General features: G+C 63.1%; 62 protein-coding genes (2 of these 62 cut by a window edge). 33 read left to right on the top strand and 29 right to left on the bottom strand.

Translation table 11 applies throughout. The features are described from left to right. On the bottom strand, positions 1–847 hold the 5' portion of the coding sequence (locus tag ACR1XV_RS12630) for a DUF2189 domain-containing protein (RefSeq protein ID WP_480532067.1). The gene continues 11 nt to the left of window position 1, outside the view; only the first 847 of its 858 coding nucleotides appear in the window; it begins with the start codon at positions 845–847; the stop codon falls past the left edge of the window. A 195-nt stretch (positions 848–1,042) separates the two neighbouring features. Between ACR1XV_RS12630 and ACR1XV_RS12635 the strand changes: the two genes are divergently transcribed. Then, positions 1,043–2,026: a quinone oxidoreductase family protein gene (locus tag ACR1XV_RS12635; RefSeq protein ID WP_480531800.1), complete on the top strand. Its 984-nt coding sequence runs from the start codon at positions 1,043–1,045 to the stop codon at positions 2,024–2,026. Positions 2,027–2,068: 42 nt separating this feature from the next. Here ACR1XV_RS12635 and ACR1XV_RS12640 read toward each other — a convergent pair whose 3' ends face one another. The 9 genes from ACR1XV_RS12640 to ACR1XV_RS12680 form a co-directional block, all read right to left on the bottom strand. Next, positions 2,069–2,602, bottom strand: a complete 534-nt coding sequence (locus tag ACR1XV_RS12640; RefSeq protein WP_480531802.1) for an outer membrane protein — start codon at positions 2,600–2,602, stop codon at positions 2,069–2,071. A 254-nt stretch (positions 2,603–2,856) separates the two neighbouring features. Then, positions 2,857–3,333: a YHS domain-containing (seleno)protein gene (locus tag ACR1XV_RS12645; protein ID WP_480531804.1), complete on the bottom strand. Its 477-nt coding sequence runs from the start codon at positions 3,331–3,333 to the stop codon at positions 2,857–2,859. 172 nt (positions 3,334–3,505) lie between these two features. Next, entirely contained in the window at positions 3,506–3,781 is a 276-nt protein-coding gene (locus tag ACR1XV_RS12650; RefSeq protein WP_480531806.1) for a hypothetical protein, read from the bottom strand. Beyond that, on the bottom strand, positions 3,778–4,383 hold the full coding sequence (plsY, locus tag ACR1XV_RS12655; RefSeq protein WP_480531808.1) for a glycerol-3-phosphate 1-O-acyltransferase PlsY: 606 nt from the start codon (positions 4,381–4,383) through the stop codon (positions 3,778–3,780). Before plsY ends, ACR1XV_RS12650 begins: the two co-directional genes overlap by 4 nt. After that, on the bottom strand, positions 4,383–5,663 hold the full coding sequence (pyrC, locus tag ACR1XV_RS12660) for a dihydroorotase (RefSeq protein ID WP_480531810.1): 1,281 nt from the start codon (positions 5,661–5,663) through the stop codon (positions 4,383–4,385). Before pyrC ends, plsY begins: the two co-directional genes overlap by 1 nt. Further along, positions 5,660–6,046 (bottom strand): hypothetical protein, encoded by a 387-nt coding sequence (locus tag ACR1XV_RS12665; RefSeq protein ID WP_480531812.1) that lies wholly within the window; start codon positions 6,044–6,046, stop codon positions 5,660–5,662. The genes pyrC and ACR1XV_RS12665 overlap by 4 nt, the downstream gene beginning before the upstream one ends. Further along, positions 6,031–6,555: a hypothetical protein gene (locus tag ACR1XV_RS12670; protein ID WP_480531814.1), complete on the bottom strand. Its 525-nt coding sequence runs from the start codon at positions 6,553–6,555 to the stop codon at positions 6,031–6,033. The genes ACR1XV_RS12665 and ACR1XV_RS12670 overlap by 16 nt, the downstream gene beginning before the upstream one ends. Then, positions 6,552–7,487 carry an aspartate carbamoyltransferase catalytic subunit gene (locus tag ACR1XV_RS12675; protein WP_480531816.1) on the bottom strand — a complete coding sequence of 312 codons (936 nt, stop codon included), beginning with the start codon at positions 7,485–7,487 and terminating at the stop codon, positions 6,552–6,554. Before ACR1XV_RS12675 ends, ACR1XV_RS12670 begins: the two co-directional genes overlap by 4 nt. A gap of 59 nt (positions 7,488–7,546) precedes the next feature. Continuing rightward, entirely contained in the window at positions 7,547–8,194 is a 648-nt protein-coding gene (locus tag ACR1XV_RS12680) for a scavenger receptor class F, member 2 (RefSeq protein ID WP_480531818.1), read from the bottom strand. Positions 8,195–8,267: 73 nt separating this feature from the next. Between ACR1XV_RS12680 and ACR1XV_RS12685 the strand changes: the two genes are divergently transcribed. The 6 genes from ACR1XV_RS12685 to ACR1XV_RS12710 all read left to right on the top strand — a co-directional run bounded on the left by ACR1XV_RS12685 (position 8,268) and on the right by ACR1XV_RS12710 (position 15,760). Beyond that, positions 8,268–9,035 carry a uracil-DNA glycosylase gene (locus tag ACR1XV_RS12685; RefSeq protein WP_480532069.1) on the top strand — a complete coding sequence of 256 codons (768 nt, stop codon included), beginning with the start codon at positions 8,268–8,270 and terminating at the stop codon, positions 9,033–9,035. Then, on the top strand, positions 9,032–9,631 hold the full coding sequence (locus ACR1XV_RS12690) for a metallophosphoesterase family protein (RefSeq protein ID WP_480531820.1): 600 nt from the start codon (positions 9,032–9,034) through the stop codon (positions 9,629–9,631). Before ACR1XV_RS12685 ends, ACR1XV_RS12690 begins: the two co-directional genes overlap by 4 nt. Further along, positions 9,628–10,248, top strand: coding sequence for a LysE family translocator (locus ACR1XV_RS12695; RefSeq protein ID WP_480531822.1), 621 nt, complete (start codon positions 9,628–9,630; stop codon positions 10,246–10,248). The genes ACR1XV_RS12690 and ACR1XV_RS12695 overlap by 4 nt, the downstream gene beginning before the upstream one ends. 6 nt (positions 10,249–10,254) lie before the next feature. After that, positions 10,255–10,797: a molybdenum cofactor biosynthesis protein B gene (gene moaB, locus ACR1XV_RS12700; protein WP_480531824.1), complete on the top strand. Its 543-nt coding sequence runs from the start codon at positions 10,255–10,257 to the stop codon at positions 10,795–10,797. 104 nt (positions 10,798–10,901) lie between these two features. Continuing rightward, positions 10,902–12,353 carry an efflux RND transporter periplasmic adaptor subunit gene (locus ACR1XV_RS12705; RefSeq protein ID WP_480531826.1) on the top strand — a complete coding sequence of 484 codons (1,452 nt, stop codon included), beginning with the start codon at positions 10,902–10,904 and terminating at the stop codon, positions 12,351–12,353. 5 nt (positions 12,354–12,358) lie between these two features. Next, positions 12,359–15,760, top strand: a complete 3,402-nt coding sequence (locus ACR1XV_RS12710) for an efflux RND transporter permease subunit (RefSeq protein ID WP_480531828.1) — start codon at positions 12,359–12,361, stop codon at positions 15,758–15,760. Here the strand turns inward: ACR1XV_RS12710 and ACR1XV_RS12715 are convergent. Together ACR1XV_RS12715 and ACR1XV_RS12720 are read right to left on the bottom strand one after the other, a co-directional pair. Continuing rightward, positions 15,740–16,174: an NUDIX hydrolase gene (locus ACR1XV_RS12715; protein WP_480531830.1), complete on the bottom strand. Its 435-nt coding sequence runs from the start codon at positions 16,172–16,174 to the stop codon at positions 15,740–15,742. The two genes, ACR1XV_RS12710 and ACR1XV_RS12715, sit on opposite strands and share 21 nt — an antisense overlap. Before the next feature lie 5 nt (positions 16,175–16,179). Beyond that, the gene (locus ACR1XV_RS12720) at positions 16,180–16,992 is read right to left on the bottom strand and encodes a protein-disulfide reductase DsbD domain-containing protein (protein ID WP_480531832.1); all 813 of its coding nucleotides are present in this window, start codon (positions 16,990–16,992) and stop codon (positions 16,180–16,182) included. Between the two features lie 148 nt (positions 16,993–17,140). Between ACR1XV_RS12720 and ACR1XV_RS12725 the strand changes: the two genes are divergently transcribed. After that, positions 17,141–17,695, top strand: coding sequence for a YqgE/AlgH family protein (locus tag ACR1XV_RS12725; protein WP_480531834.1), 555 nt, complete (start codon positions 17,141–17,143; stop codon positions 17,693–17,695). On the opposite strand, the gene ACR1XV_RS12730 is transcribed toward ACR1XV_RS12725, so the two are convergent. Further along, a complete protein-coding gene (locus ACR1XV_RS12730) occupies positions 17,692–18,639 on the bottom strand; it encodes an L-threonylcarbamoyladenylate synthase (protein ID WP_480531836.1) in 948 nt (315 codons plus the stop codon). The two genes, ACR1XV_RS12725 and ACR1XV_RS12730, sit on opposite strands and share 4 nt — an antisense overlap. A 133-nt stretch (positions 18,640–18,772) precedes the next feature. On the opposite strand from ACR1XV_RS12730, the gene ACR1XV_RS12735 reads away from it, so the two are divergent. The 7 genes from ACR1XV_RS12735 to ACR1XV_RS12765 all read left to right on the top strand — a co-directional run bounded on the left by ACR1XV_RS12735 (position 18,773) and on the right by ACR1XV_RS12765 (position 25,281). After that, the gene (locus tag ACR1XV_RS12735; RefSeq protein WP_480531838.1) at positions 18,773–20,476 is read left to right on the top strand and encodes an acyl-CoA dehydrogenase family protein; all 1,704 of its coding nucleotides are present in this window, start codon (positions 18,773–18,775) and stop codon (positions 20,474–20,476) included. After that, positions 20,476–21,522, top strand: coding sequence for an MBL fold metallo-hydrolase (locus ACR1XV_RS12740; RefSeq protein WP_480531840.1), 1,047 nt, complete (start codon positions 20,476–20,478; stop codon positions 21,520–21,522). Before ACR1XV_RS12735 ends, ACR1XV_RS12740 begins: the two co-directional genes overlap by 1 nt. A gap of 4 nt (positions 21,523–21,526) precedes the next feature. Continuing rightward, the gene (locus ACR1XV_RS12745) at positions 21,527–21,979 is read left to right on the top strand and encodes a DUF6173 family protein (protein WP_480531842.1); all 453 of its coding nucleotides are present in this window, start codon (positions 21,527–21,529) and stop codon (positions 21,977–21,979) included. Positions 21,980–22,042: 63 nt separating this feature from the next. Continuing rightward, positions 22,043–23,881, top strand: a complete 1,839-nt coding sequence (locus ACR1XV_RS12750; protein ID WP_480531844.1) for a glycerophosphodiester phosphodiesterase family protein — start codon at positions 22,043–22,045, stop codon at positions 23,879–23,881. Next, the gene (locus ACR1XV_RS12755) at positions 23,868–24,422 is read left to right on the top strand and encodes a hypothetical protein (protein WP_480531846.1); all 555 of its coding nucleotides are present in this window, start codon (positions 23,868–23,870) and stop codon (positions 24,420–24,422) included. Before ACR1XV_RS12750 ends, ACR1XV_RS12755 begins: the two co-directional genes overlap by 14 nt. Before the next feature lie 68 nt (positions 24,423–24,490). Then, positions 24,491–24,625 carry an aa3-type cytochrome c oxidase subunit IV gene (locus tag ACR1XV_RS12760; RefSeq protein WP_480531848.1) on the top strand — a complete coding sequence of 45 codons (135 nt, stop codon included), beginning with the start codon at positions 24,491–24,493 and terminating at the stop codon, positions 24,623–24,625. A gap of 23 nt (positions 24,626–24,648) precedes the next feature. Further along, on the top strand, positions 24,649–25,281 hold the full coding sequence (locus ACR1XV_RS12765) for a hypothetical protein (RefSeq protein ID WP_480531850.1): 633 nt from the start codon (positions 24,649–24,651) through the stop codon (positions 25,279–25,281). On the opposite strand, the gene ACR1XV_RS12770 is transcribed toward ACR1XV_RS12765, so the two are convergent. Beyond that, on the bottom strand, positions 25,270–25,602 hold the full coding sequence (locus ACR1XV_RS12770; protein WP_480531852.1) for an AzlD domain-containing protein: 333 nt from the start codon (positions 25,600–25,602) through the stop codon (positions 25,270–25,272). The genes ACR1XV_RS12765 and ACR1XV_RS12770 overlap by 12 nt on opposite strands. Then, complete coding sequence (locus ACR1XV_RS12775) at positions 25,599–26,309, bottom strand: AzlC family ABC transporter permease (protein WP_480531854.1); 711 nt, start codon at positions 26,307–26,309, stop codon at positions 25,599–25,601. Before ACR1XV_RS12775 ends, ACR1XV_RS12770 begins: the two co-directional genes overlap by 4 nt. Between ACR1XV_RS12775 and ACR1XV_RS12780 the strand changes: the two genes are divergently transcribed. The 5 genes from ACR1XV_RS12780 (at position 26,308) to ACR1XV_RS12800 (ending at position 30,765) form a co-directional block, all read left to right on the top strand. After that, positions 26,308–27,249 (top strand): formate dehydrogenase accessory sulfurtransferase FdhD, encoded by a 942-nt coding sequence (locus ACR1XV_RS12780; protein ID WP_480531856.1) that lies wholly within the window; start codon positions 26,308–26,310, stop codon positions 27,247–27,249. The two genes, ACR1XV_RS12775 and ACR1XV_RS12780, sit on opposite strands and share 2 nt — an antisense overlap. A gap of 111 nt (positions 27,250–27,360) precedes the next feature. Then, on the top strand, positions 27,361–28,314 hold the full coding sequence (locus ACR1XV_RS12785; protein WP_480531858.1) for an AEC family transporter: 954 nt from the start codon (positions 27,361–27,363) through the stop codon (positions 28,312–28,314). Positions 28,315–28,370: 56 nt separating this feature from the next. Continuing rightward, positions 28,371–29,015 carry a molybdenum cofactor guanylyltransferase MobA gene (gene mobA, locus ACR1XV_RS12790; protein WP_480531860.1) on the top strand — a complete coding sequence of 215 codons (645 nt, stop codon included), beginning with the start codon at positions 28,371–28,373 and terminating at the stop codon, positions 29,013–29,015. Beyond that, positions 29,012–29,503 carry a molybdopterin-guanine dinucleotide biosynthesis protein B gene (mobB, locus tag ACR1XV_RS12795; RefSeq protein ID WP_480531862.1) on the top strand — a complete coding sequence of 164 codons (492 nt, stop codon included), beginning with the start codon at positions 29,012–29,014 and terminating at the stop codon, positions 29,501–29,503. Before mobA ends, mobB begins: the two co-directional genes overlap by 4 nt. Continuing rightward, entirely contained in the window at positions 29,500–30,765 is a 1,266-nt protein-coding gene (locus ACR1XV_RS12800; RefSeq protein ID WP_480531864.1) for a molybdenum cofactor synthesis domain-containing protein, read from the top strand. The genes mobB and ACR1XV_RS12800 overlap by 4 nt, the downstream gene beginning before the upstream one ends. Positions 30,766–30,771: 6 nt before the next feature. Here the strand turns inward: ACR1XV_RS12800 and ACR1XV_RS12805 are convergent, their stop codons facing one another. From ACR1XV_RS12805 to ACR1XV_RS12815, 3 genes are all read right to left on the bottom strand, one after another. Further along, positions 30,772–31,764: a hypothetical protein gene (locus ACR1XV_RS12805; protein ID WP_480531866.1), complete on the bottom strand. Its 993-nt coding sequence runs from the start codon at positions 31,762–31,764 to the stop codon at positions 30,772–30,774. Between the two features lie 17 nt (positions 31,765–31,781). Next, entirely contained in the window at positions 31,782–32,252 is a 471-nt protein-coding gene (greA, locus tag ACR1XV_RS12810) for a transcription elongation factor GreA (RefSeq protein ID WP_480531867.1), read from the bottom strand. Between the two features lie 236 nt (positions 32,253–32,488). Next, positions 32,489–32,869, bottom strand: coding sequence for a VOC family protein (locus ACR1XV_RS12815; protein WP_480531869.1), 381 nt, complete (start codon positions 32,867–32,869; stop codon positions 32,489–32,491). Between the two features lie 87 nt (positions 32,870–32,956). Between ACR1XV_RS12815 and soxR the strand changes: the two genes are divergently transcribed. From soxR to ACR1XV_RS12835, 4 genes are all read left to right on the top strand, one after another. Then, the gene (gene soxR, locus ACR1XV_RS12820) at positions 32,957–33,412 is read left to right on the top strand and encodes a redox-sensitive transcriptional activator SoxR (RefSeq protein ID WP_480531871.1); all 456 of its coding nucleotides are present in this window, start codon (positions 32,957–32,959) and stop codon (positions 33,410–33,412) included. A gap of 136 nt (positions 33,413–33,548) precedes the next feature. Further along, positions 33,549–35,195: an electron transfer flavoprotein-ubiquinone oxidoreductase gene (locus ACR1XV_RS12825; RefSeq protein ID WP_480531873.1), complete on the top strand. Its 1,647-nt coding sequence runs from the start codon at positions 33,549–33,551 to the stop codon at positions 35,193–35,195. A 155-nt stretch (positions 35,196–35,350) separates the two neighbouring features. Further along, complete coding sequence (locus ACR1XV_RS12830; RefSeq protein ID WP_480532071.1) at positions 35,351–37,006, top strand: tetratricopeptide repeat protein; 1,656 nt, start codon at positions 35,351–35,353, stop codon at positions 37,004–37,006. Next, positions 36,996–37,817 (top strand): 4-(cytidine 5'-diphospho)-2-C-methyl-D-erythritol kinase, encoded by an 822-nt coding sequence (locus tag ACR1XV_RS12835; RefSeq protein WP_480531875.1) that lies wholly within the window; start codon positions 36,996–36,998, stop codon positions 37,815–37,817. Before ACR1XV_RS12830 ends, ACR1XV_RS12835 begins: the two co-directional genes overlap by 11 nt. Here the strand turns inward: ACR1XV_RS12835 and ACR1XV_RS12840 are convergent. After that, positions 37,810–38,808 (bottom strand): polyprenyl synthetase family protein, encoded by a 999-nt coding sequence (locus ACR1XV_RS12840; protein ID WP_480531877.1) that lies wholly within the window; start codon positions 38,806–38,808, stop codon positions 37,810–37,812. The genes ACR1XV_RS12835 and ACR1XV_RS12840 overlap by 8 nt on opposite strands. 56 nt (positions 38,809–38,864) lie before the next feature. Between ACR1XV_RS12840 and ACR1XV_RS12845 the strand changes: the two genes are divergently transcribed. The 3 genes from ACR1XV_RS12845 (at position 38,865) to ACR1XV_RS12855 (ending at position 40,133) form a co-directional block, all read left to right on the top strand. After that, complete coding sequence (locus ACR1XV_RS12845) at positions 38,865–39,080, top strand: putative signal transducing protein (protein WP_170674716.1); 216 nt, start codon at positions 38,865–38,867, stop codon at positions 39,078–39,080. After that, a complete protein-coding gene (locus ACR1XV_RS12850; protein ID WP_480531879.1) occupies positions 39,077–39,844 on the top strand; it encodes a tRNA1(Val) (adenine(37)-N6)-methyltransferase in 768 nt (255 codons plus the stop codon). The genes ACR1XV_RS12845 and ACR1XV_RS12850 overlap by 4 nt, the downstream gene beginning before the upstream one ends. 124 nt (positions 39,845–39,968) lie before the next feature. Further along, complete coding sequence (locus tag ACR1XV_RS12855) at positions 39,969–40,133, top strand: YdcH family protein (protein WP_010443648.1); 165 nt, start codon at positions 39,969–39,971, stop codon at positions 40,131–40,133. Here the strand turns inward: ACR1XV_RS12855 and yddG are convergent. Both yddG and ACR1XV_RS12865 read right to left on the bottom strand, forming a co-directional pair. Next, positions 40,130–40,996, bottom strand: coding sequence for an aromatic amino acid exporter YddG (yddG, locus tag ACR1XV_RS12860; RefSeq protein WP_480531881.1), 867 nt, complete (start codon positions 40,994–40,996; stop codon positions 40,130–40,132). The two genes, ACR1XV_RS12855 and yddG, sit on opposite strands and share 4 nt — an antisense overlap. Next, positions 40,993–41,940: a transcriptional regulator GcvA gene (locus ACR1XV_RS12865; RefSeq protein ID WP_480531883.1), complete on the bottom strand. Its 948-nt coding sequence runs from the start codon at positions 41,938–41,940 to the stop codon at positions 40,993–40,995. Before ACR1XV_RS12865 ends, yddG begins: the two co-directional genes overlap by 4 nt. Before the next feature lie 112 nt (positions 41,941–42,052). Here ACR1XV_RS12865 and ACR1XV_RS12870 point away from each other — a divergent pair, with 112 nt between their 5' ends. Further along, positions 42,053–42,175 carry a hypothetical protein gene (locus tag ACR1XV_RS12870; RefSeq protein WP_480531885.1) on the top strand — a complete coding sequence of 41 codons (123 nt, stop codon included), beginning with the start codon at positions 42,053–42,055 and terminating at the stop codon, positions 42,173–42,175. 82 nt (positions 42,176–42,257) lie between these two features. Here ACR1XV_RS12870 and phbB read toward each other — a convergent pair whose 3' ends face one another. The 7 genes from phbB to ACR1XV_RS12905 form a co-directional block, all read right to left on the bottom strand. Next, positions 42,258–42,980 carry an acetoacetyl-CoA reductase gene (phbB, locus tag ACR1XV_RS12875; RefSeq protein WP_480531887.1) on the bottom strand — a complete coding sequence of 241 codons (723 nt, stop codon included), beginning with the start codon at positions 42,978–42,980 and terminating at the stop codon, positions 42,258–42,260. 187 nt (positions 42,981–43,167) lie between these two features. Then, positions 43,168–44,343 (bottom strand): acetyl-CoA C-acetyltransferase, encoded by a 1,176-nt coding sequence (locus ACR1XV_RS12880; RefSeq protein ID WP_480531889.1) that lies wholly within the window; start codon positions 44,341–44,343, stop codon positions 43,168–43,170. Between the two features lie 189 nt (positions 44,344–44,532). Further along, on the bottom strand, positions 44,533–45,366 hold the full coding sequence (locus ACR1XV_RS12885) for an EAL domain-containing protein (protein WP_480531891.1): 834 nt from the start codon (positions 45,364–45,366) through the stop codon (positions 44,533–44,535). Between the two features lie 92 nt (positions 45,367–45,458). After that, positions 45,459–45,638: a hypothetical protein gene (locus tag ACR1XV_RS12890; RefSeq protein WP_480531893.1), complete on the bottom strand. Its 180-nt coding sequence runs from the start codon at positions 45,636–45,638 to the stop codon at positions 45,459–45,461. 91 nt (positions 45,639–45,729) lie between these two features. Continuing rightward, positions 45,730–46,701, bottom strand: coding sequence for a sterol desaturase family protein (locus tag ACR1XV_RS12895; protein WP_480531895.1), 972 nt, complete (start codon positions 46,699–46,701; stop codon positions 45,730–45,732). Continuing rightward, entirely contained in the window at positions 46,698–47,084 is a 387-nt protein-coding gene (locus ACR1XV_RS12900; RefSeq protein WP_480531897.1) for a hypothetical protein, read from the bottom strand. The genes ACR1XV_RS12895 and ACR1XV_RS12900 overlap by 4 nt, the downstream gene beginning before the upstream one ends. A gap of 457 nt (positions 47,085–47,541) precedes the next feature. Next, complete coding sequence (locus ACR1XV_RS12905) at positions 47,542–48,108, bottom strand: TlpA disulfide reductase family protein (protein WP_480531899.1); 567 nt, start codon at positions 48,106–48,108, stop codon at positions 47,542–47,544. A gap of 21 nt (positions 48,109–48,129) precedes the next feature. On the opposite strand from ACR1XV_RS12905, the gene argH reads away from it, so the two are divergent. The 5 genes from argH to ACR1XV_RS12930 are packed head-to-tail and all read left to right on the top strand — an operon-like array spanning position 48,130 to position 53,748. Next, entirely contained in the window at positions 48,130–49,518 is a 1,389-nt protein-coding gene (gene argH / locus ACR1XV_RS12910; protein WP_480531901.1) for an argininosuccinate lyase, read from the top strand. Further along, positions 49,518–49,700 (top strand): argininosuccinate lyase, encoded by a 183-nt coding sequence (locus tag ACR1XV_RS12915; protein WP_480531903.1) that lies wholly within the window; start codon positions 49,518–49,520, stop codon positions 49,698–49,700. Before argH ends, ACR1XV_RS12915 begins: the two co-directional genes overlap by 1 nt. Before the next feature lie 5 nt (positions 49,701–49,705). Further along, entirely contained in the window at positions 49,706–49,855 is a 150-nt protein-coding gene (locus ACR1XV_RS12920) for a hypothetical protein (RefSeq protein WP_480531905.1), read from the top strand. Between the two features lie 50 nt (positions 49,856–49,905). Continuing rightward, the gene (lysA, locus tag ACR1XV_RS12925; RefSeq protein ID WP_480531907.1) at positions 49,906–51,171 is read left to right on the top strand and encodes a diaminopimelate decarboxylase; all 1,266 of its coding nucleotides are present in this window, start codon (positions 49,906–49,908) and stop codon (positions 51,169–51,171) included. Between the two features lie 36 nt (positions 51,172–51,207). Then, positions 51,208–53,748: a TIGR02302 family protein gene (locus ACR1XV_RS12930; RefSeq protein ID WP_480531909.1), complete on the top strand. Its 2,541-nt coding sequence runs from the start codon at positions 51,208–51,210 to the stop codon at positions 53,746–53,748. Positions 53,749–53,753: 5 nt separating this feature from the next. On the opposite strand, the gene ACR1XV_RS12935 is transcribed toward ACR1XV_RS12930, so the two are convergent. Further along, positions 53,754–53,774, bottom strand: the 3' end of a protein-coding gene (locus ACR1XV_RS12935) for a zinc-ribbon domain-containing protein (protein WP_480531911.1). Its footprint extends 675 nt past the window's final position; 21 of the gene's 696 nt are visible here — the last part of the coding sequence; its start codon lies off the right edge, out of view; it ends in the stop codon at positions 53,754–53,756.

Raw genomic sequence — 53,774 nt, forward strand, 5'->3', positions numbered from 1 at the left:
CCCGGCGATAAAGGTGCCACGTGGCGTGGCCAAGGATAGGCATCACCACGATCAGCCCCAGCAGCATTGGGATCGCGCCCAGCACCAGCAGCGCCGCGACGATGGCACCCCATGTCAGGATCACGCGCGGATTGTGCCGCAGCACCCGGACCGAGGTCACAACGGCCACCGGCACACCAACCTTCCTGTCCAACAGCAGCGGAAAACTGACCACGCTCAGCGCCAGTGCAACCAGCGCAAAGACAAACCCCGTGGCGGTTCCGGTCAAAATCATCGTCCAGCCCGCGCTGGTGGTGAACACCTCGGTCACAAACCCCATGGCCGAGGCAGGCGGTTCCGGCCCGAGGGTCTGGGCATAGATGCTCTGCGCCACCATCAACCAGACCAGCAGCAGCATGACCAGATAGAACCCCAACGCCAGAATGGCTCCGAACGAGGGTGAGCGGAACACGCCGAACGCGTCCAGCCAATGCACCTCGCCGCCCTGTTCGCGCTTGCGGCTGATCTCATACAACCCGACCGCTGCAACCGGCCCGACCAGCGCAAAACCCGCGATCAGCGGGGCCAGCAGGGGCACCATGTCCTTGTTCAGCCCGATCCCGAACATCAAAAGCCCGGCGATCGGATAGATCAGCACCACAAACACCGCATCTGCGCGGGTCTCCAGAAAGTCGTTATATCCCGCCCGCAGACAGGCGCGCAGGTCCTGCAGGGTCAGCGTATGCACCACCGGCATCGCTCCGGTCTCGGCGCTGCCGATCTCGCTGACCGACTCTGCCACATGATCGCCGGTCGCCCGCATCTGGCGGGCGGCCCAGCTGATTGGGTTACCGATTGTCTTGTCCATCATCATCCCCCCTTTGGCATGGATATGCTGCGGGATGCATCCGGTGCGGGCATTGCCTGTGACCGGATCAACCGGCAACGTCCCAATCAGTATAGCACATTTTGCAGAAAACTGCCCGATCACCCTTGTGCGACCACAACCATTGCCCTGCTGCACAGGCATGTTAGCTTTGTTTCAAAGGCAAGGGAGGCAGCCATGCAGCACACCGCTCGCACCGTCGTTATCCATGAAATCGGCGGCCCCGAGGCCCTGCGGATCGAGGATCGCCCGCTGGGTGATCCGGGCCCGGGTGAGGTTCGAATTCGTCATCACGCCTGCGGGTTGAATTTCATCGATGTTTATCAGCGCAGCGGGCTTTATCCGCTGGATCTGCCGCACGCGCTGGGCATGGAAGCGGCGGGCGTGATCGAGGCTGTGGGTGAGGGCGTCACCCATCTGGCACCCGGACAGCGCGCCGCCTATGCCGCCGGACCGCCGGGGGCCTATACCGAGGCGCGGGTCATGCCCGCCGCGCAGGTCTGCCCGCTGCCCGAGGGGATTTCATTCCGCACGGCAGCGGCGATGATGCTCAAGGGCATGACAGTGGAGTACCTGTTCCACCGCACCACGCCGCTGCGGCGGGGGGATACGGTTCTGTTTCATGCCGCGGCCGGGGGAGTAGGCCTGATTGCTTGCCAATGGGCGAAATCCGAAGGCATTACCTTGATCGGAACCGCCGGAACGGATGAGAAATGCAGCCTTGCGCAATTCAACGGCGCGGCGCATTGCATCAACTACCGGTCCGAGGATTTCGTCCAGCGCGTGGCCGACATAACCGGCGGCAAAGGCGTGGATGTGGTGATGGATTCCATCGGCGCGGACACGTTCGAGGGGTCGCTGAACTGCCTGAAACCGCTGGGCATGATGATCTCGTTCGGCAATGCCTCGGGGCCGGTGCCGCCGGTTGATCTGGGGATGCTGGCGCAGCGGGGGTCGCTGAAGATCACCCGGCCCACGCTGTTCACGCATATCTCGGACCACGCGGTCTGTCAGGCGATGGCGCGGCGGCTGTTCGGCAAGGTCGAGGGGCGCGAGGTCAAAATCCACGTCGATCAGCAATTCCCGCTGGATCAGGTGGCGGACGCTCACAGGGCGCTTGAGGCACGGCAAACCACCGGCAGCACGGTTCTGGAACCCTGATCGGCTGAGCCCGGCGGTTGCGCCGGGCTCGTTGATCTGACCTCAGAACCGATAGGCTGCGCGAATCTGGATCGTGGTGGCGTCCACGTCCACCCCGGTCGAGTTGAAATCGTCGAACTCGTGATACAACAGCTCTCCGCCGACGCTGATATTGGGGGCTACGATCTGCTCATAGCCTGCGCCGATGAACCAGCCATTGTCGCTGCCCAGCGTGTCCGTATCCGCCTCGGCGTAACCGGCGGTGCCATAAAGCAACCCTTGCGGGTTCACCTTGTAGCCCGCGCGCGCCTTGATGCGCCAGACATTCTCGACCTCGGCAGCGCCGGACAGGTCGACGCTGGACCAGTCATAGTCAAAGCCGCCACCAACGACCCAGTCGCCCAGATCGTAATCATATCCAAGGATGAGACCGCCGATCGCGCCGTCCCCGTCCACGCCCGAGAGATTGGTGTCGATATCGGCATAGCCGAACTGCGCACCGCCATAAAACCCGGTCCAGTTGCCCGAGGATTGCGCAATTGCTGATCCTGCCGCCAAAGTCGCGACAGTCGTTACCAGTACCAGTCTACCTGTCATCGTTTGTTCCTTTCGCTCAGAGTCTGACCGCAGCGCGTCGCCGCCCGTGGCCATGTACCCACAGATACGACCCGGCCCATGGACCGGATCATCAAACCTTGTTCTATTCCGACCTGTATGCGCCTGTTCGGGCGCGGGGGCCGTTGAAACCGGACGCTTGTCTAGTGGTTCAGATAGGGTTCCGAGCGGGGTCTACAAACGACGATCGGCGGCGGATACGATCCGCCGCCGATGCAGTCGAGGTCGTCAGCGAATTATTGCTGCTGCAGTTCCGCAGGGGTCTTGCTGGCGATGTCTTTCCAGTTGGCATCCGCACGCTCGTTAAAGCCCGGGATATCGCCTTCCCAGCGTTCCTGAATGTCAGCCGACAGGTTCAGGTACAGCTTGTTGTCAACGATCTTCCAGTAGTTCGGGTCGCCGTCGAACTTGAAGCCCATCGCGGTGCCGAAGGCGCAATAGCCGCCATATGCGGGCAGGTAGGCCTCGGGGTTCTCTTCGAACGCCACTTTGTTTTCTTCCGAAGCAAAGCGATACAGCGCGTCATTGTGCAGCGTGGTGATGCGATAGTCGCCTTTGGTCGCTTCGCCCACGGTGAAATAGGCAACCGGGTCATAACCCTGCAGCGCCAGACCGGTCGAGCTTGCGTTCAGTTCGACGCCAGCGGCCAGAGCCGTGCTTGCAACTGCGACAGACAGAGCGACACCGCCGATGAGGGATTTGATCTTGTTCATTGTTTTCACCTTTCGTGAATAGGCCCGCGTTCGAGCACCTTAATTTTGCTCCGGCGAACCGGATTTGTTTTCGCGACGCCGGTAATTGGCTGTCACAGGTCCACAGTTGGGAAGCGCCCCGTTCACGTTCAAAACAATCAATTGTGAATGTGTATCCGCGAAGGGCGTCTGTTCATCCCTGCACGTCCGGCCTCAGCGCCAGCACAAAGGCCGACACCTTTTCGGCGGGCATTTCGCAGGGGCGCAGCAGCGCTCCGCTGGCTTGCGTCAGATAGAGGTTGAGGCTGACATAGTCCGGCCCGCCCATCTGGTGCGCGACCAGCTTGTGTGACTTTCCACCGGCCATGATCTGGTGCGACACCACATAGCGTCGATGATCGGTGGTGCCGGTGAACGTCCCGGTCGGCAGGTCTGCCAAAGCGCGTGCGACGCGATCCGGCAGGCTCACGATTTTCCGATTTTGGGCTCGGTTCCGGCCTTGATGCGGGCCAGATTGGTGCTGTGCCGCCAATAGACCAGCAGCGTCAGGATGATCCCCAGCACGAAGGTGCGGCCATCGGTCAGCACCATGATCCATGTGGTCGACAGCGCCGCCGCCGCCAGCGCGCCCACCGACGAGATGCGCCAGATCGCAGCCGCCGCCAGCCATGTCACGCAGCAGGCCAGCCCGACGCGCCAGTCCAGCGCAAGCCAAAGACCCAGAAACGTGGCGACACCCTTACCGCCCTTGAATCCCAGCCAGACCGGAAAGCAATGGCCCAGAAAGGCCGCAAGGGCCGCGATCTGTGCCGCGTCCTCGCCGGCCATCGCCCGCGCCAGTAGCACTGCGACCGCCCCTTTGGCCGCATCCAGCAGCAGGGTCAGCACGGCGGCCCCCTTGTTGCCGGTCCGCAGCACATTGGTCGCGCCGATATTGCCCGAGCCGATATTGCGCAGATTGCCCAGCCCCATGACGCGCGCGATGACCATGCCGAACGGGATCGACCCGATCAGGTAACCCAGCCCGGCCCACAGGATCAGCTGGGTCATGGCGCTTTCGAAAAGGGGCATCAGGGTCTCCGGTATACTTCCTGACCTGCGACATAGGTCGCGGTGACCTTACCCTGCATTTTCTGCCCGTCAAACGGAGTGTTCTGCGATTTCGATTTCAGCGTGAACCGGTCCAGCACAAAAGGCACATCCGGGTCGAACAACACCAGATCGGCGGGCGCACCGGCGGCCAGACGGCCCGAAGCCAGCCCCAGCCGTTTCGCCGGGTTCAGCGCCATCGCGCGGAACAGGGTCGGCAGGTCCAACTGGCCCGCATGATACAGCCGCAGCGCCGCGGGCAGCAGCGTCTCAAGCGCCACCGCGCCCGAGGCCGCCTCTTCAAACGGCAGGCGCTTGCTTTCCTCGTCCTGCGGGGTGTGCATCGAGCTGATGGTGTCGATCAGACCGGTGCGGACGGCCTCGATGACGGCCAGCCGGTCATCCTCGGACCGCAGCGGCGGCTTGACCTTGAAGAAGGTCCGGTAATCGGCCACGTCCAGCTCGTTCAGCGTCAGATGGTGGATCGAGGTCCCAGCGGTGATGTCCAGCCCGTTGCGTTTGGCGCGCTCCAGCGCGGGCAGCGCGCGGGCGGTGGTGATCTGGTCGGCGTGATAGGCCGCCCCGGTCATCTCCAGCAGCGCGATATCGCGGTCCAGCCCCATCCGCTCGGCCATGGGCGAGACGGCGGGCAACCCGTAAAGCGCGGCGAACTTGCCGCTGGTGGCGGCGGCCCCGGCGCTCAGTCCTGGCTCCTGCGGGTGGGCGATGACCAGCGCGCCGCAGGATTTGGCATAGGTCAGCGCGCGCGAGAAGACTTTGGTGTTGGCGACCACATGGTCGCAATCGGTGAAGGCCACCGCGCCTGCGTCCTGCAAAAAGCCGATCTCGGTCATCTCGCGCCCGTCACGGCCCTTGGTCAGCGCGGCCATCGCCAGCACATGGACCGGCGCATCCGCCTGCGCGCGGCGGGTGGCGAATTCCAGCGTTTCGGGCGTATCGACGGCGGGCAGGGTATCGGGCCGCGTGACGATCGTGGTCACACCCCCGGCTGCCGCGGCCAGCCCGGCGGATTTATAGCTTTCCTTGTGCCGCTCACCGGGTTCGCAGACCTTGACGCCGATATCGACAATGCCCGGCGCCAGACAATGACCGCCGCAGTCGACCACGTCGGCGGCGATATCCGGCGCATCGCCGGTGCCGGTCGCCACGATACGACCCGCTTCGGCCTGCAGCCAGCCGGTGGTGTCAGTTCCGGCTTCGGGGTCGATCAGTCGGGCATTGGTGAAAAGAGTAATGCTCATGGCAGCGCCCTTTCGATGGCGGTTTTAGTGGCGGCGGGGTCGGCCTGATATTTGATCAGGTGCTTGTCTCCGCCTTTGGTGACGATCTGGACGAAACTGCCCAGCGTTTTGACGGTTTCGATCTGGTTCAGCGGCACTTTGCGCGGGCCGGGGCCGGTGAGGGTGGTGTCGGACATTTCCCACCCTGCGGTCAGTTCTTCCGAGGCCAGATACCAGGCGCGCACCGCAATTGCGGCCAGACCTGCCGGGGCACCCGTCCAGACATAGGGGTTGCCGATCAGCCAAAGCACCAGCATCGCCCCGGCCATGCCCGCAGCGGCCAGCCAGGCGTTGGTGCGGATATAGGCGCTCTTGTCGGGGGTAAAGATCACAGGATCAGCCACAGCGCACCTCCGACGATCAGGGCCATGGCCACGGCAAATATCGCCGCGCCCACCCTCTGCGCGGTTGCCCGCACGGCGCGGGGCGGGGTCTGCGGGGCCGAGAACGGTTTGGCGCTTTCGGTGTCGATGGGCGGGCCGGTCCAGCTGGTGGCCTCTTCTGTGAACAGGCCGATCAGACGCAGACGCGGATCGGGGGATAATGTGGCGGCGCGGTCGCCAAAGGCCGCGCTGCGCACCGCCATCACCCAGCCGTCAATCGCCCCCAGTCTTGCTCGGTCCAGCTGGTCTGGCGAGACGTCGCAGCCCTCGCTGAGATAGCCGGACAGACCAAGATCTTCGAGGTCCGCGACCGGGAAGGTGTCGATCTGTTCAGGATCCAGACCGTCAACCCCCAGAACCTGATCGGCAGCGCCGGGTTCGCGCAGGAATTTGGCCTCTTCGGGGCGCATATCCAGTGCGAACAGGCGGATCACGCCGCGTTCATGGGGGGCGACAGTCAGATCGCTCATGCGGCAACGCGCAGGTTTCGGGCCAGCAGGTCCATCGCGGCCATGCGGACGGCGACGCCCATCTCGACCTGTTCCTGAATGACCGAGCGGTTGATGTCATCGGCCAGCGTGCCGTCGATCTCGACCCCGCGGTTCATCGGGCCGGGATGCATGACGATGGCGTCGGGCTTGGCCAGCGCCAGCTTTTGGGCATCCAGACCGTAGCGGTGATAATACTCACGCTCGGACGGGATAAAGCCGCCATCCATCCGCTCTTTCTGAAGCCGCAGCATCATCACGACATCGACGTCCCTGAGGCCCTCGTTCATGTCGTCGTAAATCTCGGCCCCGAAGTCAGCGAACTGGCCGGGCACCAGCGTCGGCGGGCCGATCAGGCGGATGCGGTTTTCCATCTTGCCCAGCAGGATCAGGTTTGACCGCGCTACCCGGCTGTGGGCGACGTCGCCGCAGATGGCGATGTTGAGCCGTTGGATGCGCCCCTTGGCGCGGCGGATCGTCAGCGCGTCCAGCAGCGCCTGCGTCGGGTGTTCGTGCCGCCCGTCGCCTGCGTTCAGCACGGCGCAGTTGACTTTCTGCGCCAGCAGATCGACCGCGCCGGAATGCGGGTGGCGCACCACCAGCAGGTCGGGATGCATGGCATTCAGCGTCATGGCCGTGTCGATCAGGGTTTCCCCTTTCTTGATCGAACTGGCCTGCATGGCCATGTTCATCACATCCGCGCCCAGACGCTTGCCGGCCAGTTCGAAACTGGCCTGCGTTCGGGTCGAATTCTCGAAGAACATATTGATCTGGGTGAGCCCCGAAAGCACATCCGAGTGTTTTGTCGATTGGCGGTTCAGGTCGACATAAGTCTCGGCCAGATCCAGAATAGCGACAATATCGGATTGTGACAGATGCTCGATGCCAAGAAGGTGACGATGGGCGAAACGCATGGGCGTGCTCCTGTCTGACAGTCGCGCCGCTTATAGGAGCGTGCCCCGGCAGGGGCAACCTAAGGGGGCTGCGATATCTGGCCCTGAGGCAGTTTTTCGCACCCGCCCTCGGGCAGGCAGCGTTCGCCGGGTTTGCACCAGCGGGCATTGCCGCAATCGACCGCTTTGGCGGGCACACATCCGCGCGTTTTTGAACATTTGAAGCCGGGGCGGCATTGCGATCCGGTCTCCTCACACAGGAACCATCCGGGGCGGGAACATCCGCCCCCCGGCAGACAGGCCGAGCCGGGCCCGCAGCGTTGGCCGTCGGCGCATTGCGCGGGCGGGGTGATATCCGGTGCGGGCGAGGGATTCGGCCTTGTCCGCTCGCACTCGCCGCGTCCGTTGCAGAAACTGTCGCCGGGGCAATCCAGCCGTGATCTGCACGTGTTCGCCCCCGCAGGGGCACAGCGCGCGCCACCCGCCACGCAGCGTTCGAACGGGCCGCAGGTGCGCCCGCCGCCGCAATAGGTGTGACCGGGGGGAATGCAGCGTCCATCAAAGCTACAGCGCTGGCCTGCGGGGCAGCATCCGCGCCCGCATTGCAGCTGACCGGGGCGGCATTGCCCGGTCCGGTCCAGACGGTTCGCCTGAACCGGGTCGCTGACAAGGGTCAGCAACAGTCCGATGGTCAGGATTCGCAAGGCCAGCAGCATGAATACCCGCATGGTTGGCCCGTTGGCGCGCTGTGGCAAGGTCTATTCGCTTTCCCTCGGTCAAAAGCTGGTTAGATTGAGTGCCATGGAATCGGGCTTGGACTATCATACCGCGCGGGCGCTGCTGGATTGGCAGATCGAGCTGGGCGTGACGGATGCGATCGGCGACGCGCCGGTCGACCGCTACGCCTTGCCCGACAAGGCACCGAAGGCGAAAAAGCCTGCGGCCGCGCAGGTGACGCCAGAGGCACCGCAGAAGGTCGATCCGGCAGAGGTGGCGCAGCACGCCGCGAAAGCGGCCGGGTCGCTGGCGGAATTGCGCGCGGCGATGGACGCGTTTGGCCTGTGCGATCTGAAACGCGGCGCAAAGCAACTTGTGTTTGCCGACGGCACCCCCGGCGCGCGGGTGATGATCATTGGTGAGGCTCCGGGCCGGGATGAGGACCGCGAGGGCAAGCCCTTTGTCGGACGCGCCGGGCAGTTGCTGGACCGGATGCTGGCCGCGATTGATCTGGACCGGCGCGAAAACGTCTACATCACCAATGTGCTGCCATGGCGGCCTCCGCAGAACCGGGACCCCAAGCCGGAAGAGATCGGCATGATGAAGCCGTTTCTGGAACGCCACGTAGCCTTGGCCAAGCCCGAGGTTCTGGTGGTGATGGGCAATATCAGCTGTCAGGCGGTGCTGGGCAAACGCGGCATCACGCGGCTGCGCGGCAACTGGGATCAGGCGCTGGGCCTGCCGGTGATCCCGATGTTCCACCCCGCCTACCTGCTGCGGCAACCGCAGATGAAACGGCAGGCTTGGGCCGATCTGCTGGAGCTGAAAGCGCGGCTGGGGGCCGGGGCATGAGGGTTCTGGCTTTCTCGGACCTGCATCTGGCGCGTAACCGGGCCGCTGATCTGGTCGCTGCCAGCGCGCAGGCCGATCTGGTCATCGGGGCCGGGGATTTCTGCAACGGGCGGCAGGGTCTGGACGAGGCGATGGGGATGCTCTCGGGCATTGCAGCACCCATGGTTCTGGTCCCCGGAAATGCCGAAAGCGCCGAGGAGCTGACCGCCGCCGCACCTGACGGGGCGCATGTTCTGCACGGGACAGGCATGACTCTGGACGGCTTGCGCCTGTTTGGTCTGGGCTACGGTGTGCCGGTAACGCCCTTTGGGGACTGGTCCTGCGACCTGACCGAGGCTGAGGCCGCCGAGCTGCTGGATCGTTGCGAGGCTGCGGATGTCCTGATCGTGCATTCTCCGCCGAAGGGGCACGGGGACACCACGTCGCAAGGCGTGTCCGTGGGATCGGTCGCGGTGCGGGACGCGGTGGAACGGCTTCAGCCGGGTCATGTCTTTTGCGGCCATATCCACGACAGCTGGGGCTATCGCGGCACGATCGGGCGCAGCCAGATCGCCAATCTAGGCCCCAAAGTGCATTGGTTCGAGGTGGACACATGATCGACACGGTCACCCTTCTGGCCTTCATCCCCGCCGCGATGGCGCTGAATTTCACACCGGGCGCGGATATGATGTTCTGCTTTGGGCAGGGCTTGCGGTCCGGTGCCCGCCCGGCGCTGATGGCCAGCGCAGGTGTCTCGGTCGGCCTGATGGTGCATGTTCTGCTGGCAGGGCTGGGGCTGGGCGCGCTGGTATCTGCGCTGCCGTGGCTGTTTGATGTGATCCGGTGGATGGGCGTCGCCTATCTGCTCTATCTCGCATGGGGGGCAATCCGAAACGGAGCGGTTTCGGGCGATGCCCCCACCAAGCCCACGCATTTCGCCTTTCGCGACGGGATGATCGTGAACCTGACCAATCCCAAGGTGATCCTGTTCGTGTTGGCCTTCATCCCGCAGTTTGTCGATCCCGCGCAGGGCTCGGTTCTGGTGCAATTCCTGATCTTCGGCGTGATCATCGCGCTGGGCGGTTTTGTGGTGAACGGGCTGGTGGGATTGTTTGCAGGCGGGGCCGGGCGGTTGCTGATTTCAAACCCGCGCGCCTCGCGCATCATGGGCTGGGTGACCGGAGGGATTTTTACCGCCCTCGCCATCCGGCTTGCCATTATGGAAAGGGCCTGACGCCTTATGTCACGCATTGATGAAAGCATGGAGTTCATCCCCGTCCGCATCGCGGTTCTGACCGTGTCGGACACACGCTCGCTGGCCGAGGACCGCTCGGGTCAGACGCTGGTGGATCGGATCGAAAAGGCGGGACACTCGGTGGCGGATCGCAAGATCATTCAGGACGAACGTGTCCAGATTGCCGACCAACTGCGCGTTTGGGTGGCCGATCCAGACATTGACGTTGTGATCTCGACCGGCGGTACCGGTCTGACGGGTCGCGACGTGACGGTTGAGGCGCATCGGGATGTCTATGAGAAGGAAATCGAGGCCTTCGGCACCGTCTTCACCATCGTCTCGATGGAAAAGATCGGCACCTCTGCCGTCCAGTCCCGCGCCACGGGCGGTGTGGCAGGCGGCACCTATCTGTTTGCGCTGCCGGGCAGTCCGGGGGCCTGCAAGGACGCCTGGGACGCGATTCTGGAAAAACAGTTCGATTATCGCCACCGCCCCTGCAATTTCGTGGAAATAATGCCCAGATTGGACGAACATCTGCGACGGAAGTAGACTGGGTCTGCGTTCAACACATCATAACCGCTTTGTGGCTTGGCATTTTTAGTGGCCCGGCTACCTTTGCGGAAGGCAGCTTGTGCGACCAAAGGTGACGACCGATGCGATTTCTGCGGCAAAGCCTTGTTGGGGTGTTTCTGGCGTTTCTGACGCTGGGCCTTCTGGTCGTGGCCGCTCAGATGATCTCGGGCGCGGTGCAGGATGTGCTGACGCGGGACGAAAAGCCCCCTCAGGCCCGAGAGCGGATTTTTGCGGTCAGCGTCCGGACCGCCGAGGCGGAAACTGTCACGCCCTATCTTGAGGCGTTCGGTCAGGTGCAAAGCCGCCGCCGTCTTGAACTGCGCGCAGCGCTGGGCGGGCGCGTCGTATCGCTGGCTGAGGATTTCGAGGATGGCGGCACCGTGACCGCCGGTGAGCTGTTGGTCGAACTGGACCCCGCCGATATGCAATCGGCGCTGGACCGCGCCAAATCCGACCTGCTGGATGCTCAGTTTGAAGAACGCGATGCCGAACGCTCATTGCTGCTGGCACAGGATGAGTTGAAATCGGCCGAAGCTCAGGCCGAGCTGCGCGACCGGGCGCTGCAGCGACAGCTGGATCTGCAGGAACGCGGCGTCGGTGCGGCGGCCAGCGTGGAAGAGGCCGAACTGGCCGCCACATCGGCCCATCAGGCCATCGTGGCGCGCAGGATCGCGCTGGCGCAGGCCGAATCCCGCGTGGATCAGGCCACCACCCTGCTGGCCCGCGCCCGCATCGCGCTGGACGGGGCCGAGCGTGATCTGGAAGACATGACGATCCATGCCCGCTTTGACGGCACCCTGACCGAGGTCACGCTGGTTGAAGGTCGCCTTGTCGCCGCCAACGAAAAGCTGGCCGAACTGGTCGACCCCAACGCGCTTGAGGTCGCGTTCCGCGTCTCGACCGCGCAATTCGTGCGGTTGCTGGACGCGCAGGGTGATCTGATTGCGGCCCCTGTTACTGTGTCGCTTGAGGTTACGGGTACCGACCTGACGGCCTCGGGCCGGATCAGCCGCGACAGCGGTGCAGCGGGCGAAGGGCAGACCGGGCGTCTGATCTACGCCCGCCTTGACGACGCGTCGGCGTTCAAGCCCGGCGATTTCGTCACCGTTTCGATTGAAGAACAGCCGCTGGACAATGTGGTGCGTCTGCCATCCTCGGTTCTGGATGCGGCGGGCAATGTTCTTGTGCTGGGCTCCGATGATCGGCTGGAGCCGCTGGCCGTGCAACTGATCCGCCGTCAGGGCGATGAGGTTCTGCTGCGCGGTGACGGTCTGGAAGGCCGCGAGGTGGTGATCGGGCGCACGCCGCTGCTGGGTTCGGGCGTGCGGGTCCGGCCCTTGCGGGTCGAGGCCAGCGCCGAAGCCGCAGACATGGTCGAGCTGTCGGATGAAAAGCGTGCCCAGCTTGTGGCGCAGGTCGAAGCCAGCGAACGTATGCCCAAGGCGCAGAAGGCCAAGGTTCTGGGCCAGCTTGGCGCGCAGAAAGTGCCCGCAGCACTGGTCCGCCGCCTTGAAAACCGAGCCGGGGGGTAAGCGCCATGATCCGCGACATTCCCAACGCGGCGGGCGGTATCCTCAGCTACTTCACCCGGCACCGGACGGCGGCCAATCTGCTGCTGCTGGTCATGCTGGTGCTGGGCGTCGCCGCGATCCCGAACATGCGGGCGCAGTTCTTCCCTGACGTGATCTTGGAACGCGTCGATGTGGATGTCGAATGGGATGGCGCAGGCCCCGAGGATGTCGATAACGGCATTATCCAGTTGCTGGAACCCGCGCTTTTGGCGGTCGAAGGCGTGGCCAGCACCGAATCCACCTCCCGCGAAGGCTCGGCCCGGGTGCGGCTGGAGTTTGAGCCCAACTGGGATATGTCCCGCGCCGTCGAAGAGGTGCGCACGGCAGTCGACGGCGTTACCAACCTGCCCGCAGACGCCGAAGAACCCACGATCCGACGCGGGGCGTGGCGCGACCGCGTCACGGATGTGGTCATCACCGGCCCCATCGAGGCCGAGCAACTGGCCAAATTCACCGACGAGCTGATCAGCCGCCTGTTCGCAGTCGGCGTCACGCGCACCACCATCCGGGGTCTGGCCGCCCCGCGCGTGGTGGTCGAGGTGCCTACCGCGCAACTGATCGCCAATGACATATCGCTTTCGGATATTGCCGAGGCCATCGCCGCCGAGGTTACCGCAAATCCCGCGGGTGATGTTACCGGGGCGAATGCCCGTATCCGCACAGGCACGGAAAAACGCACCCCGGAAGAGATCGAAGGCATCGCCCTGCGCAACTTCGCCGATGGTTCAAAACTGGTCGTCGGCGATGTGGCGCAGATCCGGGTCGAGGGTGTCACCCGCAATCGCAGCTATTTCGTGGGCGACAACCCGGCCATGTCGATCCGCGTCGACCGTTCTAATCTGGGCGACGCGATTGGCATCCAGCATTCGGTCGAGGATGTGGTGGCCGAGATGCAGGCCAGCCTGCCCGAAGGCATCACCGTTGAACTGATCCGGACCCGCGCGCAGGCCATTACCGACCGTCTGGATATTCTGGTCGATAACGGTCTGGTGGGCCTTGGGTTGGTGGTCTGCCTGCTGTTCCTGTTCCTCAATGCCCGCATCGCGTTTTGGGTGGCTGCCGGTATTCCGGTCGCAATGTCGGCGGCGATTGCGCTGATGTATCTGGGCGGGCTGTCGCTGAACATGGTGTCGCTGTTCGGGCTGATCATCACGCTGGGCATCGTGGTTGATGACGCCATCGTTGTGGGCGAACACGCCGATTTCCGCGCCCGCCGTCTGGGTGAAGCCCCGATGGTGGCCGCCGAACGCGCCGCCCGCCGGATGGCGATGCCGGTGTTCGCCGCCACCGTGACCACGGTCATCGCCTTCTTTGGCCTCACCGCCATAGGTGGCCGGTTCGGTGAGTTGATCCGAGACATTCCCTTCACCGTTATCGCCGTCCTGATCGCGTCGCTGATCGAATGTTTCCTGATCCTGCCCAACCACATGGCCCATGCCATCGCGCATTCGGCCAAGGAACACTGGTACGACTGGCCCAACCGCGTCGTGAACAAGGGCTTCCGCTGGGTGCGTGACCACCTGTTCCGCCCGCTGGTCGCCTGGGTGGTCTGGGCGCGTTATGTGGTGGTCGCTCTGATGGTGGTCATTCTGGCCAGCCAGATCGCGCTGTTCATCCGGGGTGACGTGAACTGGCGGTTCTTCAACGCGCCTGAACGTGGCTCGGTCACTGGCAACTTCATCATGGTCGAAGGAGCCACCCGCACCGAGACGCTGGAAATGATGCGCATGGTCCAGCAGGCCACCGAGGAACTGGGCCAGATCTACGAAGAACGCCACGGGCGCAACCCCATCGAATATGTTCTGGCAGAGGTCGGAGGCTCGGCCGGGTTCGGATTGCGCGCCGCCGATGGCAAGGATGACGACCTGCTGGGCGGCATCTCAATCGAGCTGATCGATGCCGATCTGCGCCCCTATTCCAGTTTTGAGTTCGTGGGCGAGTTGCAGGATTTCGTGCCCCGTCATCCGAAGGTCGAATTGCTCAGCTTCCGCGGCTGGCGCTCGGGGCCGGGTGGGGACGCGATTGACGTGCAGTTCTACGGCGCGGACGTGAACACGTTGAAATCCGCCTCGGAAGACCTGCAGGTCGCGCTGTCGAAATACACCGAGGTGTCAGCGCTCGAGGACAATCTGGCCTATGACAAGGAAGAGTTCATTCTGGACCTGACCGCGCAAGGCGAGGCGCTGGGCTTCCGTATCGAAACGCTGGGCCGGGTGCTGCGCAACCGCCTGAACGGGATCGAGGCCGCAACCTTCCCAGACGGTCCGCGCAGCGCGGAAATCCGGGTGGAACTGCCCGAAGGCGAACTGACTGCCGACTTCCTGGAACGCACGCTGATGCGCACGCCCGATGGGGTTTATGTCCCGCTGGCCGATATTGTCTCGGTCGAACGCAAGTCGGGTTTCTCGACCGTGCGACGCGAAAATGGCCTCCGGGTGATTTCGGTGAATGGTGATATCTCCGAGGATGATCCGGCGCAGGCTGCCGAGATCGCCCGTGCCATGCGGGAAGAAATCCTGCCCAACATCGCTGCCGAACGTCAGGTCGAATGGCGCATGGCAGGTCTGAGCGAGCAGGAGGATGAATTCCTGACTGAGGCCCGCACCGGTCTGATCCTGTGTCTAACCGGTATCTATCTGGTTCTGGCATGGGTCTTCGCAAGTTGGACGCGGCCCTTGGTGGTCATGGCGATTATACCCTTTGGCCTCGTGGGGGCGATCTGGGGGCATTACCTTTGGGGCGTGCCGCTGAGTATGTTCACCGTTGTCGGCCTGCTAGGCATGACGGGGATCATCATCAACGACTCGATTGTTCTGGTGACGACCATCGACGGATACCAACAGGAACGCGGGCTGGTGCCGTCGATTGTCGAGGGCACGGCAGACCGGTTGCGGCCCGTGATGCTGACGACGCTGACCACCGTGCTGGGGCTGACGCCGCTTATGTATGAAAGCTCGCAACAGGCGCAGTTTCTGAAGCCGACCGTGATCACTCTGGTCTATGGTTTGGGCTTTGGCATGGCCCTGATCCTGCTGCTGGTGCCCGCGTTGCTGGGTATCCTGAACGATGTCTCGCGCCCGATGACGTCGATGCGGCGTGCCCTGCGCGCGCCGGATCGGGTGGTGCGCAATGCCGTGCGCGCGACGGCTGCGGCGCTGGCGGTCTGGCTGGCGGCGACGATGCTGTGGCCGGCTGTGACCGGGGCACCCTTGGCAGTGCTTTCCGGCTTTTACCCAGCCGCCGAAGGTCCGAGTATTTTGCAGATGGGTTTCGGCGTTTTCGCCGCCGGGGCAACCGTGATCCTGTTGCTGGGTGTGCTGCTGTCCAGCCTGCTCTATGCGCGCCTGTCAGGTCGGGCCGAGGCCTGATCGGGTGATCGCAAGCCGCAGCAGGTCGGGCACCCGGTCGCTCATCGGAAGACTGCCGGTGATGATCTGATCCACCGGAAACCACCGCGCATCCCGCGCGTCATCCGCCGCAATCGGTGTGCCCGAGACATAACGGCAGGCGACGCCCACAAGCAGGTAATGCGCCCGCACCTGCCCATCATCCCCCCGCAGCAGCAGGTCGAGATTGTCGAGATAGGTCACAGGGTCGGCAATCACACCGGTCTCTTCCCGCAACTCGCGGGCGGCGGCGTCCAGAACGGTTTCGCCCCATTCCACATGGCCGCCGGGAAACCCCCACAGCCCCGCATCGGGTTGCTTGTTGCGCTGAACCAGCAGCACTTGGCCGTCGTGAAGGACAACGGCCAAGGCACCGATCTTTGGGGTCTGATTCATCCCGGTCAGCCTGCGCTGCACCCCTGAATATCGACCGCGTGGTTTGCGCCCAGAACGGTGATCCGCACCTCGGACCGATCCAGCGCAAAGGGTCCGCCCGAGGCGCTGATGACCTCGGAGCTGGCAACCAATGTGTTACCCTGACGATGCGTTTCGGGCTGTGATGCCCAGAGCGTCGGGTTGCCCGGTTCGATCACGGCGAACTCGGCCCCGCCCGCCGAGGGCATGGTGATATGCGCCTCGATCTGCATCCCGTCGGCGGTGGGCGTCAGACGGCAGGTCGCGTTCGCCACGCCGGCCTCACGCTCGGAAAACGGGCGCTGGGCGAGGGCTGCGGCGATGGCCGGGTTGCGTCCGGCCTCGGCGTCCAGCGTATGATCGAAATCCAGCTGACCGGGCACGCAGACATCCTTGCAGACGCCCAGATCCATCTCGCCGCGCAGGCGCACAGGTTTGGCGGGGTTCTTGGGCGTGATCTCGACCGGCAGAACCAGTTGATCCTCATATCCGACCGACCGCAACCCGTTCTGGTCAAACACGCTGGGCGCGGGCCATGTGATCGCGATGTCCGCGATATTGCCGGACCCGTTCCAGTCAAACTGCGGCGGAATGCCCGCATCGCCCGGCGCGCGCCAATAGGTTTTCCAGCCGTCTTTCAACGTCAGGCGCAAGGCCCCCTGATAGGTGCCGTTGGCGGTCTTGCCGCCATCCAGCACTTCAAGCTGCACAAGATTGCCAACCCCCTGCGCGAGGGCGGGGGCTCCAAAACAAAGACTGGCGGCAAGGGCCGCTGCGGCGGGTTTGCAAAGCGTTTTCATAGCCAGAACATGCGCATTCCGGAGGTGAATGCCAAGTCACGTTCCGGTCACCCGGCTGAAATGCACGGAAATGCGGGCTGATCCCTTGCTATTCCCGGTTCCGCAGGGTCATTCTAGGGTCAACCCAGAACGCAAGAGATGTCTGCTGATGGACCTTACGGGAAAACTGTTGATTGCGATGCCCGGCATGGGTGACCCGCGATTCGAGCATTCGGTCGTCTATATCTGCAGCCATGGTGACGATGGCGCGATGGGGCTGATCGTCAACAAGCCCTCGGACCTGCGGATCAAGACCCTGCTGGAACAGCTCAACATCGCCTGCACCATCCCTGTTGTCGGGGAACGGCTGGTGCAGTTCGGCGGACCGGTCGAGATGTCGCGCGGTTTTGTCCTGCACAGCGCGGATTACGATGCGAACCTGCATTCGATGCAGATCACAGATGATTTCAGCATGACCGCGACGCTGGATGTGCTCGAGGATCTGGCCTCAGGCAAGGGTCCGCTGAATTCGATGCTGACGCTGGGCTATTCTGGCTGGGGGCCGGATCAGCTTGAGGATGAGATCGCCATGAATGGCTGGCTGACGACCGAGGCGTCGTCGAAATTGGTCTTCGACGTGCCCGATGATGAGAAATGGGAAGCGGCTTTGGCCACCCTCGGGGTCGATCCGTTGACGCTCTCGGCCAGCGCAGGCCGCGCCTAGTCGCGCGGCGCGGCGGCGCGGCGCAGGCGGTCGTTGATGGCCGCGCCCAGCCCGTGATCGGGAATCGGAGACACCGCAATCGGGCGACCAATTTCGTTAAGCTTATGCAAGGCTGCGAATAGATTGGCGGCAGCCTCGGGCAAGCTGCCCGTTTCGGACAGGTTAAGGTCACAATCGACCGGGCCAAAGCCCAGCAGCACCTCATCCCCTTGGCGCGTGTTGCCGTTCAGGCGCACGGGCGCATCCGGCGCATAATGGGATTGCAATTGCCCCGGCGCGGTCAGCAACTCACCGGGCTGGTGATGGTGAAGCTCGGTCTGCAGAACGTCCTCGATCTGTTCCAGCGCAACACCACCCGGTCGAAGCAAGGCAGGGGCACCGGCCAGTCCGACAATGGTGGATTCAAGCCCGACGCCACAGGGTCCATCATCCAGAATGGCGGCAATGCGCCCATCCAGTCCTGCCCGGACATGGGCCGCCGTGGTGGGGCTGATCTGACCCGACGGATTCGCCGAGGGGGCCGCCACCGGGCCATCAAACGCCGCCAGCAGCGCGCGGGCGGTGGGATGTGCGGGCACGCGAACAGCCAACGTCTCCAGCCCAGCCGTGACCAGCGAGGAGATCCCATGGCCTTCCCGCAGCGGCAGGACCAGCGTCAGGGGGCCGGGCCAGAAAGCCCGCGCCAGTTGCTCGGCCTGATCGGTCCAGTTCACGAACCGTTTCGCGGTCTCGACCGAGGCGACATGCGCGATCAGCGGGTTGAAACTGGGTCGCCCCTTGGCCTCATAGATCGCGGCGACGGCCTGCCCGTTCCGCGCGTCACCGCCCAGGCCATAGACCGTCTCGGTCGGGAAGGCGACCAACTGGCCCTGCCGCAGCAGATCGGCGGCATGGGCGATGCCATCGGGGTCTGCCGATAAGTCGTGGGTGCCGAGAAAGGTCATAGGTCGTGACGCCGCGTTTTGGTTGCGTGATGATCCGGTCACGGTAGGTAATCGTGCCAGCCCAGATGAATACCGGCGTGGGGCCGGGATTCCAACCCCACGCACCGAACATGCCAGAACCCAGAGGGAACCCATGCCCTATCGCGCCCCGATTTCCGATTATGAATTCCTGTTCCGCAACGTGATCGGTTTTGACCAGATCACCGCGACCGAGAAATTTTCCGAGGCGAGCGCGGATGTGGTCAGCGCCATTCTGACCGAAGCCGGGAAGATGTGCGAAGAGGTCATGGCTCCGCTGCAGCGCCCCGGCGATCTGGAACCCGCGCGGCTGGAAAACGGCGTGCTGCGGACCTCTCCGGGCTATGCCGAAGGCTGGAAGGCGATTGCCGAAGGCGGCTGGATCGGGATGAGCGGTGATCCCGAATATGGCGGCATGGGCCTGCCCATGACCATGACGACCGCCGTGAACGAGATGATGAGCGCCGCCTGCCTGTCGCTGCAACTGGCCCCGTTGATGACGCAGGGCCAGATCGAAGCGCTGGAGCATCACGCGAGTGACGAACTGAAGGCGCTCTACCTGCCCAAGATGATGGCCGGCGAATGGTCGGGCACCATGAACCTGACCGAAGCGCAGGCCGGATCGGATGTGGGGGCGCTGACTTCGAAGGCCGAAGACAATGGCGACGGCACCTATTCGGTCACGGGGCAGAAGATCTACATCTCGTGGGGCGACAATGATTTCTGCGAAAACGTCTGCCATCTGGTTCTGGCACGTCTGCCGGATGGTGTGCCGGGAACCAAGGGGATTTCGCTGTTTCTGGTGCCGAAATTCATCCCCGACGAAAACGGTAATCCCGGGGTGGCCAATGACCTGAAGGTGGTCTCGCTGGAACACAAGATGGGCCTGCATGGCTCGCCCACCTGCGTGATGCAGTATGACGGGGCCAAGGGCTGGCTGGTTGGTAAAGAGCATGGCGGCATGGCGGCGATGTTCACGATGATGAACAATGCGCGTCTGGGCGTTGGCGGCGAAGGCGTTGGCGTGGCCGAAGGGGCCTATCAACACGCGCTGGCTTATGCGTTGGAGCGGAAACAGGGCAAGACGCCCTCGGGCACCATCATCGACCACGCGGATGTGCGACGGATGCTGATGTCGATGCGCGCGGATGTATTTGCGGCGCGGGCGATCATGCTGGCCAATGCTGCCGCGATCGACATGGCGCAGGCCACGGGTGAGGCCGATTGGGCGGCGCGGGCCGCTCTGCTGACCCCGATCTGCAAGGCTTTCGGGACCGAGACCGGTATGCGCGTCTCCGAGACCGGGGTTCAGGTGCATGGCGGCATGGGCTTTATCGAAGAAACCGGCGCCGCGCAGTATTACCGCGATGTCCGCGTGACTGCGATTTATGAAGGCACCAACGGCATTCAGGCCATGGACCTCGTGGCGCGGAAGATGATGGACGGGGGCGAGGCGGCCTCGAACCTGCTGGACGAAATCGAGGATCAGGCCGAAAAAGCCCGCGCCACGATGCCGGAACTCGCCGGTCCCGTGTGGGAGGCCACCGAGTCCCTGCGCGAAGCGACCGAATGGCTGGTGGCACAGTCGGACATGAACAACCGGTTCGCCGGGGCCGCCGCCTATCTCAGGGCCTTCGCGCGGGTTCTGGGCGGGCATTATCACCTGTCGGCGGCATTGGCCGACCCCGATGGCCCGCGCGCCAAGCTGGCGCGGTTCTACATCAACGCGCTGCTGCCGGAACATACTGGCCTGCTGGCGCAGGCGCAGAACGGGGCCGATGACCTCTATGCGCTCAGCGCCGAAGAGCTGGCGGTTTGATGGACGGCGAGGGAGCTCAGGTGATGCGCTACCCATGGGCCGAACCGCCCGCGCCGGGTGAGTGGACGCAGGTCGTCGAGGGGGTTCTGTGGATCAGGTTGCCTCTGCCCATGGCGCTGGATCATGTGAATGTCTATGCGCTGGATGATGGCGATGGCTGGACCGTGGTCGATACCGGGCTGTCCTCGAACAAGACGCGCCGCATCTGGCAGTCGCTGATCGAGGGGCCTTTGGCGGGCAAGCCCGTCCATCGCGTGGTCGTGACCCATCACCACCCCGACCATGTGGGCAATGCGGGCTGGTTCCAGTCCGAGCATGGCGCAGAACTGGTCACCAGCCGCACCGCATGGCTATTCGCCCGCATGCTGACGCTGGATGTGCAGGAAAACTGGCCGCAGGAAACGCTGAACTACTACCGCAGCGCCGGGATGGACGCGGATGTGCTGGCCGGTCGGATGGCCGAGCGTCCGTTCAATTTTGCCGACACCGTCTACCCCATGCCGCTGGGCTTTACCCGGATCAAGCAGGGCGATGTCTTCCGCATGGGTGGGCGCGACTGGGACGTGCATATGGGCAATGGCCACGCGCCTGAACATTGCACCTTCTGGAGCCGCGACGACAATCTGGTGCTGACAGGCGATCAGATCCTCAGCTCGATCAGTTCCAACCTCGGCGTTTACGCAACCGAGCCGATGGCTGATCCCGTCGCCGACTGGCTTGAGGCCTGCGAGCGTCTGCAACCGCTGGCCCGGCCCGATCATCTGGTTCTGGGCGGGCACAAACTGCCCTTCACCGGCTTGCCGATCCGGATGCGCCAGTTGATCGACAATCACCACGGCGCTCTGGACCGCCTGCTGGCCGATCTCGACCAGCCCAAAACCGCTGCCGAGTGCTTTGCCCCGTTGTTCAAGCGCCAGATCAAGGGCGGCGAATACGGTCTCGCGCTGGTCGAGGCGGTTGCACATATGAACCATCTCTACCACATTGGAGCTGTCACCCGGACGCGCCGCGCGGACGGGGCGTGGGCGTATCAGCGCAAAGGGTAAAGCGATGCAGGACCAGATCGAAACCTCGGCCGAGGCCGCAGAATCCGCAGCTTTGCCACGTTGTTACGAGGTCCACGCCAACCCAGAGACCGCCTCGGGCAACAAAGATCTGCCCAAGCCCTTGCAAAAACCGGTTGAGACCAAAAGCCCGGCGCAATGGGCCTATGAGCGGCTGATCATGTACATTCAGAATTTCGAGAAGACGCTGGACGGTGACCACGAGGTCGCAATGGGGTTCACTGGCGGCGACGCGGGCGTGATGCGGATCGAGGGCATGGGCTACTTCGATCCCGATATCATCACCTTCTATGGCTCGGACGGCGGCGGGGCCAAGACCCAACTGGTGCAGCATGTCAGCCAGCTGAACGTGATGCTGCGCGCGCTGCCCAAGGTGGTCGAGAACAAACCGGCCAATCGCATCGGTTTCCGGCTGGCAGCGGATCTGGAAGAAAGCTGACGCCACGCTTGCAATTCATGTCTGCGCAGCCTTGAATGAGAATGACATTCAAGGGGGTGCCGCGTGACCAATTTCTCAGCCGTTACAACCGCCTATCGCGGCGCATGGGCCCGGCGGCGTGTCTTTGTGCCGATCTATCTGGCAGTACGGCTGCTGCTGGTGGCCCTGATCGCACCGGGCGTGGCGATCGCGGTTAATCTCGCGGTATCGCTGTCGGATCAATCGGCGCTGACCGATCAGGATATCGCCATGTTCCTGCTGTCGCCTGCAGGCTTCATCGCGGCGGTTGCGGTGCTCAGCCTGTTCCTGCTGGCCGAGGTCTTTGTCTTTTCCGTCATGGCCGGATCGCTGCGCATGGGTGAACGCGACCCGTGGCGCGCGGGCAGCGCCTCGATCCGGTTGATCCTGACACGGATACCTGCGCTTTTTTCGTTTGCCGCCCGGTTTATCCTGCGCGTTCTGGTGCTGGCGCTGCCCTTTGTGGCGGTGGCGGGGCTGATCGCATGGTGGATGCTGACGGAATACGACATCAACTACTACCTCACCTTCCACCCGCCCTCTTTCTGGGTCGCGGTGGGGCTGATCGGCCTTGTTGTTCTGTGCCTCGCCTGGGTTCTGATCCGCAGGCTCTCGGCCTGGGCGCTGGCGCTGCATCTGGTGCTGTTTGAAGGGGCCAAACCCGCCGAGGCGTTTCTGATCAGCGCAGAGCGTATGGAAGGCCGGCGCGGGCGGCTGAAAATCCAACTCGGCCTCTGGCTTGTGCTGCGCGTTGTGATCGCCGCGTTTATTGCCGCCGTGGTCGGGGTGCTATTTGACCTCATTCCGCTGGAACAGGGCACCAATCTGCGGTTTGCGCTGATCCTCAGCCTGATTGTTGCGGGCCTGTGGTCGCTGGCCGGGCTGGTGCTGGCGGCCATTGCGCTGGGCGCGCTGGCGGTACTGCTGGATGGCTTCTTCGATACTGTGGGACGAGAGGTGCCGCATCCCGAACCGGGCAACCTGCGCGCGCCGCTTTATGCCGTGGTGGGTGGGGCCGCCGTTGCGGTTCTGATCGGCCTCTGGTCCGGGCAGGAACTGCTGGAGCGTATTCAGGCCCCGGATCATGCGGATGTCATCGGCCACCGGGGCGCGGCAGCGATCCGTCCCGAGAACACCATGGCAGCGGTGGTCAAAGCCATCGAGGACGGTGCCGACTGGGTGGAGATTGACGTGCAGGAAACGGCGGATGATGTGGTCATCATCGCCCATGACAGCGATTTCATGAAACTCGCGGGCGTGCCGCTCAAGGTCTGGGACGCAACGATGGAGGATGTGGCCGAAATCGATATCGGCAGCTGGTTTGACCCGCAATATGCCTCGGAACGCACGCCCACGCTGCGCGATGTGCTGGCGGCCGCCAAGGGCAAGTCCAAGGTAATTATCGAGCTGAAATACTATGGCCATGATGTCGATCTGGAAAACCGCGTGGCTGCGATTGTCGAAGAGCTGGACATGCAGGATGACATCGCCACCATGTCGCTGAAATACCCCGCGGTGCAGAAGATGAAAGCGCTGCGTCCCGACTGGCGCGCCGGGGTTCTGGCCGCGACCGCCGTCGGCGATCTGTCAGGGTTGGATGGTGATTTCGTTGCTGTGAATGCGGCGACGGTGACGCCGGGCCTGATCCGCTCGGTTCATGAGGCGGGCAAGGATATCTATGTGTGGACCGTGAACGATCCGCTGCAAATGTCCGCGATGGCCTCGATGGGTGTCGACGGGCTGATCACCGACCGCCCCGCGATGGCCCGCGAAGTGCTGCGTGTCCGCGCTGAAATGGGCCCGGGTGAGCGGATCATGCTGTGGCTGGCGACGACCTTCGGGATGTCGGTCGATACCTCGGAAATGCGCGATGAAAGTCCTTAGATATGCCGCCCTGCTGGCCGGTTGTGCGCTGCCCGCCACCGCGCAGGACCTGATGCGCGGCGTCGAAATGCCCGCGCATCGCGCGCTGATGGCCAAGGCCGGCGACGCCGAGTTGACGCCGTTTGAAACCGATGGCTGCTCGGGCGGGTTGTCTTCAAGCTGGCGGCTGGTGGCCGAAACCTTCCCCAAGTTCAGCCTGCTCTATGAGGCGCATCCGCCTTGGGAATACTGCTGCGTCACCCATGACCGTGCCTATCACAATGCAGGCAACGCCACGCAGGCGGATACCAGTTTCGACGCCCGCCTCGCCGCTGATGACGCGCTCAGGGCCTGCGTCGCAGCCCATGGCGAAACCCAGGCCGAAGACTATGCCGAACGCTATGACATGACGCCGGACCAGATACGCTCGGTCCATTCGATCACGTCCGAGGCGATGTTCATGGCCGTCCGCTTTGGCGGTGGCCCCTGCAGCGGGCTGCCGTGGCGCTGGGGGTTCGGCTATCCGGGATGCACAATCTTTGACCCGACTGCGCGCGAATGACGTCGTGACAGGCCCGGAATTTTGCATTATCCAACATTTCAAACACGCGAATTGGGATTCTGAGACACATGGCTGATCACAAGCACGGCGAAATGGACATCACCGTTCAAACCAAGACCTTTGACGGGTTCGTCAAGTTCACCACATGGTGCGTGGTGGCGATTGTCTTCCTTTGCATCTTCCTGGCCGTCTTCGCAGCGTAACATCGTTCCGAAGCGCGTTTCCTTTGTTCAGGATATTGATAGCCTGCCTGCTGGCACTGACTGTCGCAGGCTGTGCCGGGTCGCAGCGCCCGCAGGCTGACCCGTCTGAGATCGTAGCCCGATCCTATCGTGACCCGGGGCCTTCGACGCTGACGCTTTACACGATGATCAACACGCGCACCGGATCGGGGGCGCATACCTCGTTGATGATCAGCGGCAGTGAGCGGGTGATATTCGACCCCGCCGGGTCGTTCCGGGCCGATGTGGTGCCGATCAAGAATGACGTGCTGTATGGCATCACCCCCAATGTCGAACGCGCCTATCGCAGCAGCCACGCGCGCGAGACGCATTACGCCCGCATCCAGACCATCGAAGTGACCCCGCAACAGGCCGAGGTTGCGCTGCAACTGGCCAAGCAGATGGGTCCGGTGGCCGGGGCCTATTGCGCCAACTCGACCGCGCAGTTGTTGCAGCAGGTGCCGGGGTTCGATCAGATCAGCACGACCTTCTACCCGGTGAAACTGTCGGATCAGTTCGGTCAGTTGCCGGGCGTTGTTACCACCGAATACCGTGAGAATGACAATGCCGATCTGCAGCAGGGTCTGGCTGAGAACAACGCCCGCCTCAACCAGTTGGAAGCGGCCTCAACCAACTAGGTAGAGCAACCCATAGAGCGTGGCAGCCCCTGAAAAGATGGCTGCCAGCACGTTCTTGGTGATCACGCCAATCCCCAGCGCCACTGCCGCCGCCGCCATGCGCGGCAGGTCCGGCTGCCCGTCGGTGGCCGAGGGCCAGACCACCAGCGGCGCGATCAGGGCTGGGATGATTGCCACCGCTGTATAGCGCAGATGACGCAGCAGCCAGGGCGGCATCGGGCGGTCCCCGACCAGACCGATGAAGGTAAAGCGCAGAAGATAGCTGCCCACGGCCAGCCCGACGATGATGATCCAGATGGTGGTTGGGGTGATCTGGGTCATGGCTTGCTCCGCTCGAACATCAGTTCCGCCTGCGCGCCCGCGATCATCCCCGCCGCGCCTGCAATCAGCAGGCCCAGATTGAACGGCACCGCGACGGTCAGCAGGGCCACTACGATGGCAACTAGCGCGGCCACCACATGGGCCAGCGTGCGCATCATCGGCCCGATCATGGCCAGAAAGGTGATCGGCAGGGCGAAATCCAAAGCCCAGCTTTCGGGGATTTGCGCCCCCAGCACCGCGCCCAGATATGTGCCCAGAATCCAGAGCGGTGTGATTGGCGTCACCGAGCCCAGGAAATAGACCATCCGCTGGGGCACGGTCATGCGTGGCTCTTTTTCGAACTGCACGATGGAACAGGCGTAGGACTGATCCACGATCAGATAGGCCGCACAGGCCCGCTGCCACAGCGGGGCCGCCCCCAGATAAGGCGTCAGCGAGGCCGAATACATCGCCACCCGCAGGTTCACCGCCAAAGCCGAGATCAGCACGATCACCGTCGGCGTGTTGTCCTGCAGCAGTTGCAGCGCGGTGAACTGCGCCGCCCCTGCAAAGACGGTCGCGGAAAAGGCCATGGTCTGGACCACGTTCAGCCCGGCCTCAGTGGCGAAGACGCCGAACAGTAGGCCAAAGGGGACGGCGACAAAGACAAAGGGCGTCCCGTCGCGAAAACCTTTCCAGAAGTATGACTTGGATGTGGCAGAGGCCATGGCTAAATCCTATGGTGACCGCAGCAGCAGTAGCCGTCTTGGGAAAGGGTTGCAATTGGCCACGGAAATCGACCTGTCCGACTATCTCATCGCCCCCGATCCCGGTGCCGCGCGTCTGACCCGCGCGGTCGAGGGCGTGGACCAGAATGGCGAGGTCAGCCAGATCTCGGTGGTCGAGGAACGCCCGCTGACGATTTTCCTGAACGCGCAGGAAATCGTGACCGCGATGACCATTGGCGACTATCCCGAGTATCTGGCGCTGGGGTTCCTGCGCAATCAGGGGATGCTGCTGGCGGATGATGAAATCACGCGGGTCGACTATGACGACGATCTGGAAACCGTGGTCGTGCGGACTGCGCGCGAAACCTCGTACGAGGACAAGCTCAAGAAAAAGACCCGCACCAGCGGCTGTGCCGTGGGCACGGTCTTTGGCGACATGATGGAGGGGCTTGAGGATGTTCGCCTGCCGCAAACGCAGGTCCGAACCTCGTGGCTCTATGATCTGGCGGCCAAGATCAACCGCACCCCGTCGCTGTACCTTGAGGCCGGGGCGATCCACGGCACAGTGCTCTGCCGCGAGAACCGACCTTTGGTCTATATGGAAGACGTGGGCCGCCACAATGCCGTCGACAAGATCGCAGGCTGGATGCTGTCCGAGGGGGAAGGGGCGGCGGACAAGATCCTCTATACCACCGGGCGTCTGACCTCGGAAATGGTGATCAAGACCGCGATGATGGGCATCCCGGTTCTGGCCTCGCGCTCGGGCTTCACCGCCTGGGGTGTCGAGATCGCACGCGAGGTCGGTCTGACCCTGATCGGCCGGATGCGCGGCCAGCGGTTCGTCTGCCTGTCGGGCGAGGATCGGCTGCTGCGCGACATCGACCCGGCAACGGTTCCGGTCGAGGATAAAAAGCACAAACGCAAAAGCGCCCGCCCCTGATCTGCCAGCGCGCGAAAGCAGCGCTTAGAAAATTTCGTGATTTCTGATAGATGTAGGCACCAAGGTGATACGACTATCAGGAAAGCGGGCCGCGTCTGCCCCAAGCGCAACATGGAACTCATCAACCTCATAGCGCCGGTCTTTGCGGTGATCCTCACGGGCTACGTGTTCTCGTGGACCAAATTGCTGAGCGAGGACACATCGGACGCGCTGGTGCAATTTGCGGTCTATGTCCTGATCCCGGCCATCATGTTCTATCTGATCGGGCAAGAGGAATTCGCGAACCTTCTGAATTACGGCTTCTACATCGCCTATGGCGGCACGCTGCTGGCCCTGTTCATCGTTTTGTTCTTCATCCTCAGGGCCATGACTGGGTTTCACGCCGGATCGGCCACCGTCGCGGCCTTTGCCGGTGTTGCGTCGAATACCGCGCTTGTGGCCCTGCCGATCCTGCACGCGATCTTCGGTGCCAAAGGGGCCTTGCCGGCGGTGCTGGCCAATCTGGTCGTGGCGATCTTGCTGCTGATCATGACCACGACGCTTGAAACCACCGCTGGGCACAAGGCCGGGGTGCGGACACCGATCCACAAAATCCTGCTCAACGTCCTGAAGAACCCGATCATCGCGGCAACCCTGCTGGGTGTGGCCTATTCCGCGACAGGTCTGGGCTTTTCGGACGCTGTGTCAGACTATCTTGAGCTTCTGAGCGGTGCTTTGGCCGCAGTCGCGCTATTTGCGATCGGGTTTACCACCAGTGTGCGGACGATCGTGCAAACCGGGCCGCTGATCCTGTTTCTGACCGTGGTGAAACTGATCGTGGCGCCCGGGCTTGTGCTGCTGGCGGCGCATCTGATCGGGCTTGATCCGTTGTGGACCATTGCGGCGACGGTCTCAGCAGCCGTGCCGACAGCCAAGAATATCTTCCTGCTTGCCAAGCACTATGATCAGGAACCCAAGCTGGCGGCTCATATCGTGTCGATGACATCGTTCCTGTCGGTCGGAACCCTGATCCTGTGGCTGTTTGTCCTGCACCATCTCTATCCAACCGCGTTTCAATTGAACTGAGTTCGCTCTACAACCGGGCAAGGGCCGTCTTATAGCGGCGAAGGGAACTGGGTATCATGGGCAAACCTCTGGGTGTGATTCTGGCAGGCGGCCTCGCCACGCGAATGGGCGGGGGCGACAAGGGGCTGCTGCAGGTGGGCGGGCACAGCCTGCTGCATCATGTGATCAACCGGCTTCGGCCTCAGGTCGACGGGCTGGCGCTGAACGCCAATGGCGAGGCGGCGCGGTTTGCCGATCTGAACCTGCCGGTCATCGCGGATTCGATCGACGGGTTCGCGGGCCCTTTGGCGGGTGTATTGGCCGGGCTCGACTGGGCCGCCGAACAGGGGGCCGATAGCATCGTCACCGCTGCCGCCGACACGCCGTTCTTTCCCCATGATTTGGTCACGCGCCTGACGCAGGCTGCCGAGGGGCAGACACACCCACTGGTGCTTGCCACCACGCCGCGCACCGGCGACGAGGCGCTGAAATCGGGCGGCGGCAAGCGCGTGAACCGGCACCCGACTTTTGGCCTCTGGCCCGTGGCGCTGCGCGATGATCTGCGCACGGCGCTGACCGGGGGCTTGCGCAAGGTGGTTATCTGGACGGATCAGCATGACGGGCGCGAGGCTCTGTTCCCGACCGACCCGTTCGACCCGTTCTTCAACGTCAACACCCCCGACGATCTGGCCCGCGCCGAAACCCTGCTGGAGCAGGCATGAGGGTCTACGGCGTCACCGGTTGGAAAAACGCGGGCAAGACCGGGTTGATGGAGCGGTTGGTGACCGAGATCACCGGTCGCGGCTTCTCGGTTTCGACCGTCAAACATGCGCATCATGCGGTCGATGTGGATCAGCGGGGCACCGACAGCTACCGCCACCGCACGGCGGGCGCGTCCGAGGTGCTGCTGGCCTCGGGCAAACGCATCGCCCTGATGCAAGAGTTGCGCGGCACCCCCGAACCATCGCTGGCCGATCTGCTGGCCCGCCTCTCGCCGGTTGATCTGGGGCTGATCGAAGGCTTCAAACGCGAGGCCCATCCCAAGGTCGAGGCATTTCGTGGCGTGGCAAACAATCCGCTGATCGCCCCTGATGACCCGACCATCCGCGCGGTCGCCAGCGACACGCCACTGGAGCTGGACCGCCCGGTCTTTGACCTGAACGACACCGCCGCCATCGCGGATTTCATCCTGCAAGAGGTCGGGCTATGAGCAAACCGGACATCACCCCGCCGCCCCTGCGCAACGATTGTTTTGCCCTGCCTGCCGGGGTCAACTGGACGCCTGTCGATGACGCGCTGGCCCTGCTGCGAGAGCGCCTGTCAGTGGTGACCGGGGTCGAAACCGTGCCCCTGATGCAGGCCACGGGCCGCATTCTGGCCGAGGACGCGATTGCCAGACGCTCGAACCCGCCGCAGCCGAACACGGCGGTGGACGGCTATGGTTTTGCCGGGGCGATGCCCGAAGGCCCCTGTGTTCTGCCTCTGATCGAGGGCCGCGCGGCGGCGGGTGTTCCCTTCGACGGTACAGTGCCCGAGGGCCACGCTATCCGCATCCTGACCGGCGCGGCCCTGCCCGAAGGGGTGCAGACGGTCATTTTGGAAGAGGATGTGACGGTTCAGGATGGCCATATCGCCTTTCACGGCCCACTGAAACAGGGTGCGAACACACGCAAGGCCGGCGAGGATGTGACAGAGGGGGCCGTGGCGCTGCCTGCCGGGCGGCAGGTCACACCTGCGGATTTGGCGCTGATGTCTGCAGTGGGTGTCAGCCACGTCGCGGTCCGCAAAGTGCTGCGCGTGGGGGTCTTGTCCACGGGCGATGAACTGGTCGAACCCGGCGGTCCCGCAGGGCCGGGGCAAATATTTGATGCCAATCGTCCGATGCTGCTGTCGCTGATCGCGCGCATGGGGTTTGACGCGGTCGATCTTGGCCGCGTGCCTGATGACCGGGCCGCCTTGCAACTTCGGCTGGATGAGGCGGCAGACCACACGGATGTAATCCTGACCAGCGGTGGCGCTTCGGCGGGGGATGAAGACCATGTCTCGGCCCTGCTGCGCGCGGCAGGCGCAATGCAGGAATGGCGCATCGCGCTGAAACCGGGGCGACCCTTAGCGCTGGGCCTGTGGCAGGGTACGCCGGTCTTCGGCCTGCCCGGCAACCCGGTTGCCGCACTGGTCTGCACGCTGATCTTCGCCCGCCCGGCGCTGTGCCTGATAGCCGGGGCGGGCTGGCAGGACCCGCAGGGTTTCGATGTGCCCGCCGCCTTCGAGAAACGCAAGAAACCGGGCCGCCGTGAATATCTGCGCGGCCGTATCCGCGACGGGCGGGCCGAGGTCTTCCGGTCTGAGGGTTCGGGCCGGATCAGCGGCCTCAGCTGGGCCGAAGGACTGGTCGAGATCGAAGACGGTGCGCGCCACATTCAGCCCGGTGATCCGGTGCGCTTCATCCCCTACGGTAGCTTCGGGCTCTGAGGCGCCCTAATCGAACGTCCCCGCCACACGCCCGACCAGCATGAAGGCCCGCGCCGTGCGGGTTTCGCCCAATGCGGTCAGCTCGGCATCGCTGGCATCGGGTTCGAAATCGGCGATCATGTGGTCGAAGCGGCGCAGGAAATGATGCGCCGCATCGCGAAAGATCGGGTCCTGCTTCATCCGCGCCGCCGTCAGCGCCAGCGACGACCGGTCGCGGATACCGCCCAACGTCGCCACCGCGCGCCCGCGCGCCCCTTGGGCAAACTGCCGCCAAATCTCGGGCCGGGCCATGTCGGGGCGCAGGTCGTCCATATAGATCCCCTCCTGGCTCAGCAGGGTCAGAACATCCTGCGAGGCCTGCACCAGTTGCGCCGCCTTGCGATCCTTCAGCGCAAGGCGCAGGGCGTCGAAACCCGCCGTATCGTCCTGCGTTTCGGGAAAGTTCAGCGCCCGAATGAAGACATCCCGTGGCAGGGGCGGCGCGATCTCTTCAGCCAACGTCCCCAGCTCCAGCGAGGTCTGGTTGGCCGGTTCAGCCATCCGCTTGCCGGGGCGCATAGGCTCGGCCCGGTTGGTCGAAAAGGTTGCCAGCGCGCTTTCGGTCTTTTTCGCCGTCTCGGCGATCTCGTCCAACTTCTTGCCCACGGTCGGCTCATAAGCGCTGGCCGCGCGCTGCGCTTGGGTGACATAGCTGTTGCGGATCGCATCGATCGCGGTCTGCAGCCGGGCGCTTTCCTCGCGCATGACCCGGCTGGCGCGCATGGCAACCGCGGCGACCCAAATCATGGCCACCGGCAGGAACACGGCCAGCGCCGTGACGATAAACCCGCCTTGCCCGGCACCGGGCAGCACCAGAAACACCACCGACACCACCAGCCAAACCAGGCTGAGCGCGGCCGCCGCGATCTCGATTCCGGTCACCGAGGGGTGTCCGGGCCGGTCATAGATACCCAGCGAGGTCGCTTTCTTGCTTTCCGGATCAGGGTCGGTGTCGGACATGACAGGACGCTCCGGGATCAGGCGTAGGTGATGCTCAGGATTTCATAGGACCGCACGCCGCCGGGGGTGCGCACCTCGACGCTGTCGCCTTCGTCCTTGCCGATCAAAGCGCGCGCGATGGGCGATTTGATGTTCAGCAGGCCCGCTTCGATATTAGCCTCATACTCGCCCACGATCTGCCAGGTCTTTTCCTCGTCGGTGTCTTCATCGACCAGCGTCACCTTGGCCCCGAACTTCACCGCACCCGACAGCTTGGTCGGATCGATCACATCAACCAGCGACAACACGCCCTCAAGCTCTTTGATGCGGCCTTCGATAAAGCCCTGCTTTTCACGGGCCGAGTGATATTCGGCATTTTCCTTCAGATCACCCAGTTCGCGCGCCGAGGCAATCGCCTCGATAATCGCCGGGCGTTCGACGGATTTCAGGTTCTTCAGCTCCGCCTCAAGCGCGGCATTGCCCGCAGGCGTCATGGGGATTTTTTCCATAGTCTTGTCGTCCACGCATAAACTGTGACGCCCCGCCGCCAGAAATCAGCGTCGGGGCGAATGATGGGTCGGCATTTACCTGACCCAAATGAGGCGTGAATTGCAAGGGGCAGGCGCGTGTTGTGACGCAACCCGCAACTTAGCGCCGTTTCGCCGGCGGCGGTTCTCGCCTGTGGCGCGATCCCATAAGGTCGCCGCGCCGCCAGCGATGGGCTTCGGACCCTAGCCAGAGCAGTTCAATCATACTGGACCACCTCAAACTCGATGCCATTGTCGTCGCGGAAGTAAAACCGGCGACCCGGTTCATAATCGGCGTGATTATGCGGCTCGAAACCGGCCTCTTTGACCTTGGCCTCGGTGGCGTTCAGATCTTCGACCAGCACGCCCACATGGTTCAACCCGCCGACAACGTCATAGCTGCTGTTGGTCAGCGGCTTGGGGTCGCCGGGGTTGTACAGCGCCAGATAGGTGTGCGGCCCGCCCACATGCACGGTATAGCCGCCCGCGATGGCCGGGCCTTCCCAGCGGGTTTTCCAGTCAAAGACCTTCGCCATCCACGCGGCCGAGGCTTTGGGGTCGCGGACCGTGAAATTGGTGTGTTCAAGCGTCGCCATCATGGGATCTCCTTTGCGAATTGAGGCTTGTCCCGACTCACCGTAATTTCTAAACCTAACTTTAGGTCAAGGATTATTTACGAGGGTGTCATGGCAGTATCCGAAGAGCTTGCAATTGGCGCATTGGCCCGGCGCACCGGGCTGGCCGTGTCAGCGATCCGGTATTACGAAGCGCAGGGTCTGATCGCGCCCTGGCGCAACGCAGGCGGGCAGCGGCGGTATCAGCGGGCGGACATCAGGCGGCTTAGCTTTGTCATGATCGCCCAGCAATTCGGCCTGACCCTGCCGGAAATCCGTGAGGTTCTGTCAGGCCTGCCGGGCAATCGCACGCCCACGCCGCAGGACTGGAAGGCGATCAGCGTCAATCTGCGCGCGCATCTGGATCAGCGAATCGATACACTGATGCGGTTGCGTGACAATCTGGATGGCTGCATCGGGTGCGGGTGCCTCAGCCTGCCCAAATGCCGGCTTTACAACCCCGATGACCGGGCCAAATCTCATGGTAGCGGTCCCAGATACCTGATGGGGGATGCGCCAGAGGGCTGATGTGTCGAATAGCGGCATTGTTACGCCGTGTTTCGATTGACCAAGCTCTTTCAGACCATGTAATCAGCCGTGAAACAATATTGCGCCGACCGCGCGAGAATAGCGCCAATTCGGAAAGTTAGCTAAGGAGCCCGCGATGGCCGAGATTGAACGCGAAGCAATGGAATACGATGTGGTGATCGTGGGTGCAGGTCCTGCGGGCCTGTCGGCGGCCATCCGTCTGAAACAGCTGGATGCCGACCTGAATGTCGTGGTTCTGGAGAAGGGCTCGGAAGTGGGCGCGCATATCCTGTCGGGCGCGGTGCTGGACCCCTGCGGTCTGGATGCGCTGATCCCCGATTGGAAGGACAAGGGCGCGCCGCTGAACGTGCCGGTCCACGAAGACAACTTCTATATGCTGGGCGAGGCGGGCCAGATCCGCATCCCCAACTTCCCGATGCCGCCGCTGATGAACAACCACGGCAACTACATCGTGTCGATGGGCAATGTCTGCCGCTGGATGGCTGAGCAGGCCGAGGAACTGGGCGTCGAAATCTTCCCCGGCATGGCGTGCTCGGAACTGGTTTACGGCGAGAATGGCGAAGTCAAAGGCGTTGTGGCCGGTGTATTCGGGCTGGAGGCAGACGGATCCTATGGCCCCAACACCGAACCGGGCATGGAGTTGCACGGCAAATACGTCTTCCTGTCGGAAGGCGTGCGTGGCTCGCTGTCCAAGGAAGTGATCGCCAAATACGACCTGTCTGCGGGCAAAGAGCCGCAGAAATACGGTGTCGGCATGAAAGAGATCTGGGAGATCGACCCGGCCAAGCACAAAGAAGGCTCGGTCACGCATACCATGGGCTGGCCTTTGGGCAGCAACGCAGGTGGTGGGTCCTTCATCTATCACCTTGAAAACAATCAGGTCTATGTCGGTTTTGTGGTCCACCTGAACTACAAAAACCCACACCTGTATCCTTACATGGAATTCCAGCGCTTCAAGCATCACCCAATGGTGGCGGACCTGCTGAAAGGCGGCAAGCGCGTGGCGTATGGCGCGCGGGCGATCACCGAAGGCGGCTATCAGTCGATGCCGAAACTGGTCGCGCCGGGCGTGGCGCTGCTGGGCTGTTCTGCCGGTATGGTCAACGTGCCGCGCATCAAGGGCAACCACAACGCCATGCTGTCGGGCAAAGCCGCAGCGGAGGCCGCCTTTGACGCTATCAAGGCTGACCGTTCGGGAGACGAACTGACCGCCTATGAGACCGACGTGCGCGACGGCGCTATCGGGTCGGACCTGAAAAAGGTCCGCAACGTCAAACCGATCTGGTCGAAATGGGGCCTGACAGCCTCGCTGATGCTGGGTGGTCTGGATATGTGGACCAATACGCTGGGCTTTTCGTTCTTTGGTACGGTGGGCCATGGCAAGAACGACGCACAATCAACCGAAGAGGCCAGCAAGCACAATCCCATCGATTATCCCAAGCCCGATGGCGTGCTGTCCTTTGATCGTCTGACCAACGTCTCGTTTGCGATGACCAATCACGAAGAAAGCCAACCCTGCCACCTGAAGCTGACGGATCCCGATATCCCGGTGAAGGTAAACCTGCCTAAATTCGCAGAACCGGCACAACGCTACTGCCCCGCAGGCGTCTATGAGATGGTCGAGGACGAAGGCGAGCCGCGATTCGTCATTAACTTCCAGAACTGCGTGCATTGCAAAACCTGCGACATCAAGGATCCCAGCCAGAACATCACCTGGACCACGCCGCAAGGCGGGGACGGGCCGAACTACCCCAATATGTAGGCGGGAACACGGGCTCTGGCAGGGTCGTGAAGGCTCTGCCATTGCCTCTTGTGCGCCGAAGCCCTAGCTTGTCGGTCAGTCAACGACAGCAAGGCAGGATATCGGTGGTTTCCCTGGTTCGACGCGCGGCACTGGCCGTGATCCTCAGCTCAGCAATGGCGCTTCCGGCGGTTTCGGACACCGGCTCCTATCTGGCCGGGCGGCAGGCGATTTACCAAAGCGATTATCCGGCGGCGGAACGCTATTACTCGCAGGCGCTGAAAGCCGATCCCGAAAACGCCAAGCTGCTGGAAAGCGTCGTCGTGGCGCGGCTGGCGCTGGGCCAGATCGCCCGCGCGCTGCCCGTGGCGCAGACCATCGAGGCCGCGAACCTGCCCAGTCAGGCCGCGCGCATGGTCATTTCCGCCAATCTGGTGGCCGACGGCAAGCTGGACGAGTTTCTGGCGCGCGATCACGAAACCCAAGGCGTCGGCCCGCTGGTCGACGGGTTGATGATGGGCTGGGCCCATATGGATCAGGGATCCGTCACCAAAGCGATGGAGCAGTTCGATGCGGTCTCGACCCAGGACGGGCTGAGAGAATTCGCGCTGTATCATAAGGCAATGGCGCTGGCCTCGATCGGTGATTTCGAAGGGGCCGAGGCGATTTTTGCCGAGGGCAACGGCACCGTCGCCCGGTTCTCGCGCCGCGCCGCGCTGGCCCGGGCCGAGGTTCTGTCGCAGCTCGACCGCAACGCCGATGCGCTGCAATTCCTTGAGGATGTGTTCGCCGCCGGCAGCGACCCGACCATCGAAAGCTATGTTGCGCGCCTCAGCGATGGCCAGACGCTGCCCTTCACCCATGTACGCTCGGCCCGCGATGGCATGGCCGAGGTGTTCTTTTCGGTCGGTGCAGCACTCAGCGCCGAGGCGGCGCAGGATTATGTGCTGCTCTACAGCCGCATCGCAATGTTCCTGCGCCCCGACCATATTGACGCGATCCTGCTGAGCGCCGAGCTGCTGGACGGGCTGGAACAATACGATCTGGCCGTCGACGTCTATCGGCAGGTCCCGCCGGACAGCGGCGATTATCACGCCGCCGAACTGGGCCGCGCCGAAGTGCTCAGCCGGTCCGACCGCAAGGATGCCGCCGCCGAAGTGCTGCAGACGCTTGCCGCCCAAAGCCCCGATCTGCCCGGCGTGCATGTGGCGCTGGCCGATCTGCGCCGCCAGCAAGAGGATTACGCGGCCGCCGTCACCTCGTATGACCGGGCTATCGACCTGACCGAGGAAGGGGGCAGTGGCAACTGGTTCCTGCATTATGCGCGCGGTATCTCGCACGAACGTCTCAAGAACTGGGACAAGGCCGAGACCGATTTCCGCCGCGCGCTGGAACTGAACCCCGACCAGCCGCAGGTGCTGAACTATCTGGGCTATTCGCTGGTCGAGCGTCAGGAAAAGCTGGACGAAGCGCTTGAGATGATCGAACGCGCTGTCGCTGCGCGCCCCGACAGCGGCTATATCGTCGACAGTCTGGGTTGGGTCCTGTTCCGCCTTGGCCGCTACGACGAGGCGGTGGACCACATGGAACGTGCCGTTGAGCTGATGCCGGTCGATCCGGTGGTCAACGATCATCTGGGCGATGTCTACTGGGCCGTCGGCCGCGCCCGCGAGGCCGAGTTCCAGTGGAAACGCGCCCTGTCTTTCATCGACCCCGAAGACACGGATGGAGAGGCCGACCCTGACCGTATCCGTCGCAAGATCGAGGTCGGGTTGGATGCGGTTCTGGCCGAAGAAGGGGCCGAGCCCCTGAAGGTCGCCAATGAAGGCTGAGGCGTTTGCGCCCGCCAAGATCAACCTGACCCTGCATGTGACCGGCCAGCGCGTCGATGGCTATCACCTGCTGGATTCGCTGGTTGTATTCGCAGATATGGGCGACCGGCTGACCCTGACCCCGGGCCCTGATCTGTCGCTTGAGGTCAGCGGAGAGTTCGCCGATGGCGTCCCCTGTGATGCCCGCAATCTGGTCTGGCAGGCGGCTGAGGCTGCCGGTTGGACCGGGCATATCCATCTGGACAAGCACCTGCCCCACGGCGGCGGCATTGGCGGCGGCTCCTCGGATGCGGCGGCCCTTTTGCGCAGCGCGGCGGCTCAAGGGGCCAAGATAGCGGACGACGCCCCGCTGTCGCTGGGCGCTGATGTCCCGGTCTGCATGACCGCCCGCGCCGCGCGGATGCGCGGGATCGGTGAGCAGATCGAGCCGGTTGAGATGCCCGACCTGCCCGCGCTGCTGGTCAATCCCGGGATCGGGGTGCCAACCGGGCCGGTTTTTTCCGCGCTCAAAAACCGTGAAAACGCGCCAATGCCCGCCACGACCCCTGCGTTTGAAACACCTGAAAACTGCGCCACTTGGCTGCAGGATCAGCGCAACGATCTGGAAGCGCCCGCCACATCGGTCGCGCCCGGCATCGCAGATGTTCTGGACGCGCTGGACGACACACGGGATGTCTTGCTGACGCGCATGTCAGGTTCAGGCTCGACCTGTTTCGCGCTCTACCCGACCCCGAAAGCGGCCCATTTCGCCGCCTATGAGATCGGTGCCGCACATCCCGATTGGTGGTGCCGCGCGACGATGCTCAGTTGAGGCGCGAGACCACGTAATCCGCCAGATCGCCCAGCAGGTCGCGGATCTCATGATCAGGCAGCGCGGCCAGAGCCGCTTTGGCCTTCGCCGCCCAACCGAACGCATCCGCGCGGGTGGCGTCCAGCGTGCTGTATTTCGCCATCAGCGACAGGGCATGATCCAGATCGCCCTCTTCCTGACGACCGCGGCCAATCGTCCGCTCCCAGAAGGCATGTTCTTCGGCGGTGGCCTGTGCCACGGCCTTGATCACCGGCAGGGTCAGCTTGCGCTCACGGAAATCGTCGCCAACATTCTTGCCCGTCGCTGCGCTATCACCCTGATAATCCAGCAAATCATCCGCAATCTGGAACGCAATCCCCAGCGCGTCGCCATAATCATACAGCGCTTTGACCTGCGCCTCGGACGCACCAGCGATCACGCCGCCGACCTCAGTCGCAGCGGAAAACAGCGCCGCAGTCTTACCGCGCACAACCTGCAGATAAACGCCCTCATCCGTGCCCAGATCGGTGGCAGCGGTCATCTGCAGCACCTCGCCCTCGGCAATGGTGGCCGAGGCATTGGCCAGAATGTCCAAAACCCGCAGCGATCCCGTCTCGACCATCAACTGGAAGCTGCGGGAAAACAGGTAATCGCCCACCAGAACGCTGGATTTATTGTCCCACAGCAGGTTCGCCGTAGGCCGCCCGCGCCGCTGGCCGCTTTCGTCGACCACATCGTCATGCAGCAGGGTCGCGGTGTGAATAAACTCGACCGTCGCCGCCAGCTTGACGTGATGATCCCCGGCATAGCCAAACACCTGCGCCGCCGCCAGCGTCAGCATCGGGCGCAGGCGCTTGCCGCCCGCCTCGACCAGATGCGCGGTCACTTCGGGGATGCGGGGCGCGTGTTCCGACGCCATGCGCGTCCGAATCAGCGTGTTCACCGCGTCCATTTCATCCGCCAGCATCTCTGCCAGACGCTCATGCGGTTTCGAGATCGTGCTGACGTTCATCACTCTCCTGATACAAGGCTCGACATCCCGCTCACCTTGCCCTTACATCCATCCCCATGAAAGAACTGTTGCGCAGCACCGATCCGACCATCCTGGCCTTTGCAACCGCCCTTCTTAAGGGCGAGGATATAGACTGCTTTCAGATGGACGTAAATATGAGCATCCTCGAAGGCGGCATCGGAATCTTCCCCCGCCGCCTGATGGTGCGCGCAGATGACCTGACCCGGGCCGAGCGTGTCATGCGCGACAACGAGATTCCGCTGGGCCGATGAGCGGTTTTTCCGACAGTGATTTGACCTGTAATGATTTTCTGGGTGGCCGCGTGCGTCTGTGGCAGCCGCGTTCCGGATACCGCGCGGGGGTCGATCCGGTCTTGCTGGCGGCGGCGGTTCCGGCGCAGGCGGGCCAGTCGGTGCTGGAACTGGGCTGCGGGGCGGGGGCCGCGATCCAGTGCCTGATGGCGCGCGTTCCGCAGCTTCAGGCGACAGGGGTCGAGGTGCAGCCCTCCTATGCGGAGCTGGCGCGCCGGAATGCCGCTGAAAATGCGGCTCTGACTGTGGTTCAGGCGGATCTGAACGCCCTGCCGGATGATCTGCGCCAGATGCAGTTCGACCACGTCATCGCCAATCCGCCCTATTACAAACCCGGCACGCACAGCCCCGCCACCGATCCGGGGCGGCGAGTTGCTTTGGGCGAAGATACACCGCTGAGTGACTGGATTGCCGCCGCCGCTCGCCGACTGACCCCGCGCGGATACCTGCACATGATCCAGAAAGCCGACCGCCTGCCCGATATGCTGACGGGATGCGCGGGCCGCTTGGGCTCGGTCCAGGTGCTGCCGTTGGCACCGCGCACGAGCCGCGCGGCTGAACTGGTGATTCTGCGCGCCAGAAAGGGCGGGCGGGCTGCGTTTCGCCTGCACGCGCCGCTGGTTTTACATGCCGGAGACCGGCATCTGAACGATGGCGACAGCTATACCGCTGAGGTCTCGGCGGTGCTGCGGCAGGGTGCGGATTTGACCAAACATTTCGCCTGATCGGCAATGACCAGCCGAAATTGTCGGATTTAGGACAGATTCTATGCGTCTGCAGCGTGACAGGGTGGAAATGATGTGATCAACTTCTTACGTGACACTCACCAACCAGAGAAGGAGGACCGCCATGAGCGTAAGCGCGCATCTGACGGAGTTGAAAAAGAAACACGAAATTCTCGGTCTTGAAGTGGAAGAGGCGCAACGCTCACCTGGTATCGACGATCTCCATATCGCGCAGCTAAAGAAGCAGAAGCTGAAGCTGAAAGAAGAGATCGAGCGCCTGTCGGCCTAAGCCTTCAGGCTGGCGCGGGCCGCGACGGCAGCGCCACCGGTGACAAACAAGGCCGCGATCGCCAGACCCCAGGACGGGGCGGCGATCCCGGCCAGCACAAGCACAAGCGTCGACAGCAAGGGGGCCGCGTATGAGGCGGTGCCCAGTATCTGAATATCCCCGCGCTTGACCCCGATATCCCAGACATAAAAGGCCAGCCCGACCGGTCCCAGCCCCAGCGCTAGGGTCGAGGCCCAGCCAAATGCGCCCTGCGGCCAGACGGTCTCTTCAACTGCGAAATGTAGCGCCCATGACGCGATAGCGGTCACAACACAGAATACAGCAACCGAGCTTGTGGGCACATCGCCCAGCCGCCGCGACAGCACCGAATAGCCCGACCATGTCAGCGCACACAGCAGCGCGAGCCCATAGCCGGGCAGGTGCTGTATCTGAAACCCGGCGCTGCCGCCGCCGGTGATGATCACAGCCGCCCCGGCAAAGCCAAGGCAAGCCCCGATCAGGTGACCCGGTTTCAGATGCTCTCCGGGCAGCAGGCCAGACAACAGCACAATCAGCAAAGGCCAGAGATAGGCGATCAGCCCCGCCTCGGCCGCCGGGGCCATGCGCAGGGCCGAAAAATACAGCGCGTGATAGCCGAAAAGGCCAATCGCGCCAAACAGATAGGTTGTCCACGCGATCTGGCGCAACTGCCCCAACCCGCCCGAGACCATGGTCCAGATCAGGCCCAGCGTACCGCCGATCGTGAAACAGATCGCATTCAGCAGCAGCGGCGGCGTGGGGGCCGAGCCCACCGTGAACAGCGCCAGCAAAGACCACAGCAGCACGGCGACAAAGCCGATTGCGGTCGCGGTCATTTTGCTCATTCGGTGGCCACCTTTTCGACAGGGATGATCTCGAACTCATCCGATATATGCGCGGTCTTTTCAATCTCGGCGATGAACCAGTCGCGGAATGCAGCGATCTGGGGTCGTTTCTCGGCCCCCTGCAGGCACAGGAACCGGAACCGACCGGCGGTTTCCAGCGCGACCTTGAAGGGCGCGACCAGCCGCCCCTCGGTCAGGTCTTTCAGGATCATCGCGCGGCGACCCAGCACCACGCCCACGCCGGCGACAGCGGCGTCGATGGCGTGATCAGCGTTGGAAAAGTGCGCCCCGTGGGTTGGGGTAAACTCCAGCCCCACCGCGCGGAACCACGCGGGCCAGTCGCAGTGCGGCTTTAGAAAACTGATCGACTCGTCATGGATCAGCGGGGCCTCACGCAGCGATTCAGGCGTCGGGAATTGCACGGCCAGTTCCGGCGTCATCACCGGCGTCAGCCACTCCCGGCGGACGGGCACAGAATACAGCCCCTCATCCGGGCCATAGCCAAACCGGATCGCCACATCCACATCGTCGCGTTCAAGGTCCATGTTACGTAGCGTGGCCGAGAATTTCAGGTCGATCCCCGGATTGGCCCGCGCGAACTCATACAGACGCGGGGCCAGCCATTTCGCTGTCAGCGCAGGGCCTGCGGTGACGGTCAGGCTGGTGTCGTCCTGCAGCCGCCGCGTCGCCTGCCACGCGGCCTGCAGCGCGGCAAACCCGTCAGCGGCGCCGGGGGCCAGCGTGCGCCCGGCCTCGGTCAGTTCCACGGCGCGGTTGAGGCGGCGGAACAGGGGGTGGCCCAGATGCTCCTCCAGGGATTTGATCTGAAAGGACAAGGCGGCGGGGGTCACGTTCAGCTCGTCGGCGGCACGGGCAAATGACATATGCCGCGCGGCGGCGTCGAAGGCGCGCAGCGCGGTCAAAGGGGGCAGGCGGTCGGGCATTTCGATTAAGTTATTCTGAACTGAAGCGGTGAAAACTCTCGTTTGCGAGCCTTCAAGATAACGGTCATGTTGAGGGCAAGGCAAGATTAACTTGATAGAAAGAGGTCCCGCCATGATCGAAGTGACGACCAACCCGACCATCCAAAGCGCCATCCAAAGCGCCATCCACCGCGCCCATCAGGAACGCGGCAAGGCCGTCGCCCGCATCTGGTCGTGGTTGTTCGGTTCCCGCTGACCGCAGCGCGCGCGGTCTTACGGGATACAAGAAGGGCCGGTCCTGCGCGGACCGGCCCGTTTTCGTTCAAAAAGGCGTCAGGTTACGAGAAGAACTGCGCGCCGTTGGCCGAAATGGTCGACCCGTTGATGAACTGAGAATCATCTGAGGCCAGGAAGGTCACGCAGCGCGCGATCTCTTCCGCCTCACCCAGACGGCCCGCAGGGATCTGAGCGATGATGGATTCGCGTACTTTTTCCGGCACGGCCATCACCATCTCGGTGGCGATATAGCCGGGGCAGATCGCGTTGGCGGTGATACCGGCGCGTGCGCCTTCCTGCGCCAGCGATTTCACGATGCCTAGATCGCCCGCCTTGGTCGCGGCATAGTTCACCTGCGCGAACTGGCCTTTCTGTCCGTTGATCGAGCTGATGACGATCACGCGGCCGAACTTGCGCTCGCGCATACCCGGCCAGACCGGGTGGACGGTGTTGAACACGCCGGTCAGGTTGGTGTCGATCACCTGCTGCCACTGTTCCGGGGTCATCTTGTGGAACGGCGCGTCACGGGTGATGCCTGCATTGGCGACCACGACGTCGATCGGGCCAACCTCGGCCTCGACCTTTTCGATGCCAGCTTTGGAGTCGTCATAATCGGCGACGTTCCATTTATAGGTCTTGATGCCGGTCTCTTCGCTGAATTTTGCCGCGGCTTCGTCGTTGCCTGCATAGGTGGCGGCGACATTATACCCTTCGGCCTTCAGGGCCTTGGAAATTGCTGCGCCAATGCCGCGGGAACCGCCGGTTACGAGTGCTGTACGTGCCATTTAGGACTCCTTCAATTCTGATCGTCTTGGTAATTCTGTTACTTTGGTGGGTTTGATTACGCAATATCGTTTCGTGGTCGGTGTGATCTTTCTGGTCGTCAATATTGTCGCATCCGGGGGATAGAGGGGATTTGTAACAAAAAAGGGCGCCGGTCGGGCGCCCTTTTCTATTTGCGTGTCAAAGCCCTTAGTCACGCTCCACGCACAGGGCGACACCCATGCCGCCGCCGATGCACAAGGTCGCCAGACCCTTCTTGGCGTCACGGCGCTTCATCTCGAACAGCAGGGTGTTCAGAACCCGGCAGCCCGAGGCACCGATGGGGTGACCGATGGCAATCGCGCCGCCATTGACGTTCACGATCGACGGATCCCAGCCCATGTCCTTGTTCACAGCGCAGGCCTGAGCGGCAAAGGCTTCGTTGGCCTCAACCAGATCCAGATCGTCAACCGACCAGCCCGCTTTCTCCAGCGCTTTGCGCGAGGCATAGATCGGGCCCACGCCCATGATCGACGGGTCCAGACCGGCGGTCGCGTAAGATGCGATACGCGCCAGAGGCTCGATCCCGCGCTTTTCGGCATTCTCTGCCGACATCAGCAGGGTTGCGGCGGCACCGTCATTCAGGCCCGAGGCGTTGGCCGCTGTTACCGAGCCATCCTTGGTAAAGGCCGGGCGCAGCTTGCCCATTGCTTCGATGGTTGCGCCGTGGCGGATGTATTCGTCCTTGTCCATCACGATGTCGCCCTTGCGGGTCTTGATGGTGAATGGCACGATCTCGTCGGTAAACTTGCCCGCATTCTGGGCCGCTTCCGCTTTGTTCTGCGAGGCCACGGCGAATTCATCCTGCATGTCGCGGCTGATCTGCCACTTTTCAGCGACGTTTTCCGCGGTCTGACCCATGTGATAGCCGTTGAAGGCATCCCACAGGCCGTCGCGGATCATCGTGTCGATGTATTTCATGTCGCCCATCTTGTGACCGGCGCGCAGGGCGGCGGCGTGGGGCGACAGGGTCATGTTTTCCTGACCACCTGCGGCCACGATATCGGCGTCGCCCAGTTGGATGTGCTGCGCGCCCAGCGCAACCGCGCGCAGGCCCGAGCCGCACACCTGGTTGATACCCCAGGCCGCGCTTTCCTGCGGCAGACCAGCGTTGATATGCGCCTGACGTGCGGGGTTCTGACCCTGCGCCGCGGTCAGGACCTGACCCATGATGGTTTCGCTTACCTCGCCCTTCTCGACACCGGCGCGTTCGACGACGGCCTCAAGCACGGCGGTGCCCAGATCATGTGCAGGTGTGTTCGCAAACGAACCGCCAAAGCTGCCGACGCCTGTGCGTGCGGCGGATGCGATTACTACGTTGGTCATATAGTCAATCCTTTACCGTCAAGGTCCTGTAGGGAAACTGGCGGCGCTGACCGAGAGAGATTTCTCAGTCAAAAGAGGCGGCGCGATCCCTTGCTCCAGTATGCTCTGGGATACAGGAATGCTGCAAGTGCAGCAACGGACAGCTTGTCTCAGCGTCAACTACGGCGGCCTTTTGCGTGCCGCGATCGGTCAACTGCCGGTTTTGGCGGGTTTTTCCGGTATCCATGGAGGTGTGACAGACGGGGCACCAAACAGGAACCCCTGCAGGCAATCGACCCCATTGGCGATCAGGAATTTTGCATCTTCCTCGGTCTCGACCGATTCGGCGGTCACCAGAATCTCGAATTCCCGCGCAACGGCGATCAGGGCGCGGACCAGCGCCTGATTGTCCCGGTCACGGGCGACACCGCGAATGAACTGCCCGTCGATCTTCGCGGCGTCGAACAGAAACTCGCGGAAATGGCGAAAGCTGAAATTGCTGGCCCCGAAATCGTCCAGCGCAAAGGCGATGCCGCGCGCCTGCTGCCGATCCATGAAGTCGACCACCAGCTCGGGCACCTGCATGGCCGAACTTTCCGAGATTTCCAGAATCAGTCGTTCCCCCAAAGAGCCATCTTTCTTCAGAAACCTGTCCAGCACCCGCGACCAGCGCGCATACCCGATCGAGCGAGCCGACATATTGATCGACAGCCGGATACCGGGGTTCCGGATCAGGGTCCGCAGCCCCATCTCAAGCGCGATGCAATCCAGATCGCGGCCAATGGGGGTGTGTTCGACCTGTGGCATGAATTCGCGCGCCGGGATCACGCGGCCGGTTTCGTCCAGCACGCGGATGAACCCTTCGTAGAAGGCCACGCCCTGCGGTGGCTGGGCCTGCATGACCGGCTGAAAGGCCAGCTTGCACTGTTTGTGCTTCACCGCGTCTGTCGCCATCTGCACGGCGGACCGGTCCCGCGACGTCACCGCCGCGTTCAGCGGATTGTCCGCGCCGTCGGGCATATCTGCCAGTTTCCTGTCCCGCATATCTCAAGCCTGTCCACGAAAGGGATGGCCTGATTTCAGGTCAAACAGATGAATCTACGGTTAAGAAGAGACAGTTTTCCGTGCGCGAAAGATCAGCGCACTGATTGCCACGCGCGTCCCGCCGCTCCGGCCACCGCGCCAATCAGGCCCAGCACTGTCATGACAAAGCCCAGCGTCAGCGCCACGGTCGAGGCCGCGCTGAGGGCGGCAAACATGGCCAGCACCAGCCCGGTCAGACCAACAGAGGTTGAGATGGTGATGATGCGGGACATAACGGCCTCGGGCTACTCAGATCAGAAACTGACGTCTCATATGGAGCCTTGGGGCCAGAAATCAACTGCTTTTGCGTCTTTCCGCCGATATTCAGGCCTGTTTTGCCCGAGGATTGGGCGCAGGCGCATCAAATTGCTCGAATCCGGGCGTTCCGTGGTCTTCTGGGTGGCGGGCCAGATGCTTGGCCTTGATCTGCGCCGAGCTGTCGCGGCTGCCATCATGGCTGTAGCCCGGCGGCGCAAAGCAATAGGCCAGACGCTGGCGCAGCGTCAGCCCCGGCTGCGTTGCATCGCGCCAGATGCCGACCCATTCGTGAAAGGCTACGCGCAACGGGTTGAACGTGCCGATATTATGCACCAGCCCATAATCGACGCGGTCATCCTCTTGTTCCGGTACAAACGTGCCGAACATCTTGTCCCAGATGATGAAAACGCCCGCATAGTTGCAATCCAGATACCGCGCGTTGCGCCCGTGATGGGCGCGGTGATGGCTGGGGGTGTTCATCACCGCCTCGAACCAGCGGGGCATCTTGGTGATGGCCTCGGTGTGAATCCAGAACTGATAGATCAGGTTCAGCCCGCCCACGAACAGCACCATCGCCGGGTGGAACCCCAGCAGGATCAACGGCGCGCGCACCACCATCATGAAGGTGAACGTATAGGTCCATGTCTGCCGCAACGCCGTGGTCAGGTTGTAATGCTGCGAACTGTGGTGGTTCACATGGCTGGCCCAGACCCAGCGGATACGGTGCCCGAACCGATGCACCCAGTAATAGCGCAGGTCATCCAGCACAAAGCAAAGAATGATCACCGGGATCGACGTGCCGAGGTTCAGCGGAGTGATCTGCCACAGCCACATGAAGAACGCGTAGGCGATGAACCCCAGCAGGAAACCCGACGCGATATTGCCCGCCCCCATGATCAGCGAGGTCACGGCATCGCGCGTCTCATATCGCCCGCCCCGGCCTTTGACGGCGATCCACAGGAACTCGGCCAGAATGGCGGCGATGAAGAAGGGCACGGCCCATTGCACCGCATCGGGAAAGGTAATCTGGTCAGTCATTCCGGGTCCATCAGGTAACGCCAATGGCGGCGCTCGATTTCATCAAGGCGGATCAGGGCACGGGGGGTGGAAAAATCATGAAACTGAACCTCGAAACCGTCGGGATTTTCGATCCAGTCGAAATCCAACAGGTGCCGCGCAACCGTATCGGCCCCATGCGACCACAGCAGCCCGGCCCCGGTCTCGGTCCGCACAAGGGCGGCGTGACCGTCTTGGGCGATGGTCGCATCGATCACCGTGTCATCGGGGAAATGTCGCAGCCATTGATCTGGCGCCGTTTCACGCGTCAGCACATGCCGCCGGGATTTGCCCGTCAGATGCAGCAGCAGCGTGATACCGGCGATGCCGCCGACCACCAGAACAAGCAGTATTTCAAGCGGCATTCCATCCTCCCGCACGCAGAGTGCAAAGGTCAGGAGCCAGTGTCAAAGGTGGCGTCGCGTCAGCCGATGCAAGTCGGAGAAGTAGCCAGATTGCACTGGTGTGCGTGTTTGAAACCTGACACCCTTTTCAGATGAATATTCTATTCGTATGTGGCAAAGCCCGGATGAGGAGCCCGACGGCAGCAGACATTGTCTCTGCATGGCCCGGCTTCTCTTCGGATTTCGCAGGCCTCAGCAGAGATGCGGATGAGCGGCTTTCTACTGAACATCTGGATTGGTCCGACATCATTGTCGTCATGGAAAACCGGCAGAAAAAGCGGCTATTGGCCCAATTCCCTGACTATGCCGGTCGCAAGTCGGTTGTCGCGCTCGGGGTGCCTGACAAGTATGAATATATGCAGCCCGAACTTGTCGAACTGCTACAGTCAAAATTGCGGTCTGTTCTGAACCTTTAGGCTCAGCTTTCCCCGCCAACCAGCGTGCCGATGATTGCCTTCGCGCTGTCCGAGTTCCACTCGGCATCGCCAATCAGCCGCGCGATTTCCTGACCGTCGGGGTTCAGGATCACCGTGATCGGCAGGGCGATGACGCCGAACTCGCGCGCAGCGGCCGAGCTCAGGTCCTGATGGCGGGGCAGGTTGTCGATGCCGTTCTCGTCAAAGAACTTCTTGATCCCTGCGGGCGTGTTGCGCCCGGTGGCCAGCGTCAGAACTTGAAACCTGTCGCCGCCAAATTCCTCCTGCAGCTCGGCGATCTGCGGCATCTCTTTGCGGCAGGGGGCGCACCATGTGGCCCAGAAATTGATCAGCACATATTTGCCGCGATAATCCTCAAGCGTGCCGACACCGCCGTCATCCTCAAGCTGAAATTCGATCACCTTGGCCTCTTTCGGCTCTTTATGCAGGATCAGCCGTTTCAGCGTGCCGTCACGCAGCGGCTTCAGCGTTTCGACATCCGCGGCCAACGCCGCGTTTGCACCCAGCGCAAGGGCCATATAAAGGGGGATCAGACGTAACAGGCGCATATCAACTCCGGGTTTTCTTTCATGACCGATCAATCCTCGAACCAGATGTGGGGCGGCCGCTTTGCCGCCGGTCCAGACGCGATCATGGAGGCGATCAACGCCTCGATCGGGTTCGATCAGCGGATGGCAGCCCAGGACATTGCAGGCTCGCGCGCCCATGCCGCCATGTTGGCTGCCACAGGCGTTATTACTGATAATGACGCGCAGGCCATTCGGGAAGGGCTGCTCACAGTCTTGTCAGAAATCCAGAACGGCGCGTTTCAGTTTTCGACCGCGCTGGAAGACATTCACATGAATGTCGAAGCGCGCCTGAAAGAGGTGATCGGAGAGCCCGCAGGCCGTCTGCACACAGGCCGGTCGCGCAATGATCAGGTCGCGACTGACTTCAAGCTCTGGGTGCGTGATCAGTTCGATGCGGCCGAAACCGGCCTTTTGGCCCTGATCCGAGCGCTTCTGGCGCAGGCCGAGGCCGGGGCGGATTGGGTCATGCCCGGTTTCACCCACTTGCAAACCGCGCAGCCGGTGACATGGGGCCACCACATGATGGCCTATGTCGAGATGTTTGGCCGCGACCTCAGCCGCGTCCGCGACGCCCGCGCCCGCATGAACGAATCCCCGCTGGGGGCCGCGGCGCTGGCAGGCACGTCCTTCCCCATTGACCGCGCTATGACCGCTGAGGCGCTGGGCTTTGACCGCCCCGCCGCCAACTCGCTGGACGCCGTCAGCGACCGCGACTTTGCGCTGGAGTTCCTGTCCACCGCCTCGATCTGCGCCGTGCACCTGTCGCGCTTTGCCGAGGAACTGGTGATATGGTCCTCGGCCCAGTTCCGCTTTGTGACGCTGTCCGACCGTTTCTCGACCGGCTCGTCGATCATGCCGCAAAAGAAAAACCCCGATGCCGCTGAACTGATCCGCGCCAAGGTGGGCCGCATCTATGGCGCAAACACCGCGCTGATGATGGTGATGAAGGGCTTGCCGCTGGCCTATTCCAAGGACATGCAGGAGGACAAGGAACAGGTCTTTGACGCCGCCGACAACTGGATGTTGGCGCTGGCCGCGATGGAGGGCATGGTCAAGGACATGACCGCCAACCGTGACAGCCTTGCGGCTGCTGCCGGGTCGGGTTTCTCGACCGCGACCGATCTGGCCGACTGGCTGGTGCGCGTTCTGGGCCTGCCCTTCCGCGATGCGCACCACGTCACCGGATCGCTGGTGGCGATGGCCGAGAGCAAGGGATGCGACCTGCCCGATCTGACGCTTGAGGATATGCAATCGGTCCATGCAGACATCACCGATGACGTCTATTCTGTCCTTACGGTCGAAAATTCGGTAAACTCGCGCCAGTCTTATGGCGGCACCGCCCCGGATCAGGTGCGGGCCCAGATCAAGCGATGGAAGGCGCTGGTGTGATGCGAATGATGCGTGTGTTGGCACTGATCTCGGCCACAGCCGCCCTTGCGGGATGCGGCGCCGACGGCGAACCCATTCAACCCACCATGAGCGCCAATATCGGCGTCGGCACCAGCGGCACCCATGTCGGCGGCGGCGTCGGCCTGCGCCGCGGCGGTCTGGGCGTCTATCTGGGGCTGTGAGCCCTGTGAAACCCCTCATCGCGGGCCTGATCACGGCGCTGCTTGCAGCCTGCGACCCCACAACCCCACCCCGCCCGGACCCCGAGGCCCGACCCAGTGGCACCGGCATCTCGATCTCAGGCTATGGGCGGGTTGGTGTGTCGACCGGTGGATAAAGCGCGGAATCAATTGATCCGAATGCCTCTTTTGGTCTAAGCGCGCGGGTATGGATCACTTTCTCTACCGCGACGGCGCGCTTTTCGCCGAGGATGTCCCCATTTCCGAAATCGCTGCCGCGGTCGGAACCCCGTTCTATGTCTATTCGACGGCGACCCTTCTGCGGCATTTCAAGCTGTTCGATGACGCGTTGGAGGGCACCGATCACCTTGTCTGTTACGCGATGAAGGCGGCCAGCAATCAGGCGATCCTGAAGACGCTGGCGCAGGCAGGCGCGGGGATGGATGTGGTCTCGGGCGGGGAATATCTGCGTGCCAAGGCTGCAGGCGTGGCCGGCGACAAGATCGTCTTTTCGGGCGTCGGCAAAACGGCGGATGAGATTCGCACCGCCCTGACTGGCGGTATCCGTCAGTTCAACGTCGAATCCGAGCCCGAGATGCAGGTGATCAACGCCGTTGCACTGGAACTGGGCGTCGTTGCACCGATCACCGTGCGGGTGAACCCGGATGTGGACGCCAAGACCCACGCCAAGATCGCCACCGGCAAGTCCGAGAACAAATTCGGCATCCCGATCTCGCGCGCCTCCGAGGTCTATGCGCTGGCCGCCAGCCTGCCGGGATTGGAAGTGATCGGCATCGACGTGCATATCGGGTCGCAACTGACCGAGTTGGAGCCGTTTGAGCTGGCTTACAACAAGGTTGCTGAGCTGACAGAGCGCTTGCGCGCCGAAGGCCACAATATCCGCCGCCTCGATCTGGGTGGAGGGTTGGGTATCCCTTATACGCGCTCGAACGATGCGCCGCCCCTGCCGGTCGAATATGGCGCGATGATCCAGAAAACACTGGGCCATCTGGGCTGTGAGATCGAAATCGAACCGGGCCGTCTGATTGCGGGCAACGCAGGTCTGATGGTCAGTAAGGTCATCTACGTCAAATCCGGTGAAGATCGCGATTTCCTGATTCTCGACGGCGCGATGAACGATCTCATCCGCCCTGCAATGTATGAGGCATATCACGATATTGTTGCCGTAGACGAACCTGTCCCCGGGGTCGAACAACAGCCCTATGATATCGTCGGCCCGGTCTGCGAATCCGGCGATACCTTTGCCAAACAGCGCAACATGCCACCGCTGAAATCGGGTGATCTGATCGCATTCCGCAGTGCTGGGGCCTATGGCGCGGTCATGTCCAGCGAATACAACACCCGGCCCCTGATTCCCGAAGTTCTGGTGAACGGGGATCAATTTGCCGTAATTCGTGAACGGCCAAGCTTTGACGAAATCATAAACCGCGATACCATACCGGGGTGGCTCTGACGCGATAGGCGCGCGGGCCCGATCAGGAGGCCCGCCTTGCGCGACGTATCAAACCTGCCGATCCCAAGACTGTCCCTGTGGCTGACGCATGCAGGGATGCTGGCCGAGCAGGTTTTACGCGCCTTCTGGCCCTTCTTCTCGATCCTTATGGCCCTGTTGGCAGCCCTGATGCTGGGGCTGCAGGACCTTGTGCGCATCGAAACCGTCTGGATTTGTGCCGGTATCGGCCTGCTGGGCTTGATCACAACCGCGATTCTCGGGGTGCGGCGTTTCCACCTGCCCAGCCGCGCCGAGGCGCTGGTGCGGCTGGATGAAACCCTGCCGGGGCGACCCATTCAGGCGCTGTTGGACGATCAGGCCATCGGGGCAATGGATGCGGATTCGGTCGCCCTGTGGCAGGCCCATCAGGCCCGCATGGCCGCGCGCGCAGCGCAGGCCGAACCGGTGAAGCCCGACCTGCGGCTGGCTTCGCGCGACCCCTACGCCCTGCGCTATGCCGCGTTGCTGGCGCTGGTGGTGGCGGCGCTTTTCGGCTCGTTCTGGCGGATCGGCTCGGTGGCCGACATGACGCCCGGAACCGCGCAGGCCGGGCAGGGGCCCAGCTGGGAAGGCTGGGTCGAACCGCCCCGCTATACCGGATTGCCGACGCTGTATCTGGCCGATCAGACCGACGCCACGCTGACTGTCCCCCAGGGCAGCCGCATCACGCTGCGGTTTTACGGAGAGGTCGGCGCACACAGCTTGACCGAGACCATCACGCCGCTGGGCACCGAGGCCGCCACGGAACCGGAACAGGATTTCGTCGCCGATCGCTCAGGCCTGTTGCGGATCGAAGGCCCCGCCGGGCGGGATTGGGGGCTGAATATCATCGCCGACACCGCCCCCCGGATCGCGGTGGCCGACGCGCCGGAATCCGAGGCCGGGGGTCAGATGAAGCTGCCCTTTGCGGCGGCGGATGATTACGGCATCACCTCGGGCTCGGCCCGGATCGAACTGGATCTGGCCGCGGTGAACCGCGAATTCGGTCTGGCAACCGACCCCGAGCCGCGCGAGAGCATTACGGTCGAACTGCCGATGCCGATCACCGGCGACCGCACCGATTTCACCGAAGACCTGATCGAAGATTTCTCGCAGCACCCATGGGCGCATCTGCCGGTGAAAATCACCCTGATGGCCCGCGATGCCGCAGATCAGGAAACCGTGGCCGAGCCCTATCTGGCCAACCTGCCCGCGCGGCGGTTCTTTGATCCGCTGGCCGCAGCGGTGGCCGAGCAGCGCCGCGATTTGCTCTGGTCGCGCGAAAACGCGCTGCGCGTGTCGCAACTGCTGCGCGCCGTCTCGCACCTGCCCGAGGACCTGTTCCGGTCCGACACCGCATATCTGCGCCTGCGGGTGATCCTGCGGCGGCTGGAAACTTTTGATCGCCATGGCGCGCTGAACGCCAAGCAACAGGAAGAGATCGCGCAAGCCCTGTGGGAACTGGCGGTTCTGATCGAGGACGGCACGCTGGCCGACGCGCTGGAACGGATGCGCCGCGCGCAGGAACGTCTGACCGAGGCGATGCAGAACGGCGCCACCGATGAGGAAATCGCCGAACTGATGCAGGAACTGCGCGAGGCAACCGAGGACTATATGCGCCAACTGCAGCGTCTGGCGCAGGAAAACGGCGAGACCCAGCAGGGCCAGCAAGGGCCCAACGGTGAAACCCTGCAGATGACACAGGATGACCTGCAGCGGATGATGGACCGCATACAAGAACTGATGGAGCAGGGCCGCATGGCCGAGGCGCAGCAGGCGCTGGAAGAGTTTCAGCAGATGATGGAAAACATGCGCGTCACCCAAGGGCAGGGGCAAGGCGGACAATCCGAAGGCCAGCAGGCCATGGAAGGGCTGGCCGAGACGCTACGCGAACAGCAGGGCCTCAGCGATCAGGCTTTCCGCAACCTGCAGGAACAGTTCAACCCGGGCGCGCAGGCGGGTGAAAGTCAGGGCAACGAGGGCCGCTCGGGCGGTCAGGGCCGTGGGCAGAGCCATGACGGTCAGGGTCAGGGCTCGCAGGATCAGGCGGGGGATGGCGACACCGGTCAGCCGTCACTGGCGGACCGGCAACAGGCGCTGCGGGATGAATTGCAGCGTCAGGAACAGGGCCTGCCCGGTGGCGGCACCCCCGAGGGCGAAGCCGCACGCGATGCGCTGGGCCGTGCGGGCCGCGCCATGGATGAGGCAGAGGATGCCTTGCGCGGCAACGATCTGGCCGAAGCCATCGACCGCCAATCCGAAGCGATGGAGGCGCTGCGCGAAGGCATGCGCTCGCTGGGCGAAGCGCTGGCCCAGAACCAGCAGAACCAGCCGGGTCAGGGCACCGAGGCCGGGGATATGGAGGCCAACAACCGCGATCCGCTGGGCCGCACGCCGGGGGCCGCCGGCTCAATCTCGACCGATGACAACCTGTTGCAGGGCGAAGACGTCTATCGCCGCGCACGCGAATTGCTGGACGAAATCCGCCGCCGCACCGGTGAAACCGACCGGCCCCAGATCGAACTGGAATATCTCAAACGCCTGCTCGAGCGGTTCTGAGGGCCTTAGTTCTGTGCCCCGCCGGT

The organism is Ruegeria sp. AD2(2025), assembly GCF_056542385.1.

Excerpts from the sequence above, each read along its gene's own strand:
- ACR1XV_RS12635 (WP_480531800.1), top strand. The coding sequence starts at position 1,043 with ATGCAGCACACCGCTCGCACCGTCGTTATCCATGAAATCGGCGGCCCC.
- ACR1XV_RS12640 (WP_480531802.1), bottom strand. The coding sequence starts at position 2,602 with ATGACAGGTAGACTGGTACTGGTAACGACTGTCGCGACTTTGGCGGCA.
- ACR1XV_RS12645 (WP_480531804.1), bottom strand. The coding sequence starts at position 3,333 with ATGAACAAGATCAAATCCCTCATCGGCGGTGTCGCTCTGTCTGTCGCA.
- plsY (WP_480531808.1), bottom strand. The coding sequence starts at position 4,383 with ATGCCCCTTTTCGAAAGCGCCATGACCCAGCTGATCCTGTGGGCCGGG.
- pyrC (WP_480531810.1), bottom strand. The coding sequence starts at position 5,663 with ATGAGCATTACTCTTTTCACCAATGCCCGACTGATCGACCCCGAAGCC.
- ACR1XV_RS12670 (WP_480531814.1), bottom strand. The coding sequence starts at position 6,555 with ATGAGCGATCTGACTGTCGCCCCCCATGAACGCGGCGTGATCCGCCTG.
- ACR1XV_RS12675 (WP_480531816.1), bottom strand. The coding sequence starts at position 7,487 with ATGCGTTTCGCCCATCGTCACCTTCTTGGCATCGAGCATCTGTCACAA.
- ACR1XV_RS12680 (WP_480531818.1), bottom strand. The coding sequence starts at position 8,194 with ATGCGGGTATTCATGCTGCTGGCCTTGCGAATCCTGACCATCGGACTG.
- ACR1XV_RS12685 (WP_480532069.1), top strand. The coding sequence starts at position 8,268 with ATGGAATCGGGCTTGGACTATCATACCGCGCGGGCGCTGCTGGATTGG.
- ACR1XV_RS12690 (WP_480531820.1), top strand. The coding sequence starts at position 9,032 with ATGAGGGTTCTGGCTTTCTCGGACCTGCATCTGGCGCGTAACCGGGCC.
- ACR1XV_RS12695 (WP_480531822.1), top strand. The coding sequence starts at position 9,628 with ATGATCGACACGGTCACCCTTCTGGCCTTCATCCCCGCCGCGATGGCG.
- moaB (WP_480531824.1), top strand. The coding sequence starts at position 10,255 with ATGTCACGCATTGATGAAAGCATGGAGTTCATCCCCGTCCGCATCGCG.
- ACR1XV_RS12705 (WP_480531826.1), top strand. The coding sequence starts at position 10,902 with ATGCGATTTCTGCGGCAAAGCCTTGTTGGGGTGTTTCTGGCGTTTCTG.
- ACR1XV_RS12710 (WP_480531828.1), top strand. The coding sequence starts at position 12,359 with ATGATCCGCGACATTCCCAACGCGGCGGGCGGTATCCTCAGCTACTTC.
- ACR1XV_RS12715 (WP_480531830.1), bottom strand. The coding sequence starts at position 16,174 with ATGAATCAGACCCCAAAGATCGGTGCCTTGGCCGTTGTCCTTCACGAC.
- ACR1XV_RS12720 (WP_480531832.1), bottom strand. The coding sequence starts at position 16,992 with ATGAAAACGCTTTGCAAACCCGCCGCAGCGGCCCTTGCCGCCAGTCTT.
- ACR1XV_RS12725 (WP_480531834.1), top strand. The coding sequence starts at position 17,141 with ATGGACCTTACGGGAAAACTGTTGATTGCGATGCCCGGCATGGGTGAC.
- ACR1XV_RS12730 (WP_480531836.1), bottom strand. The coding sequence starts at position 18,639 with ATGACCTTTCTCGGCACCCACGACTTATCGGCAGACCCCGATGGCATC.
- ACR1XV_RS12735 (WP_480531838.1), top strand. The coding sequence starts at position 18,773 with ATGCCCTATCGCGCCCCGATTTCCGATTATGAATTCCTGTTCCGCAAC.
- ACR1XV_RS12740 (WP_480531840.1), top strand. The coding sequence starts at position 20,476 with ATGGACGGCGAGGGAGCTCAGGTGATGCGCTACCCATGGGCCGAACCG.
- ACR1XV_RS12745 (WP_480531842.1), top strand. The coding sequence starts at position 21,527 with ATGCAGGACCAGATCGAAACCTCGGCCGAGGCCGCAGAATCCGCAGCT.
- ACR1XV_RS12755 (WP_480531846.1), top strand. The coding sequence starts at position 23,868 with ATGAAAGTCCTTAGATATGCCGCCCTGCTGGCCGGTTGTGCGCTGCCC.
- ACR1XV_RS12760 (WP_480531848.1), top strand. The coding sequence starts at position 24,491 with ATGGCTGATCACAAGCACGGCGAAATGGACATCACCGTTCAAACCAAG.
- ACR1XV_RS12770 (WP_480531852.1), bottom strand. The coding sequence starts at position 25,602 with ATGACCCAGATCACCCCAACCACCATCTGGATCATCATCGTCGGGCTG.
- ACR1XV_RS12780 (WP_480531856.1), top strand. The coding sequence starts at position 26,308 with ATGGCTAAATCCTATGGTGACCGCAGCAGCAGTAGCCGTCTTGGGAAA.
- ACR1XV_RS12775 (WP_480531854.1), bottom strand. The coding sequence starts at position 26,309 with ATGGCCTCTGCCACATCCAAGTCATACTTCTGGAAAGGTTTTCGCGAC.
- ACR1XV_RS12785 (WP_480531858.1), top strand. The coding sequence starts at position 27,361 with ATGGAACTCATCAACCTCATAGCGCCGGTCTTTGCGGTGATCCTCACG.
- mobA (WP_480531860.1), top strand. The coding sequence starts at position 28,371 with ATGGGCAAACCTCTGGGTGTGATTCTGGCAGGCGGCCTCGCCACGCGA.
- mobB (WP_480531862.1), top strand. The coding sequence starts at position 29,012 with ATGAGGGTCTACGGCGTCACCGGTTGGAAAAACGCGGGCAAGACCGGG.
- ACR1XV_RS12800 (WP_480531864.1), top strand. The coding sequence starts at position 29,500 with ATGAGCAAACCGGACATCACCCCGCCGCCCCTGCGCAACGATTGTTTT.
- ACR1XV_RS12805 (WP_480531866.1), bottom strand. The coding sequence starts at position 31,764 with ATGTCCGACACCGACCCTGATCCGGAAAGCAAGAAAGCGACCTCGCTG.
- greA (WP_480531867.1), bottom strand. The coding sequence starts at position 32,252 with ATGGAAAAAATCCCCATGACGCCTGCGGGCAATGCCGCGCTTGAGGCG.
- ACR1XV_RS12815 (WP_480531869.1), bottom strand. The coding sequence starts at position 32,869 with ATGATGGCGACGCTTGAACACACCAATTTCACGGTCCGCGACCCCAAA.
- soxR (WP_480531871.1), top strand. The coding sequence starts at position 32,957 with ATGGCAGTATCCGAAGAGCTTGCAATTGGCGCATTGGCCCGGCGCACC.
- ACR1XV_RS12825 (WP_480531873.1), top strand. The coding sequence starts at position 33,549 with ATGGCCGAGATTGAACGCGAAGCAATGGAATACGATGTGGTGATCGTG.
- ACR1XV_RS12830 (WP_480532071.1), top strand. The coding sequence starts at position 35,351 with ATGGCGCTTCCGGCGGTTTCGGACACCGGCTCCTATCTGGCCGGGCGG.
- ACR1XV_RS12835 (WP_480531875.1), top strand. The coding sequence starts at position 36,996 with ATGAAGGCTGAGGCGTTTGCGCCCGCCAAGATCAACCTGACCCTGCAT.
- ACR1XV_RS12840 (WP_480531877.1), bottom strand. The coding sequence starts at position 38,808 with ATGAACGTCAGCACGATCTCGAAACCGCATGAGCGTCTGGCAGAGATG.
- ACR1XV_RS12845 (WP_170674716.1), top strand. The coding sequence starts at position 38,865 with ATGAAAGAACTGTTGCGCAGCACCGATCCGACCATCCTGGCCTTTGCA.
- ACR1XV_RS12850 (WP_480531879.1), top strand. The coding sequence starts at position 39,077 with ATGAGCGGTTTTTCCGACAGTGATTTGACCTGTAATGATTTTCTGGGT.
- ACR1XV_RS12855 (WP_010443648.1), top strand. The coding sequence starts at position 39,969 with ATGAGCGTAAGCGCGCATCTGACGGAGTTGAAAAAGAAACACGAAATT.
- yddG (WP_480531881.1), bottom strand. The coding sequence starts at position 40,996 with ATGAGCAAAATGACCGCGACCGCAATCGGCTTTGTCGCCGTGCTGCTG.
- ACR1XV_RS12865 (WP_480531883.1), bottom strand. The coding sequence starts at position 41,940 with ATGCCCGACCGCCTGCCCCCTTTGACCGCGCTGCGCGCCTTCGACGCC.
- ACR1XV_RS12870 (WP_480531885.1), top strand. The coding sequence starts at position 42,053 with ATGATCGAAGTGACGACCAACCCGACCATCCAAAGCGCCATCCAAAGC.
- phbB (WP_480531887.1), bottom strand. The coding sequence starts at position 42,980 with ATGGCACGTACAGCACTCGTAACCGGCGGTTCCCGCGGCATTGGCGCA.
- ACR1XV_RS12880 (WP_480531889.1), bottom strand. The coding sequence starts at position 44,343 with ATGACCAACGTAGTAATCGCATCCGCCGCACGCACAGGCGTCGGCAGC.
- ACR1XV_RS12885 (WP_480531891.1), bottom strand. The coding sequence starts at position 45,366 with ATGCGGGACAGGAAACTGGCAGATATGCCCGACGGCGCGGACAATCCG.
- ACR1XV_RS12890 (WP_480531893.1), bottom strand. The coding sequence starts at position 45,638 with ATGTCCCGCATCATCACCATCTCAACCTCTGTTGGTCTGACCGGGCTG.
- ACR1XV_RS12895 (WP_480531895.1), bottom strand. The coding sequence starts at position 46,701 with ATGACTGACCAGATTACCTTTCCCGATGCGGTGCAATGGGCCGTGCCC.
- ACR1XV_RS12900 (WP_480531897.1), bottom strand. The coding sequence starts at position 47,084 with ATGCCGCTTGAAATACTGCTTGTTCTGGTGGTCGGCGGCATCGCCGGT.
- ACR1XV_RS12905 (WP_480531899.1), bottom strand. The coding sequence starts at position 48,108 with ATGCGCCTGTTACGTCTGATCCCCCTTTATATGGCCCTTGCGCTGGGT.
- argH (WP_480531901.1), top strand. The coding sequence starts at position 48,130 with ATGACCGATCAATCCTCGAACCAGATGTGGGGCGGCCGCTTTGCCGCC.
- ACR1XV_RS12915 (WP_480531903.1), top strand. The coding sequence starts at position 49,518 with ATGCGAATGATGCGTGTGTTGGCACTGATCTCGGCCACAGCCGCCCTT.
- lysA (WP_480531907.1), top strand. The coding sequence starts at position 49,906 with ATGGATCACTTTCTCTACCGCGACGGCGCGCTTTTCGCCGAGGATGTC.